The organism is Pseudomonas ovata, from assembly GCF_003131185.1.
GTDB lineage: Bacteria > Pseudomonadota > Gammaproteobacteria > Pseudomonadales > Pseudomonadaceae > Aquipseudomonas > Aquipseudomonas ovata.
Map to the genome: position 1 here is coordinate 1 of NZ_QFFU01000008.1, position 56,459 is coordinate 56,459.

At 54.8% G+C, this 56,459-nt stretch carries 55 protein-coding genes and 3 pseudogenes; 24 read left to right on the top strand and 34 right to left on the bottom strand.

Going from position 1 to position 56,459, the window contains the following annotated elements; genetic code table 11:
- Positions 1-205 precede the first annotated feature (205 nt).
- The 5 genes and pseudogenes from otnI to ltnD form a co-directional block, all read right to left on the bottom strand.
- Positions 206-985 carry a 2-oxo-tetronate isomerase gene (gene otnI / locus DGA31_RS12885; RefSeq protein WP_056840561.1) on the bottom strand — a complete coding sequence of 260 codons (780 nt, stop codon included), beginning with the start codon at positions 983-985 and terminating at the stop codon, positions 206-208.
- A 22-nt stretch (positions 986-1,007) separates the two neighbouring features.
- Positions 1,008-2,465, bottom strand: a complete 1,458-nt coding sequence (locus DGA31_RS12890; protein ID WP_109512827.1) for a GntT/GntP/DsdX family permease — start codon at positions 2,463-2,465, stop codon at positions 1,008-1,010.
- Positions 2,466-2,552: 87 nt separating this feature from the next.
- A complete protein-coding gene (gene otnC / locus DGA31_RS12895) occupies positions 2,553-3,191 on the bottom strand; it encodes a 3-oxo-tetronate 4-phosphate decarboxylase (protein ID WP_109512828.1) in 639 nt (212 codons plus the stop codon).
- Positions 3,191-4,477 (bottom strand): 3-oxo-tetronate kinase, encoded by a 1,287-nt coding sequence (gene otnK / locus DGA31_RS12900; RefSeq protein WP_109512829.1) that lies wholly within the window; start codon positions 4,475-4,477, stop codon positions 3,191-3,193. The genes otnC and otnK overlap by 1 nt, the downstream gene beginning before the upstream one ends.
- Before the next feature lie 3 nt (positions 4,478-4,480).
- Positions 4,481-5,401 (bottom strand): annotated as a pseudogene (gene ltnD, locus DGA31_RS12905) (L-threonate dehydrogenase); the annotation flags it as partial.
- 239 nt (positions 5,402-5,640) lie between these two features.
- Here ltnD and DGA31_RS12910 point away from each other — a divergent pair.
- Positions 5,641-6,744 carry an IS110 family RNA-guided transposase gene (locus DGA31_RS12910; RefSeq protein ID WP_109512831.1) on the top strand — a complete coding sequence of 368 codons (1,104 nt, stop codon included), beginning with the start codon at positions 5,641-5,643 and terminating at the stop codon, positions 6,742-6,744.
- A gap of 424 nt (positions 6,745-7,168) precedes the next feature.
- Here DGA31_RS12910 and DGA31_RS12915 read toward each other — a convergent pair whose 3' ends face one another.
- On the bottom strand, positions 7,169-7,978 hold the full coding sequence (locus DGA31_RS12915) for a DeoR/GlpR family DNA-binding transcription regulator (protein WP_056840566.1): 810 nt from the start codon (positions 7,976-7,978) through the stop codon (positions 7,169-7,171).
- A gap of 254 nt (positions 7,979-8,232) precedes the next feature.
- Here DGA31_RS12915 and DGA31_RS12920 point away from each other — a divergent pair, with 254 nt between their 5' ends.
- The gene (locus DGA31_RS12920) at positions 8,233-8,625 is read left to right on the top strand and encodes an MAPEG family protein (protein WP_056840567.1); all 393 of its coding nucleotides are present in this window, start codon (positions 8,233-8,235) and stop codon (positions 8,623-8,625) included.
- A gap of 36 nt (positions 8,626-8,661) precedes the next feature.
- On the opposite strand, the pseudogene DGA31_RS12925 reads toward DGA31_RS12920, so the two are convergent.
- Positions 8,662-9,060, bottom strand: a pseudogene (locus DGA31_RS12925) (cation:proton antiporter domain-containing protein); the annotation flags it as partial.
- An 84-nt stretch (positions 9,061-9,144) separates the two neighbouring features.
- Between DGA31_RS12925 and DGA31_RS12930 the strand changes: the two are divergent.
- From DGA31_RS12930 to DGA31_RS12950, 5 genes are all read left to right on the top strand, one after another.
- Positions 9,145-11,433 carry a hypothetical protein gene (locus DGA31_RS12930; protein WP_109512832.1) on the top strand — a complete coding sequence of 763 codons (2,289 nt, stop codon included), beginning with the start codon at positions 9,145-9,147 and terminating at the stop codon, positions 11,431-11,433.
- Positions 11,417-13,504: a hypothetical protein gene (locus DGA31_RS12935; RefSeq protein WP_109512833.1), complete on the top strand. Its 2,088-nt coding sequence runs from the start codon at positions 11,417-11,419 to the stop codon at positions 13,502-13,504. The genes DGA31_RS12930 and DGA31_RS12935 overlap by 17 nt, the downstream gene beginning before the upstream one ends.
- A gap of 2 nt (positions 13,505-13,506) precedes the next feature.
- Positions 13,507-14,112: a hypothetical protein gene (locus DGA31_RS12940; RefSeq protein WP_109512834.1), complete on the top strand. Its 606-nt coding sequence runs from the start codon at positions 13,507-13,509 to the stop codon at positions 14,110-14,112.
- Positions 14,105-15,565 (top strand): tyrosine-type recombinase/integrase, encoded by a 1,461-nt coding sequence (locus tag DGA31_RS12945; protein WP_152035031.1) that lies wholly within the window; start codon positions 14,105-14,107, stop codon positions 15,563-15,565. Before DGA31_RS12940 ends, DGA31_RS12945 begins: the two co-directional genes overlap by 8 nt.
- 104 nt (positions 15,566-15,669) lie before the next feature.
- Complete coding sequence (locus DGA31_RS12950) at positions 15,670-16,212, top strand: hypothetical protein (RefSeq protein WP_109512836.1); 543 nt, start codon at positions 15,670-15,672, stop codon at positions 16,210-16,212.
- 13 nt (positions 16,213-16,225) lie between these two features.
- Here DGA31_RS12950 and DGA31_RS30255 read toward each other — a convergent pair whose 3' ends face one another.
- Positions 16,226-16,435 carry a hypothetical protein gene (locus DGA31_RS30255; protein ID WP_109512837.1) on the bottom strand — a complete coding sequence of 70 codons (210 nt, stop codon included), beginning with the start codon at positions 16,433-16,435 and terminating at the stop codon, positions 16,226-16,228.
- Between the two features lie 362 nt (positions 16,436-16,797).
- Here DGA31_RS30255 and DGA31_RS12960 point away from each other — a divergent pair, with 362 nt between their 5' ends.
- Entirely contained in the window at positions 16,798-17,985 is a 1,188-nt protein-coding gene (locus tag DGA31_RS12960) for a DUF5677 domain-containing protein (RefSeq protein ID WP_109512838.1), read from the top strand.
- Positions 17,986-18,367: 382 nt separating this feature from the next.
- On the opposite strand, the gene DGA31_RS30735 is transcribed toward DGA31_RS12960, so the two are convergent.
- The 6 genes and pseudogenes from DGA31_RS30735 to DGA31_RS12985 form a co-directional block, all read right to left on the bottom strand.
- Complete coding sequence (locus DGA31_RS30735) at positions 18,368-19,243, bottom strand: methyl-accepting chemotaxis protein (protein ID WP_370661146.1); 876 nt, start codon at positions 19,241-19,243, stop codon at positions 18,368-18,370.
- A pseudogene (locus tag DGA31_RS30740) lies at positions 19,244-20,404 on the bottom strand (HAMP domain-containing protein); the annotation flags it as partial.
- Positions 20,405-20,690: 286 nt separating this feature from the next.
- Positions 20,691-22,217 carry an IS66-like element ISPsy43 family transposase gene (locus DGA31_RS12970; protein ID WP_003317542.1) on the bottom strand — a complete coding sequence of 509 codons (1,527 nt, stop codon included), beginning with the start codon at positions 22,215-22,217 and terminating at the stop codon, positions 20,691-20,693.
- A gap of 83 nt (positions 22,218-22,300) precedes the next feature.
- Positions 22,301-22,636 (bottom strand): IS66 family insertion sequence element accessory protein TnpB, encoded by a 336-nt coding sequence (tnpB, locus tag DGA31_RS30260; protein WP_004409766.1) that lies wholly within the window; start codon positions 22,634-22,636, stop codon positions 22,301-22,303.
- Positions 22,633-22,965, bottom strand: a complete 333-nt coding sequence (gene tnpA / locus DGA31_RS29625; protein WP_003317539.1) for an IS66-like element accessory protein TnpA — start codon at positions 22,963-22,965, stop codon at positions 22,633-22,635. The genes tnpB and tnpA overlap by 4 nt, the downstream gene beginning before the upstream one ends.
- A 153-nt stretch (positions 22,966-23,118) precedes the next feature.
- Positions 23,119-23,367, bottom strand: coding sequence for a CsbD family protein (locus DGA31_RS12985; protein ID WP_054090592.1), 249 nt, complete (start codon positions 23,365-23,367; stop codon positions 23,119-23,121).
- A gap of 191 nt (positions 23,368-23,558) precedes the next feature.
- On the opposite strand from DGA31_RS12985, the gene DGA31_RS12990 reads away from it, so the two are divergent.
- The 7 genes from DGA31_RS12990 to DGA31_RS13025 all read left to right on the top strand — a co-directional run bounded on the left by DGA31_RS12990 (position 23,559) and on the right by DGA31_RS13025 (position 28,706).
- Complete coding sequence (locus DGA31_RS12990; RefSeq protein ID WP_053481115.1) at positions 23,559-24,149, top strand: acyl carrier protein phosphodiesterase; 591 nt, start codon at positions 23,559-23,561, stop codon at positions 24,147-24,149.
- A gap of 113 nt (positions 24,150-24,262) precedes the next feature.
- Positions 24,263-24,823, top strand: a complete 561-nt coding sequence (locus tag DGA31_RS12995; RefSeq protein ID WP_053481116.1) for a TetR/AcrR family transcriptional regulator — start codon at positions 24,263-24,265, stop codon at positions 24,821-24,823.
- 702 nt (positions 24,824-25,525) lie between these two features.
- Positions 25,526-26,080: an OsmC family protein gene (locus DGA31_RS13005; RefSeq protein WP_029290780.1), complete on the top strand. Its 555-nt coding sequence runs from the start codon at positions 25,526-25,528 to the stop codon at positions 26,078-26,080.
- A 72-nt stretch (positions 26,081-26,152) separates the two neighbouring features.
- Positions 26,153-26,926 carry an SDR family NAD(P)-dependent oxidoreductase gene (locus DGA31_RS13010; RefSeq protein WP_053481117.1) on the top strand — a complete coding sequence of 258 codons (774 nt, stop codon included), beginning with the start codon at positions 26,153-26,155 and terminating at the stop codon, positions 26,924-26,926.
- 92 nt (positions 26,927-27,018) lie between these two features.
- The gene (locus DGA31_RS13015) at positions 27,019-27,609 is read left to right on the top strand and encodes a TetR/AcrR family transcriptional regulator (RefSeq protein WP_053481118.1); all 591 of its coding nucleotides are present in this window, start codon (positions 27,019-27,021) and stop codon (positions 27,607-27,609) included.
- Positions 27,610-27,612: 3 nt separating this feature from the next.
- Positions 27,613-28,311: a DsbA family oxidoreductase gene (locus tag DGA31_RS13020; RefSeq protein ID WP_054090580.1), complete on the top strand. Its 699-nt coding sequence runs from the start codon at positions 27,613-27,615 to the stop codon at positions 28,309-28,311.
- A 65-nt stretch (positions 28,312-28,376) separates the two neighbouring features.
- On the top strand, positions 28,377-28,706 hold the full coding sequence (locus DGA31_RS13025; protein WP_029290787.1) for a thioredoxin family protein: 330 nt from the start codon (positions 28,377-28,379) through the stop codon (positions 28,704-28,706).
- 29 nt (positions 28,707-28,735) lie between these two features.
- Here DGA31_RS13025 and kefC read toward each other — a convergent pair whose 3' ends face one another.
- From kefC to DGA31_RS13050, 5 genes are all read right to left on the bottom strand, one after another.
- Entirely contained in the window at positions 28,736-30,562 is a 1,827-nt protein-coding gene (gene kefC / locus DGA31_RS13030; RefSeq protein ID WP_109512839.1) for a glutathione-regulated potassium-efflux system protein KefC, read from the bottom strand.
- The gene (gene kefF, locus DGA31_RS13035; protein WP_054090582.1) at positions 30,563-31,084 is read right to left on the bottom strand and encodes a glutathione-regulated potassium-efflux system oxidoreductase KefF; all 522 of its coding nucleotides are present in this window, start codon (positions 31,082-31,084) and stop codon (positions 30,563-30,565) included. It abuts the gene before it with no gap.
- 107 nt (positions 31,085-31,191) lie between these two features.
- Positions 31,192-31,410: a tautomerase family protein gene (locus tag DGA31_RS13040; RefSeq protein ID WP_054090583.1), complete on the bottom strand. Its 219-nt coding sequence runs from the start codon at positions 31,408-31,410 to the stop codon at positions 31,192-31,194.
- Between the two features lie 30 nt (positions 31,411-31,440).
- Positions 31,441-32,547 carry an alkene reductase gene (locus DGA31_RS13045; RefSeq protein WP_054090584.1) on the bottom strand — a complete coding sequence of 369 codons (1,107 nt, stop codon included), beginning with the start codon at positions 32,545-32,547 and terminating at the stop codon, positions 31,441-31,443.
- A 43-nt stretch (positions 32,548-32,590) separates the two neighbouring features.
- Positions 32,591-32,923: a carboxymuconolactone decarboxylase family protein gene (locus DGA31_RS13050; RefSeq protein ID WP_053481123.1), complete on the bottom strand. Its 333-nt coding sequence runs from the start codon at positions 32,921-32,923 to the stop codon at positions 32,591-32,593.
- A 659-nt stretch (positions 32,924-33,582) separates the two neighbouring features.
- On the opposite strand from DGA31_RS13050, the gene DGA31_RS13055 reads away from it, so the two are divergent.
- Together DGA31_RS13055 and DGA31_RS13060 are read left to right on the top strand one after the other, a co-directional pair.
- The gene (locus DGA31_RS13055) at positions 33,583-35,145 is read left to right on the top strand and encodes an ATP-dependent nuclease (RefSeq protein ID WP_109512840.1); all 1,563 of its coding nucleotides are present in this window, start codon (positions 33,583-33,585) and stop codon (positions 35,143-35,145) included.
- The gene (locus DGA31_RS13060) at positions 35,130-36,164 is read left to right on the top strand and encodes a DEAD/DEAH box helicase family protein (RefSeq protein WP_070994344.1); all 1,035 of its coding nucleotides are present in this window, start codon (positions 35,130-35,132) and stop codon (positions 36,162-36,164) included. Before DGA31_RS13055 ends, DGA31_RS13060 begins: the two co-directional genes overlap by 16 nt.
- Positions 36,165-36,258: 94 nt before the next feature.
- Here DGA31_RS13060 and DGA31_RS13065 read toward each other — a convergent pair whose 3' ends face one another.
- Together DGA31_RS13065 and DGA31_RS30555 are read right to left on the bottom strand one after the other, a co-directional pair.
- On the bottom strand, positions 36,259-36,885 hold the full coding sequence (locus DGA31_RS13065; protein ID WP_236077126.1) for a hypothetical protein: 627 nt from the start codon (positions 36,883-36,885) through the stop codon (positions 36,259-36,261).
- A 206-nt stretch (positions 36,886-37,091) separates the two neighbouring features.
- Positions 37,092-37,547, bottom strand: coding sequence for a helix-turn-helix domain-containing protein (locus tag DGA31_RS30555; RefSeq protein ID WP_109512841.1), 456 nt, complete (start codon positions 37,545-37,547; stop codon positions 37,092-37,094).
- Between the two features lie 158 nt (positions 37,548-37,705).
- On the opposite strand from DGA31_RS30555, the gene DGA31_RS13075 reads away from it, so the two are divergent.
- The 4 genes from DGA31_RS13075 (at position 37,706) to DGA31_RS29630 (ending at position 39,599) form a co-directional block, all read left to right on the top strand.
- Positions 37,706-38,101: a DUF6957 family protein gene (locus DGA31_RS13075; RefSeq protein WP_109512842.1), complete on the top strand. Its 396-nt coding sequence runs from the start codon at positions 37,706-37,708 to the stop codon at positions 38,099-38,101.
- A gap of 42 nt (positions 38,102-38,143) precedes the next feature.
- On the top strand, positions 38,144-38,614 hold the full coding sequence (locus DGA31_RS13080; protein ID WP_109512843.1) for a hypothetical protein: 471 nt from the start codon (positions 38,144-38,146) through the stop codon (positions 38,612-38,614).
- Positions 38,615-38,616: 2 nt separating this feature from the next.
- Positions 38,617-39,006 carry a hypothetical protein gene (locus DGA31_RS13085; protein WP_109512844.1) on the top strand — a complete coding sequence of 130 codons (390 nt, stop codon included), beginning with the start codon at positions 38,617-38,619 and terminating at the stop codon, positions 39,004-39,006.
- A gap of 194 nt (positions 39,007-39,200) precedes the next feature.
- Positions 39,201-39,599 carry a hypothetical protein gene (locus DGA31_RS29630; RefSeq protein WP_152035032.1) on the top strand — a complete coding sequence of 133 codons (399 nt, stop codon included), beginning with the start codon at positions 39,201-39,203 and terminating at the stop codon, positions 39,597-39,599.
- Between the two features lie 204 nt (positions 39,600-39,803).
- On the opposite strand, the gene DGA31_RS13095 is transcribed toward DGA31_RS29630, so the two are convergent.
- Positions 39,804-40,283, bottom strand: a complete 480-nt coding sequence (locus tag DGA31_RS13095) for a 3'-5' exonuclease family protein (protein WP_109512846.1) — start codon at positions 40,281-40,283, stop codon at positions 39,804-39,806.
- Positions 40,284-40,749: 466 nt separating this feature from the next.
- On the opposite strand from DGA31_RS13095, the gene DGA31_RS13105 reads away from it, so the two are divergent.
- Entirely contained in the window at positions 40,750-41,082 is a 333-nt protein-coding gene (locus DGA31_RS13105) for a hypothetical protein (protein WP_109512848.1), read from the top strand.
- A 176-nt stretch (positions 41,083-41,258) separates the two neighbouring features.
- Here DGA31_RS13105 and DGA31_RS13110 read toward each other — a convergent pair whose 3' ends face one another.
- The 7 genes from DGA31_RS13110 to DGA31_RS13140 form a co-directional block, all read right to left on the bottom strand.
- The gene (locus tag DGA31_RS13110) at positions 41,259-41,600 is read right to left on the bottom strand and encodes a copper-binding protein (protein WP_109512849.1); all 342 of its coding nucleotides are present in this window, start codon (positions 41,598-41,600) and stop codon (positions 41,259-41,261) included.
- Positions 41,597-44,755, bottom strand: a complete 3,159-nt coding sequence (locus tag DGA31_RS13115) for an efflux RND transporter permease subunit (RefSeq protein ID WP_109512850.1) — start codon at positions 44,753-44,755, stop codon at positions 41,597-41,599. Before DGA31_RS13115 ends, DGA31_RS13110 begins: the two co-directional genes overlap by 4 nt.
- Complete coding sequence (locus DGA31_RS13120) at positions 44,752-46,236, bottom strand: efflux RND transporter periplasmic adaptor subunit (protein ID WP_109512851.1); 1,485 nt, start codon at positions 46,234-46,236, stop codon at positions 44,752-44,754. The genes DGA31_RS13115 and DGA31_RS13120 overlap by 4 nt, the downstream gene beginning before the upstream one ends.
- Entirely contained in the window at positions 46,233-47,489 is a 1,257-nt protein-coding gene (locus DGA31_RS13125; RefSeq protein WP_109512852.1) for a TolC family protein, read from the bottom strand. Before DGA31_RS13125 ends, DGA31_RS13120 begins: the two co-directional genes overlap by 4 nt.
- Positions 47,490-47,588: 99 nt before the next feature.
- Entirely contained in the window at positions 47,589-47,930 is a 342-nt protein-coding gene (locus tag DGA31_RS30275; protein ID WP_109512853.1) for a hypothetical protein, read from the bottom strand.
- A 98-nt stretch (positions 47,931-48,028) separates the two neighbouring features.
- Positions 48,029-49,417 carry a heavy metal sensor histidine kinase gene (locus DGA31_RS13135; RefSeq protein ID WP_109512854.1) on the bottom strand — a complete coding sequence of 463 codons (1,389 nt, stop codon included), beginning with the start codon at positions 49,415-49,417 and terminating at the stop codon, positions 48,029-48,031.
- Positions 49,414-50,097, bottom strand: a complete 684-nt coding sequence (locus DGA31_RS13140; protein WP_109512855.1) for a heavy metal response regulator transcription factor — start codon at positions 50,095-50,097, stop codon at positions 49,414-49,416. The genes DGA31_RS13135 and DGA31_RS13140 overlap by 4 nt, the downstream gene beginning before the upstream one ends.
- Before the next feature lie 279 nt (positions 50,098-50,376).
- On the opposite strand from DGA31_RS13140, the gene DGA31_RS13145 reads away from it, so the two are divergent.
- Positions 50,377-50,814, top strand: a complete 438-nt coding sequence (locus tag DGA31_RS13145; protein WP_192062355.1) for a DUF411 domain-containing protein — start codon at positions 50,377-50,379, stop codon at positions 50,812-50,814.
- A 48-nt stretch (positions 50,815-50,862) separates the two neighbouring features.
- Here DGA31_RS13145 and copD read toward each other — a convergent pair whose 3' ends face one another.
- The 5 genes from copD to DGA31_RS13170 all read right to left on the bottom strand — a co-directional run bounded on the left by copD (position 50,863) and on the right by DGA31_RS13170 (position 55,577).
- Complete coding sequence (gene copD, locus DGA31_RS13150; protein WP_109512856.1) at positions 50,863-51,798, bottom strand: copper homeostasis membrane protein CopD; 936 nt, start codon at positions 51,796-51,798, stop codon at positions 50,863-50,865.
- A gap of 2 nt (positions 51,799-51,800) precedes the next feature.
- Complete coding sequence (gene copC, locus DGA31_RS13155) at positions 51,801-52,184, bottom strand: copper homeostasis periplasmic binding protein CopC (RefSeq protein WP_007247295.1); 384 nt, start codon at positions 52,182-52,184, stop codon at positions 51,801-51,803.
- Between the two features lie 73 nt (positions 52,185-52,257).
- On the bottom strand, positions 52,258-53,343 hold the full coding sequence (locus tag DGA31_RS13160; protein ID WP_109512857.1) for a copper resistance protein B: 1,086 nt from the start codon (positions 53,341-53,343) through the stop codon (positions 52,258-52,260).
- A gap of 10 nt (positions 53,344-53,353) precedes the next feature.
- Positions 53,354-55,219 carry a copper resistance system multicopper oxidase gene (locus DGA31_RS13165; protein ID WP_054092734.1) on the bottom strand — a complete coding sequence of 622 codons (1,866 nt, stop codon included), beginning with the start codon at positions 55,217-55,219 and terminating at the stop codon, positions 53,354-53,356.
- Between the two features lie 148 nt (positions 55,220-55,367).
- Entirely contained in the window at positions 55,368-55,577 is a 210-nt protein-coding gene (locus tag DGA31_RS13170; RefSeq protein ID WP_109512858.1) for a co-regulatory protein PtrA N-terminal domain-containing protein, read from the bottom strand.
- Between the two features lie 420 nt (positions 55,578-55,997).
- On the opposite strand from DGA31_RS13170, the gene DGA31_RS13175 reads away from it, so the two are divergent.
- Positions 55,998-56,324, top strand: coding sequence for a four-helix bundle copper-binding protein (locus DGA31_RS13175; protein ID WP_109512859.1), 327 nt, complete (start codon positions 55,998-56,000; stop codon positions 56,322-56,324).
- Positions 56,325-56,459 lie beyond the last annotated feature (135 nt).

The following is a 56,459-nucleotide window of genomic DNA, read 5'->3' on the forward strand; positions in this document are numbered from 1 at the left end:
GATCCCTGTCAGGCCTTGAATAGGGGCCAGACGCAAAACCCGTGGGAGCGACCCACGGTCGCGAATGTCGCGTGGCAGGCACTTAAGAGGGTGAATGTACCGACCCTTTCGCGACCGCTGGTCGCTCCCACAGGATCCCTGTCAGGCCTTGAATAGGGGCCAGACGCAAAACCCGTGGGAGCGACCCACGGTCGCGAAGGCTGACTCAACCGCGCAGGCGGCGCAGCCATTCCAGGCCTTCGCTGGTGTCGCCCTTTGGCCGGTACTCGCAACCGACCCAGCCGGTGTAGCCCAACTGGTCGATCACCTCGAACAGGTGCGCATAGTTCAGCTCGCCCATGTCCGGTTCGTGACGGTCCGGCACGCCAGCGATCTGAATGTGGCCGACGCCGGCAAAGTCGCGTTGCAGGGTGCGGGTCACATCGCCTTCGACGATCTGGCAATGGTACAGGTCGAACTGCACCTTGAGGTTGTCGGCGCCTACCTGTCTGACGATGGCCTGGGCCTGGTCCTGGCGGTTGAGGAAAAAGCCCGGCATGTCACGGGTGTTGATCGGCTCGATCAGCACGGTAATGCCGAATGCCTTGGCCTGCGCGGCGGCATAGGCCAGGTTTTCCAGGTACACCGCCTGATGCGCCGCACGCAGGCTTTCGTCGGGCAGCAGGCCGGCCATCACATGGATACGGTCGTTGCCCAGCACCTGGGCGTATTCCAGCGCCCTGGCCACGCCTTCGCGAAATTCTTGTTCACGCCCCGGCAGGCTGGCAATGCCGCGCTCGCCGGCTGCCCAGTCGCCCGGTGGGGCGTTGAACAGCGCCTGCACCAGGCCGTTGTCGTCCAGGCGCTGTTTCAGCTCCTGGGGACTGTAGTCATAGGGGAACAGGTACTCGACCGCCGCAAAGCCGTCAGCAGCGGCGGCGGCGAAGCGGTCCAGAAAGTCATGCTGCGGGTACAGCATGCTGAGGTTGGCGGCGAAACGAGGCATGTTAACTCCAGTCTTCAAAGGGTCAGACAAATGGCCACAGCACCAGGGTCATCAGGAACCCCAGAGTGCCCAGCAGGGTGACCAGCACGGTCCAGGTGCGCAAGCCATCGCCTACGTTCAGGCCGGCCAGCTTGGTGAACATCCAGTAGCCGGCGTCGTTGATGTGCGACATCGCCAGACCGCCACCGCCCATGGCCAGGCACAGCAATGCCAGGTGGTTGGCCGACAGGTCCAGGGTCGCGATCAGCGGGCTGAGAATACCGGCGGTGGTCACCAGCGCCACGGTGGTCGAACCTTGTACCGCACGCAGCAGCAGCGTCAGGATAAAGCCCAGTGCCAGGACCGGCAGGCCGGTGTTGCGCAGCGCTTCGGAGACCACGGCACCGATACCGGTGTCGACCAGTACCTTGCCGAATACGCCACCGGCGCCGGCAATCAGGATCACCATGGCCACGCCCGGCAGCGCCGAGCCGATCACGTCGGACACTTGCGAGCGGCTCCAGCCACGGCGCGAGCCGAGCAGCCAGGCGCACAGCAGGGTGTCGATCAGCAGCGCCACCAGCGGCGCGCCCAGTACGGTCAGCACATCGCGCAGCAAGGTGCCGGCCGGCAGCAGGGTGGTGGCCAGGGTGCCGAGCAGGATCAGCACGATCGGCAGCAGGATCAGCGCGATGATCAGGCCAAAGCCCGGTGCCGGCGCCGGCGGCAGGCTCTTGGCCAGGCTGTTGGCGCTGGCTTCGGCGCCGAATTCCTTGGCGTCGCAGGTTTCACGCACGGTGGAGTAGTCGTTGCGTGCCCAGGCTTCCAGGTCGGCGTTGGTGACGTGCGGGCCATAGACTTCGGCACGGATGTCGTCGGTCATCGGGTAGGTCTTGCGGGTCATGCGCCCGGCCACGAAGTAGCCGATCATGCACAGCACCGCGACCATCGGGATGCCCAGCAGCAAGACCCGGCCCAGGTCGGCGCCCAACTGGCTGGCGGCGGCCACGGCACCCGGGTGCGGCGGCAGGAAGGCGTGCACGGCCAGCAGGGCGGCGCACATCGGCAAGGCGAAAATCATCAGCGGCTTGCGCGCCGCACGGGCCACGCCATAGGCCAGCGGCATCAGGATGATCACCCCGACCTCGAAGAACACCGGAATGCCGACCATGAAGCCGGCCACGGTCAGTGCCAGCGGCGTGCGCGTGTTGCCAAAGCGCTGGATCAGCGTCTTGGCCAGGGCTTCGGCGCCGCCAGACAATTCGATGATGCGCCCGATCATCGCACCCAGGGCAATGATGATCGCGATATGACCCAAGGTCTTGCCCATGCCGCCTTCGATGGTCGCCACCAGGTCGGCCGGCTTCACACCGGCGACCAGCGCGACGATGATGCTGACCAGCATCAGGGCGACAAAGGGCTGGAATTTGTATTTGAGGACCAGAAACAGCAGCAGTGCGATGCCGGCGCCGGCAATCAGCATCAACATTAGTGGAGTCATATTCGCTTCCTGTTCTTATTGTGTTCCGGCATGACCGGCGTTGGCACAGGCCGCGGGTGCGGCCTGGGAGGATTCATTGAAGGTCGGTTACCACTTGGCCCCGAACGTCTGCTGCAGTTCGTCCAGCGCCTGCTGCGACAGCGGCGCAGGTTTGGGGTCGGTCATCAGCCACAGGCGGGCGGTTTCTTCGAGCTCTTCCAGGGCGTAGCAGGCCTTGGCCACCGAGCTTTCCCAGACCACCGGGCCCAGACGCTCAAGCATGACGCCGCGCACGCTGTTGGCCAGTTGCGCCACCTGCTCGGCCACCAGGGGCGAGCCGGGGCGCTGGTAGCCGATCAGCGGAATGTGCCCGACCTTCATCACCTGGTAGGGCGTCAACGGTGGCAGGATGTCGTCTTCGCGCCAGACACCGGCCAGGGTCAGCGCCACCAGGTGGGTGGAGTGGGTGTGCACCACGCCACCGACCTCGGGATTGCGGTCGTAGACCTCGCGGTGCAGGGCCAGGGTCTTGGACGGCTTGCTGCCCGAGACCCACTCGCCGGCCAGGTTGACCTTGGCGATTTCACCCGGCGACAGGCGACCCAGGCAGGCGTCGGTGGGGGTGATCAGCCAGCCGTCGTCCAGGCGTGCGCTGATGTTACCGGCGCTGCCCACGGTGTAGCCGCGGCCATACAGCAGGCGGCCGACGTCGCAGATTTCTTCGCGCAGGGCTTGTTCATCGATCATCAGGCGGCTCCTGCCAACTGCTTGAGGGCCTTGGCGAAGAAGTCGCGGGCCCCGAAGTTGCCGGACTTGAGCGCCAGTGCCAGGGGCTGGTCACCGTCACTGACGGTGGCCGGCACGCCCGGGTCGATCTGTGCGCCGATCTTGAGCAACTGCACGCCCAGCGCCTGGACCACGGCACCGGAGGTTTCGCCACCGGCGACCACGAAGCGGTGTACGCCAGCGGCCAGCAGGCCCTTGGCGATCTGCCCCAGCGCGTCTTCGACCATGGCGCCGGAGCGCTCGACGCCCAGCTTCTGCTGCACGAGCCTGACTTCATCCGGGGTGCTGGTGGCATAGATCAGCACTGTCTGGCCGGCCTGTTGGGCAAAGGCGATGGCCTGCTCGACCACCGGCTTGCCGTCGGCCAGTTCCAGCGGGTTGATGCGCAGGGCCGGGCGACCGGCTTCCAGCCAGGCGGCGACCTGGCCATTGGTGGCCACCGAGGCACTGCCGGCCAGGACCACGTCGCCACCGGCGATGTCGATCTTCTGGGCAGCATCCATCGCGCGCAGTTTGCCGGCCTTGCGGAAGTTTTCCGGCAGGCCCAGCGCCAGGCCCGAACCGCCGGTCAGCAGCGCCAGGTCGGCGCAGGCTTCGCCCAGCACATACAGGTCGGCATCGGACACCGCGTCGGCAATGGCCATGCTCACGCCTTCGGCGCGCAGTTCATCAATGCGCGCCCGCACGGCGTCGGTGCCCCGGGCCACGGTGTCGTAGCGCAGCAGGCCGACCTTGCGTGGGGTTTGCGCCTGCAGCACGCGCACCAGGTTGGCATCGGTCATCGGCGTCAACGGATGGTTCTGCATGCCCGATTCGCTCAGCAACTGGTCCTGCACGAACAAATGGCCACGGAAGATCGTGCGGCCGTTTTCCGGGAAGGCCGGGCAGGCCACGGTGAAGTCGCTGCCCAGGGCGTCGAGCAGCGCATCGCTGACCTGGCCGATGTTGCCGGCCGCGGTCGAATCGAAGGTCGAGCAGTACTTGAAGAAAATCTGCTCGCAGCCGCGATCCCGCAGCCATTGCAGGGCGGCCAGGGACTCGTCCACGGCCTCGGCGCTCGGCGTGGTGCGTGATTTCAGGGCGATGACGATGGCGTCGGCATCCAGGCCGGCGGCCCGTTCAGCCGACGGGATGCCGATGCTCTGCACGGTGCGCATGCCGCCGCGCACCAGCATGTTGGCCAGGTCGGTGGCGCCGGTGAAGTCATCGGCGATGCAGCCCAGCAGCGGGCGGGAAGTGACGGTCATCGTTTATTCCTCGACCTTGGCGGTCGGCAGATTGATGCCCGGGAAAATCTTGATCACCGCCGAGTCGTCTTCGCGGCCGAAACCGGCGCTGGAAGCCTGCATGAACATTTGGTGGGCGGTGGCCGACAGCGGCAGCGGGAATTTGCTGGCGCGGGCAGTATCGAGCACCAGGCCCAGGTCCTTGACGAAGATGTCCACCGCCGACAGCGGCGTGTAGTCGGCCTTGAGGATGTGCGGCACGCGGTTTTCGAACATCCACGAGTTGCCGGCGCTGTTGGTGATCACCTCGTACAGGGCATCGGCGTCGACGCCTTCACGCAGGCCCAGGGCCATGGCTTCGGCGCTGGCGGCGATGTGCACGCCGGCCAGCAGCTGGTTGATGATCTTGACCTTCGAGCCCAGGCCATGGACGTCGCCCAGGCGATAGACCTTGCCGGCCATGCCGGCCAGTACGGCTTCGGCCTTGGCGTAGGCATCGGCCGGGGCCGAGGTCATCATGGTCATCTGCCCGGCGGCGGCCTTGGCCGCACCGCCGGAGATCGGCGCATCGAGGTACAGCAGGCCCAGGTCGGCCAGGCGCTGGCCCAGTTCGACGGCAAAGGTCGGGGCGACGGTGGCACAACCGATCACCAGGCTGCCGGGACGCAGGGCGGCGACCGCACCGTTGTCGCCGAACAAGACGGTTTCGGTCTGCTCGGCGTTGACCACCACGGTGATGATGATGTCGCACGCAGCGGCCAGGTCGGCCGGCGAGGTGGCGGCTACACCGCCTTCGGCGGCAAATGCCTGGACCACGTCGCTGCGCACGTCACAGGCGTGCACCGTGAAGCCGTTGCGCAGCAGCGAGCGGGCAATGCCCAGGCCCATGGCGCCCAGGCCGATCACACCAACATTGGATTGGGTCATTGCAGTCATCCTCGGTCTTCGCCGCTGCTCGTCATACCAACAGACGGCTTACATTGTTCTGAAATGTGAATCTGATAGTGGATCAGTGAGCGATTAATGTGAAGCACTATTTGCGATTAACAAATGTTCACATAGTAAAAAGCCCCTGGAACGGGGCTTTGAATGGGGAGGGTGTAATCAGATGGACTCGCCCACGCCGAGGCGTCTATGCGCCACGGTGGCATCCTATAGATGTCAACGACAGCGAGGGCGAGTCCATGAGCAAGAATACGTCGAAAAAAAGTTCTCTGTCTGCAACCGATCTTTCAGCCTGCACCACCGTGGCGGTGGATCAGGCCAAAAATGTATTCCAGGTGGCCGGCGAAGATCCGTTAGGGCACGTGGTCTACGAAAAACGCATCAAATCGCGTGAAGCCTTTGTCACCTTTTTGGGTCAGTTGCCGCCCGGCATCACGGTGTTGATGGAGACCGGTCCGGGTGCGCAGTCCTGGGCCCGGATCCTGCAAAACCAAGGCAACGTCCCTCGTATTCTGCCGGCCCAGCACGTGGCTGATCACAGCAGTGGGCCGAAGAACGATCGAAACGATGCACTGGCTATCTTGCGCGCAGGCCGAGACATCAGGATTCATGCTGTCCCGGTCAAGACCGAAGCGGGTCTGGCCATGCAGGCGTTGCACAGGGTCCGTCAGCGTTATGTGAAACAACACACGGCCATCGGCAACCAGATACGAGGCTTGCTGCTGGAGCATGGTTTCTCCATTGCACAAGGCAAGGTGGCGATCAGCCGGCGTGTCACTGAGCTATTGGCAGATTCCAGCCAGCCAATCCCGCCTCTTTTGCATGAGTTGATAGCTGAAGTATTAGGCGAATGGCTGAGTATGGAGGAGCGTATCGAGGTGATCACCAGGCGTCTGGAACGTACGGCCCGTGAAGACCAGACCACGAAACGCCTGATGACGATCCGGGGCGTGGGGCCGATTCTGTCGACGGCCATGATGGCCAAGCAGACGGAGCCAGAACGCTTCAAGAGTGCTCGCGATTTTGCAGCCTATTTCGGCACGGTACCCGAGCAGAAGAGCAGTGGAAACAAGACCCGGCTGGGCAAGATGGCCAAGCGCGGTGATGCGTACATCCGAAGTCTGGCCATCCAGGGTGCACATGCTGTCTTCAGGCAGCTCAACCCCAACTCGGATCATCCGGATGATCGTCGCCTGCAGCGCTGGCTAGGTCGACAGGGCCTGAAAGGTGCTGCGGTGCGCCTGGCAAACCGTAACCTGCGAATCATCTGGGTACTGCTGCAGAACGAAGATACCTATCGCCGCCAACCGGACAGGGTTCAGGAGGCAGCGACGGGCCTATGATTTAACGTGTTTCGCCACCGAGGCGCTTAGCCGTCTCACCCCTTGCTAGAGAGTATCGACCCCAGGTTAGACCGTCGCGGATAGATGCCTGCGCTCCTACTGGCCCTTGAGGCCTGTTTGTAATCGGCATTCCGCGAGCTGACCCGATAGTGGCCAGAAGCACATGTGCTTCCTCGAACAGGCCTTATACATAGATGCAACCGGGTAGCGGTGTTCAAAGGCAAAGCGGGTTGACAGTGGGGGCGAGTCCATACATAGGAGCGGCTTTCAGCCGCGAACCGCAGCGACGCTATTTCCGTAGGAGCGACCAACGGTCGCGAAAGGATCGACCCATTCAGCATCCTGGGTGCCTGGCCGCCTGCATTTGCGCCTGCAGGTCGCCCCTACGGCGCGTTGAAGATCTATTCAAGCCGCCTGGCCTGGCTTACACCTTGGCCAGCTGCAACTCGATGCCTTGCTTGCGGATGCTGTCGGCGGCGGCCGTGGCCAGGTCGCTGTCGGTAATGAGGGCATCGAACTGCTCCAGCGGCGCGACCTTGTACATGCCGAAGGTGCCGTACTTGGAGCTGGTGGCAACCAGTACGTTGCGCGAGGCCGATTGCATGGCGGCCTGCTTGACATCCACTTTCAGTGCCGAAGGGGTGGTAATGCCACGCTGCAGGTCCCAGGAGCTGGTCGACATGAAGGCGATGTCGGTGGCCAGCTGGCGCAGGGTGGCGGCGGCCAGGGCGCCGACGCTGGACAGGTTGGGGTGGTCGAGCAGGCCGCCGGTGTGGATCACGTCGACGTGCCCGGCATCGGCCAGGGCATGCACGATGCCGAAGTCGTTGGTGACCACGGTCATGCCCGACAGGGCAATGATGTACGGCACGATTTCCAGGGTGCTGGTGCCGGCATCCAGGTACACGGTCATGTCCGGGTGCAGCAACTGCGCGGCCAGGCGCGCCATGGCCTGTTTGTGCGGCAGCTCGACCACGGCCTTGGACTGGTGGCTGGGCTCGCTGTGCAACTGGCTGGCGATGCGCACGCCGCCGCTGACCGAATAGGCCCGGCCTTCCTGCTCCAGCAGGGCGATGTCACGGCGGATGGTCATGTGCGAGCAGTCGAACATTTCCATCAACTGGTGCACGCTCAGCACCTGGTGCTTGCGCAGTTGGCGCAGCATCAATTCACGGCGTTGATCGGGGATCATTGGCGCACCGCCGGTCGGGGCGATTTCGTCATGGGTGGACATGCATGCTCCTGCATAGCGGTAACCGGGCTCGGCCTTGAGTGTACGTGCAGCCCGCCAGTGTGCCGAGGCGTTTTTAACACGAACCGTTCATGGCTTACCGTGACACGGCGCAGGCGCCGAACGGTCGCGGGCCTGGTCAGGCGCGATGACTAGACTGTAATAGGGTCTGTTGCCGTTTCAGCACGGCTCGTGATGAAACGGCAACAGACCCTAGGGACAGGCGTCGAATCCCGATCGGGATGCAAGGAGTGCACGTGATCGTCGCTTATGGGTGCGTATGGATCGCACTGGTGTTGCCGAACCTCTGTGCGGTGATCGCCAGGGTCGGCAGCCGTGACTACGGTCTGCGCCTCAACCATGACCCCAGAGCCTTTCTGGGTCGGCTTGACGGGTTGGCAGGGCGTGCCCATGCCGCGCAACTCAATGGTTTCGAAACCACGCCAGGGTTTGCCGCCGGCGTCATCATCGCGCAGCTCAGCGGCAATGTTCCCTGGGTCGCCATCGAAGCGCTGGCGGTCGGCTTTGTCCTTTCGCGCCTGCTGTTCATCCTGTTCTATCTGGCCGACCTGGCGGTGTTGCGCTCGCTGGCCTGGCTGGGCGGCTTTACCCTGATCACGGCCTTGTTCGGCCTGGCGATCCTGCTGTAGGGATGAGCGGCCTGGGCCGCTCATTTCGCCGGTCGGTCAGTGCGTCTCTTCAGGCGCCGGCTTGTGGCCGGTTACCGAGCGCACCAGCTTGCCGATGGTCAGGCCCTGCAACAGGATCGACAGCAGCACCACGATGTAAGTGATGCTCAGCACCACGTCGCGTTCCGGGCCCGGCGGCAAGGCCAGGGCCAGCGCTACCGAGACACCGCCGCGCAGGCCGCCCCAGGTCAGGATGCGAATGGTGCCTTGTGGCACGCTGCGCCAGCGACGCAACAGCAGGATGGCCGGTGCCACGGTGACCAGGCGCGCCAGCAGGATGGCCACGGCCAGCAGCCCGGCGGCCAGCAGGTGCAGCCACGAGAAGGGCAGCAACAACAGCTCCATGCCGATCAGCGCGAACAGCAGGGCATTGAGGATGTCGTCGAGCAGTTCCCAAATTTTGCCAATCGCATTTTTTTGTCAGTTGTACCTTTTGCCTGTAGAATGGGCATCTTAGCCAGCAGAGCACGGATTTTGTAAGTGACAATCGTCAAAAAAGGGTCGCCCATCGAAAACTATCCCTTCCGAGCTCTGGCGCCTGATGTGGTGGAGTTGTTTCAGCGTTGCGCGGAGCGTAGGAAGGTGCCGTCGGCGACGACATTGAAGCTTCTCGAATGCTTTTGTGACATCACCAACCAGACCTTATCTTTCCTGAAGCTTTCATCGTCAGCGCTGACCGACATCGTTGCGGGTTTTCAAGGGGCGCTGTTCGAACAGGATTTGGTTGGTACGTCTGATGTGACGCGCGGGAAGGTTTCCGTTTATCTGCAAGACATTCTGCTCGAAGCACGTAATTATGTCCCTTCCATGCCGCCGACAGAATGTGGAAGCGGACTAAGAAAAAAATATAATGCGAAGTGGAAGAAAATCCTTCCTAGGGTTGATCAGAGTAAAGTCAAATACTGGATGGGTTGGCCTGTAGAAAACCGTAAAGGCACCACGTTGTATTGTCACTTTGCCAATATGTATAACAGTCATGGTTATGATTTCACACATGGTCTGTATGAGCAGCTGCGGCTCCATATTTCAGGGTATGGTACAACACAGTTAACTTTGCCTAATAAGATGGCTGGCTTTCTGAGTGAGAATAGCGATTTCTGGCCTGCGTGCACGTTTAACGATTCGACAATGATTTACAATTTCTTCTGGGATTTCAGAAAGAATTTTTTCATGAGTGGCGAGGCCTTGGGGCTGGATATCGACGCACAAATGAAAACCTGGAATAAATATATTGGGTTCGTCGAGAAGATCTTCATTCTTCCAGGCTTATGGGCTAAGCCTTTGGGCGGGAAGCTGCCTTTGTCTCCTGCGAAGCGAATTGATGGTCAGTCGACTAACATTAGAACGAATGATGATGGTGCTGAGGTGAAGGTAAAGCTCGTGATGGAAATACCATTACATTTGACTGAATCTGAAGCTATTGAAATTTTATTTGTTTCTATATCTAAGAGGCTGGAAATTATTGAGCGGTGGGCCAAAGCGCAGGTGGCAGATTTATATAGTCGGGTTCTCCGTCGAAAACAGCTTGCTGCGCAGGGAGAGCTGGTAGACACAACTAAGCGCAAGAAGGGACATCTGCTAATAATCCCCAATATTTGCTGTATTTTCGAGACTTATGGTTACGGAGAGCCTTACAGTCATTACGCCTCTTTATCAGTGGATACAAAAGATTCTCAGACACCCGCTTCTGATTTGGCAAGATATATTGGGATGCCGATGGCGGGGAGTCTCATGCCATTTAAGCTCCTGCTTATTCTAAGGCATCCGATAGTTACATCAGAGTTTTTGGGTGATTTCGATTTATGGAATAAACTGGGGCATAGGTCTGGATATGTATTGGATGGGACGGTATATAAGCTGGTGGGGTACAAAGATCGTAAGGGGGCAGGAAGGTCTGAGCAAAAAATCACGCTGACCCCAGAAACTAAAGCTTTGGTCGACCAAGTTATTGAGATCACTGCTCCCCTTCGCGAGTATCTGAAGTCAGAGGGTGATCCTGCATGGAGAAAGCTGTTTATTACATGCGGTAACGCATTCTCCCCGCCCACCAAAAGCACCCTAACCCCGTGGTCGAGGTCATCACTCAAACCTGGTACATATTTGAGAGATAACCTTGTAGCTCAGTTTCGCCCTCATACTGACATGCCTGAAGATGACCTCGTTAGGTTTTTGGAGATGGTGAGTGCGTCTTCAGTACGCGCATCCAGAGTAACCGAGATATTCATTGAGACGCACAGCGCTCAAACTACCTCTCAGGCTTTAGGCCATGAGAGCTACGATCCTAATCTCATGGATCATTACCTCCCCAAAGTGATTATCGATTTCCTGCATGAGAGGCGGATGCGAGTATTCAATAAAGTCATAATTTGCCATAGTCTACAGGATAGCCCGTTTTTATTTCGGGCCAGCAGTTTTCCAAGCGTGGCTGAATTAGATACTTTTCTAGTGAATCATGCTTTTGGAGATATCCCGGCATATCTTCAAGATCCAGAGGGCCGTCATGAAAAGCTTGAGAACGACGGGACTGTATATGCGTTAGTGTCTGCCGATATTTTAAGCGTGCTGCTCTCGATAAAGCTGGCGGTTGAACAGGCGCCATCCAATCAAAAAATTAATGCGAAGGCAGTCTACTGGGCGAATTACGCAGGCTTTCTTGAGGGAGAGATTAGTAAGCATCGAGATGTCACTTATCGGAGCGATCTACACAAGGCATCACTAACAGCAAGCGCAGGATCAATGGAGAGGTTCGTTTATGAATGCTCCATCTAAACTTGGGTTCCTGAACGAGCCTCGCTTGGCACCGGCGGAAGCTTTCCGCAAAGCTTCCTGGCTAGCCAATGATTTTAATGCCCCCGTCTGGAGCGTGAATTTCAATGGTGATCCCTTCCTGCTCAATTGGAAGGTCGCCCTTGACAACAATTCATACCTGACTGATGACGAAAACCTAGATCTACTTAACGGCCTCAAATACTCCCTAATCGGCGCCACGCGAAATAGCCTGGTTGAAATGGCTAATTCCCAAAGTGTTGAGACATTAAGAAGGAAGTTTCACGCAGCCGTAGGTGTTATTGACTATCTGCTAATTCACGCACGTGCGCTTAAACTTTCAAGTGCAGGGTTAGCAGGTTTGTCTGAAGGCGATATGAAATGGATACTTAATAAGCTATCTTCAGAATCCTCGGTGGCCGAAGCGCTGTATGATTGGTCGGGGAAATTGTGTGAATATGCTCTAGCCCTGTTGAATGAAATTCCAGGTGCGACGATAGCTTCCATATTGGAAGAGAATCCGTCGATGTCAGAGATAAGTTCTACTCAGCTCGAGTCTAACGAGCTTGATGTTGCGGTTGATAATATTCCGCGTATTCGGGCCGCTTTATACTATAAAGGCCACTACGACGGACATAGAGGGTCTGGCTATACGGTAAACTCCGTACGTGTCTCAAACGAGATTTACAAAAATACGATCCGTGGCAGCATGGCCAAACCGAGGCATGAAATCCTCAGTTTCTATCCGCTTGGAGAATCCTATAAACGTGAGATGGAGGGGGTTAGGGTTACTTCTAGTTCGGGTAGTCTTATGGCTGAATCCCAGTACAGGCTGTTTTACAATTTCTTATACGGAATGGGGCTGCTTAGAGAACTTGGTATGCCGGGGCCTAGTGAGCGAGTCTTGGATCGAATCAAAGGTTACACGCCCGAGTTAGCCAAGCCTGGTCGTTTTGTGACAGTGCCGTCCGGCACTATTTTTAAGTTATTCAAAGGTGCTGTCGAGTTTCATTACGACCTAGGCCCTCTCGTAGTTGAGGGATTTTGCAGGTTAGCTCGATACTGTGATGAACATGACAAGTCGCTTACAAGCCTAACAGATGAACAGGTTGTTTCAATTGTTGGCAGTGATTTGGAGCGTCACGGCATAACGAAGCTGGGGCTTGGTTGCAGAAATACAAGTGATGTTGATAGTAGTGGTCTTGAAAATCGCAAAGGAGCGAAAGAGGACTATTTTGAGCGGCTAAGATCCAATGTAGGCTTGCTTGAACTTGTCTATGTTTATATTGGTGTTATTCAGTTCGTTGCTGGATTGCTTATGGCGCGGCGAATCGACGAGCTTTTGCAGATCCCCTCAGCACAAGCATTCGACTCCACGAGCACCTGGCTGATGTTTAGGAGAGAAAAGAGCACAACAAATACGTATGGTCTCCGTAAGTATGATGCTAGGCCTATAGATCCACTTGCGGTACAGATGCTTGCGCAATTAGTGCGGCTCCAAGAGGGGTTGATTGATGCGGGTTTCTCGGCTGAAGCTCCTACTATTTTCTCTGTTCCTTCTCTCCATGGAAGAAAGGTACTATATTCTGCCACGAAAACAAGCATGAATACCTGCTTCGACTTCCTTTGTGACTACTTCGAGAGTGAAGTTAATGAGGTTGGTCTCCGGTATTATATCAGGCAACACCAGTTGCGCCGCGTGGCGGCTTTATTGTTTTTTCACGCGTATGGGAAAGGCCACATAGATACACTGCGTTGGATTCTCGGGCATAACGATATTGAGCACGCATGGAGGTACATCACCGATGCTACAGATGGCGCATCCCTCCGTGGGGCGGAGGCTCAAATCATTGCTGAGAAATTCTTTACTGGTGATGTGCATAACTATAAATCATTACGTGCGTTGATGAAGGAGCATTTTGGAACGGATGATCTTCGCCTTGTAGATCAAGAATCCTTTGCAGAACATCTGGATTACTTGATGAGTAAAGGTGTTGTCAAATTCGAGCCTGTATTTGTTCTCGGAACTAATGGCAAAGAAATGCAGGTTCTTGTCCACGTAAAGGGTGCATAGTCATGGGTAAGCCTAGATCAGAAATTCAAGTTCATAATGAATCAATTAAGGCGCGGCAGGTTCTGTTAGAAGACGTACTTGCCAATATACAAAAATACATCTCAAATGAGGTTGTCACTGCTGCTCTAAAAAATCAGGGGGCTTTGGCTTCCCTTTCTTACAAATTCGACTTGTCTGGAAAGCATTACACTATTGACTCTACAAGTCTGAACACCCTCAAGAAGAAGTCTGATGAATTGCTTGGTCATCACGGTTTTGCAGGGCTAGAGCGTCTTAGGGGCGTGGCTAAGGATGCAATTGCTGCTTATGGCGGAAGCGACAACAAGCCCACCAAGAAGACCAAACACGGGCTGGAGCAGATTAATAGCGAGTTGGAACGCACAGTGGTTGCACTGCGCCGCTCTAATTTTAGACTGCTCCAAGGGCTTTCCACCGCTATCTCGGGAATCAAAGAAACCAGGGATGGTTCTAGTGAGGATGTTCGGAATAAAAGCGCTAGCGAGGCTGTAAATGCACTGTTGGCAATAGTCTCGCTAAATGAGTCTCCTTTTGACGTGATTCCGTATCACGAGAATATCCAGTCTTTGCGGGTGGTGCGGGGTGAATGATTTCCCTGAGCGTAAACTTTATTCAGTGGTTCCTGAGCTTGAGTTGTTTGACCACAACGCACTAGGGAAGCTCGTGACTAGGGATGCGAGCAACCTGACATTCATCAATTGGCCAAACGGGTCGCCCTGTTTTAGCGCGAATCTATACATGCTTTCCCTTACGGTTCGCCCCAATAGGATGAAGCGTAAGGGATTATCCCGTGCGGGCAGAAAAGGTGGGACGATTGGCGAATACGCGCAGAAAATCAGCCAGTTAGTGAGATTCTGTTATGCTTCAAATATTGATTTCATAGATCTATCAGATAACGATTTTACGCGCTTTATTCATCATTTAGGTACGGAAGTAGATCCCAAGAATCTTCGTGAGAAAAAGAAAGCCACACTCACAGTGGTAGATGTTGGGACTGTATGTTTAGACCTCCTCAAGTATATTGGAGGACTTTATGAGCAACCCAATTTTGTCGCGGTTGGAGGGCGAATAAAGATTACTGAAAACGTTACGGTTAAGAAAGATAAGCGTGGTCGTGATTATGCTGTGCACAGCGTGTGGCATCACGCGTTTCCACCTGGCGGTAGGAGGCATGAGCGGAATGCGATACCGGCTGTTCATATAGACCAGCTCAGGAAAGCTGTTGATGAAATGGGAGGCTCACGTTTCATCAAGATTCGGCGGCACGCATTTATCTCTACATTGGAAAACTCTGGGGCTAGGCTATCGGAGGTGGCGGGTCTTAAAGTCGTAGATGTCTTAGCGGCGTATAAAATGAAACATCCAATGCTAAGGTTCATCACGCTGAAGGGTGACGACAATGAGGAGAGGGAAGTACCCGTAAATAAGATGTTTCTCAATGAGCTGGTATCATACATTGAGTTTCAAAGGGATAAAATTGTAAGAAATAAATTCTCCAGTCTTAAGGATCATGGTTTCGTCTTTGTGTCGTCATCAACCGGAACTCCGCTTTCAGAAACCTCGCTTGGTAACGAGATTGGTTCAGTGCGCAGGTTTGCTGGCATCGAGGAGCAGGCCTGCTCACACATGTTTCGTCACTCGTTTATAACGAATTTAGTCATGGAGTTCGTACAACGGGATAGATATAGGCGTGCCGGAGATTTTGAAGTCAGGTTGCTTTCTGATGAGAGCTATCTTGATGAAGTTAAGATGTATACCGGTCAAAAATCAATTGCGACCATCATGGGCTATGTGCATGCAGCATTCAAGCAGATTGAGGGATATAGCACTACAGTTAGCAATGTTTTCCTAATGCGAGCCATGGAGCAGTTCGACAAATATTCTCGTAACCTCAGGGCCCAGCTCGGCTCTACCCTTACAATTCAAGAGTATAACGTAGAGATGCAGAAACTTGAGGCTTTGAGAGATGATGATTTTGCACGTGAGCTTGCGAGAGAGAAAACGGTGAAGGGAATCGCTCCAATTCTACCTGGTCACGAATGATTCGGTGAATCCTTAGACGGGTCTATCATTCACACAGCAGTGTTGAGATACCATCATTCATTACCAATGGATTCAGCCCCCAGGCTTTATGTCAGGAGAACGTTTTGCTGCTGCTTTCACGCCTCTGGAACCTTATCAGCCCTGACCGCCGCCCCGAGTGGGAGAAAGCGCGGGAACGCGAGTTCATCCTGGCGGCGAACTCCTTGAAGACCCTCTCTGTTACTGACCGGGGTGGCATGTCCATCGATCCAGAAGAGCTCCGTGAACAAATTGTCTCCGCACGCGAGCAGTTGAAGCACCTTGTGCACGACCCAGGAACGCATAGCGGGCCTTGCCAAGAAGTTGCAGCGGTAGAGGTGGCCCAAGAGGCTGATCCGTCTGCTGAGGAGCTGCAGGACTGTATTGAGGTGGTGGCTTGGCGTCGGCTTTCTGGTGGCGCTGCTATGCGCTACGTTTGCCTTCAGTCCACACACACTGGTAGGTACGCTGTCGCGACAGCCAGCATGATCTCAGGAGCCTCGGAGAGCCTCCCTACGTGGATCGACGGCAACACCAGCGGGCAGGTTGCTTGCGCCTTGCAAGGTGGTGAGTTTCATTGGTGCGTGACTATTAACGAGGCGATGGACGCTTGGGATGCAGAGCTCTGAAGGTCGTGCAGGTTTACTGGCACCAAGGGCCCCAAGATGGAGGATTTTCCATGATATCGATGGATGTGCTGAGCTCGTCCTGCATGCGTTCAAAGACTCTGTCGAGCGCTGGATGTGCTTGGGACTCCCTTAGTGCTGTTATCAGTTGCAGCAGTTCCCGGCCCTGAGCCAAAGGCATTTGAACGTCGCAATATACGGTGTTGTCATCATCCGTTAATCCCATCGAAAAATCCTCGTAGCATGGTCTCGGCTTCTGGCTTATCCGGCCTAGCGTTGGGGCGTGCCCCTTAGGGGATGGTCTGTCGTGAACCGAGTCTGCGTCTCGGCCCTTCGGGCTTCCATCCCTCACGCCTGCGCGCTCCGCTTGCCATGACTACTCAGCCGTCTGCTCACCTACTTTCGGTTTGACCGGTCACACTGAGCTACATCCAAAGCCCAAAGGACTCAGCTGACAATCAGTAACCATTTAGAATCAAAGCCCAACAGGAGAAGTTGTGCGCCTAAAGACTGCGTTGCTGGCTAGGTTTCCTTAGGGCATCAAGTCAATGCAAAATCGGACGACGGCCACGGCTATAGGAGTGTTTCATGGAGCATGATGACGAGAATGAAGATCGTCAGGCCTTGGTCGATCAAGGCTCACTTGGCGCAGAACCATCAGAAACATATCAAGAGAGAGTGAAGAGCTTAGACAACGTTGTGCGGGAGTGCATGCACATCTCCCAAGACTATGCCGGGATCGAATCCCCCTCTGGTAAGCATTTCTATGCGTCAGTCCTATTCACGGCGCTTTGCACAAGAGCTGTTTCACTCCTGACCCTGGTGCCTCACACCCCTTGGGCATCAAAGCTGATTGAGCACTGGGACTACGCTTCGGTCGCTGGAATTACCAGAACGATTCTGGAGCTCCGATTAGCGTTCCACTACCTATGTGCTGAAGCGTGCAGCCAAGATGAATGGGATTGCCGCTGGAACATTTTCAATCTACATGACTGCACTTCTCGTCGCCGGATGTTCGAGGCGACAGAGGGTGGAGCTGAGCAGGTCGAGGGTTTCACAGCTCAAGCGGAAGAATTGCGTGATCGGCTTCGCGCCAATCCTTTCTTCCAGTCCCTGCCAGCTAAGAGTCAAAAGAATCTCCTCCATGGGCAAACAGCATACTTAATGCCTCTTGAGGAGATCGCAGAGCGAGTGGGTGTCGACAAGCAAACATTCCGCTGGCTCTACGTTTTGCTGTCCAGCCATGTCCATGGCCTTCCAATGTCGTTCTACCGCATAGGTGAAGGTGCTGAGGAACGAGGTCGTGGCCTACCTAGCCCAACCGAAGAAAGCTACACGTGCCTTTTCCTATCTTTTTCCATGAGCCTCTTGGTGGGCGCTCGAGATGAACTGCATGAGCTCTTCAGAGGCTTGCTCCCCGAGAAGCCTAGGGAGAGTGCCACCGCTCCCGTTGTCGACATTGAAGAATCAGCAGAGAAGCTTAAGGTAGGCGAAACCATTGTTCTCCCTGACCAGGGAGCAATACGAATAGAGGTCACTCGTGAGTCCGAAACGGCTCTCTCTATCATCTTCGTTGACATCGACTCTGGAGAGAAGGTGCTTCGACGCCGAGAGTCTGAGGACGAAGGACAGAATCTGGAGTGGTTCGACCCATTTTTCTGGAGACTAACAATTAACGGCAAGCCCGCTACCAGTGCTGCGTTCGACAAACTGGAGAAATCACCTTTCGCCTTTCGCATTGACTTCGAGGCACGAGAGATCCTATTCAAGAGCTGAGCAAACGGTCACGCACAGCCCTGTCTAAGAACGCCCTGCAACTTGAGTTCGAACTGCTCGCACCTCCACTACCGGCCCCTCACAAGGGCTACATACCTCCGCCCAAGGGATGGATGGCTTGGGCAGCTTGAGGTTACCGGTCTTCGAGATGATCCTCAGCTGTGCGTGCTTCAGGTGATAGTCTTCCCAGGCTATACGCAGGTTTGTGGTAACCGTCCGGGCAAGTCATCTAGCGTAGCTGGCTCTATTGTTTTACGAGATTGCGCAACGATGAAGCTCAGCCCTCAATGTCGATCAGGGACTGCCGGGCATCATCACCCCAGTCAGACCCGATCAAAGCACTTTCTCGTGCTATCAACAATTGAAACGCTTGAGATTCCTTTCAAGCGTTGCTGGATAACTTAAACTTGCCGACTACGCTGCGAAGTTCATTAGCGAGCAATGAAAGCTCGTCAGCCGTTACGGCGTTGTCCTCTACGCCTTCCATGACGATTAAGCTGCTGTTTCGAATGCCGATGACGTTGCGATTGATATCCTCTGAGACCGAATGTTGCTGCACCGCCGCACTTGCAATCTGAGTGTTCATGCCCACAATTCCGTCTACTGCTTCATTGATCTGGTTCAGGCTGCCAGACGCTTGGCTCGCTGCCTGAATGCATTCCCTAGCTCGGGTTTGCCCAGCTTTCATCTGTTGAACAGCGGCATCAGTAGCGCCTTGCAACTGTTGGATGATCCGTCGAATTTCTTCTGTGGAGTTTTGTGTGCGCGAGGCCAGAGTCCGCACTTCGTCAGCCACGACCGCGAAACCACGGCCTTGCTCGCCAGCTCGCGCCGCCTCGATGGCCGCGTTGAGGGCCAGCAGGTTAGTCTGATCCGCGATGGTACTGATGACCTCGATGACACCACCGATTTCTTTGCTGTGTGTCGCTAACGCTTCGACTTTGCTTGCACTGAGCTCCACTTCGTTGGCCAACGCCTCAATAGCGGCACTTGTTTCAATCATAACTTTCAAGCCGTCGTTAGACGCACTGCTTGCAGATTCAGCGGCACGTGCTGCGCCCTCGGTATTCTGGGCCACGTCGGCAACGCTCGCGGTCATTTCGTTGATGGCAGTAGCAACCTGCTCGGTTTCAGCCTGTTGTGAGTTCATTGAGGCTTTGGCTTGGCCTATGGAGATCTCTAGTCGCTTTGCCGCATCTGAGACTGAATGCGAGCTACGCTCCACCTGGCTCAGTGAGCCAGAGAAGGCAGTTACCATGCGGTTAAGTCCCTCGCCTACATCACCGATTTCATCGTGGCTGTTGATTCGGACGCGCGCGCTCAGATCGCCTTGAGCAATACGTGCCGTCACAGCTAGGAGCTCATCAACCCCAATCCGCAGAGCCTTGTAGATGCCGACGAACGCATAGAGCAGCAGTATCGCAATGGCGATAAATAGCTCAGTGCCGAAAGTACGCTCATTACTCAGTGTATTCAGACGCTCATCAATTCGAATTCGCAGCGATTCCTGCATCTGATCCTGAGCTTTGTAAAACTGAGCAACGACGGCGTTTCCACGCTCGCCCAAGGTGTTGGCATTCACGTTTGAGCGCTTGCTCGGATCAAGGTAGTCCACCAGGTCTTTACGCAGATTTTCCAGGTCGGTAATGGCTGTTGTTACAGACGGCTGAACTACACCAGATAATTTCGGCTCTTCTCGGCGAAGCAGGGAAAGGCTCTGCTGCAACTCTTGACGCATTAGCAGCTCCTGTTTCAACAAAGTCTGGGCAAAAATACGAGTGGTGTCGTCCAGAGGACGGTCAGCGCTAAAACCGCTGGCCAGACCGCGAATCTGTCCGACCAGATTTATTTGCCGAGGCAGACGTATAGAGCTTAGATCGATGAGGTACAACGAACCTGCATCTTCGTCCAAAATCATGCCGGAAGTGGCCGTAATGTAGTAAACGAAATTCATTAGGTCGGTTAACTGGTCGTTCCACGCGGAAAAGATCACCAAAGGTGCTTCGCCTGCTTTGGCGCGTTCAACCAGCTGCACACTAGCGGTACGCAACGTCTGAACTCGGTCTGTCGTTGCCAGTTGGGTGCTAAATTTTGCGTCCTGCGCAGCAAGAGTCGCATAGGCATCGTTAAGCTTTTCAGCATTGCGTGCTGCATTGGCTACTGCGTTGGTGTCACCGCTGAGCATGCCGTGTGTCAGCGCCCTCTGAATCATGGTTAGACGCAGGATAGGGGTGACGTCCAACAAGTATTGTTGACCCACCTGTTCATGCTTGATGCCCGTGATGCTCGTGTTCAGTGAAAGCATCGCCCGGGTGCCTAGCAGGAGCAGAGGAATCAGGACAATAAATCCCAAAATTGCGAATTTCATGGGGAATCGAACACGGTTGGTAACGAACAGGGCAGGCGCTAATAAATTCATCGGGTTCTCGATCACTCAAGGTCTGTGAGTGCTTTCTTAGGCGTTAAAAAGTGCCCATCTCTCATTTATGGTTATGAGGTAATGAAAGCATTCCAAGAGATCTTCCTCAAAAGCCGCTTACTCTCCTTTGTTACAGGATCGAATTGCCGCGCTTCTCTTGGTACGAAAACTATCGGCTGAACCGGGCGAAGCTGTAGGGAGGAATGCATGGATAACCAGCATAAAGGCTAAGTAGACCGGTAATGGCACCAGTTGGAGGTGCGTCCGGGCATCCCGTCTTGCGCAACTAAACCGGTCGCCACCTATGCGGTAGTAGCTCCGCAATCTCACTTGCCCGCTGCGTCGGCAGGCGCGTGAGGACGTCCTTCAAATAAGCATACGGATCATGGCCGTTGAGTCGCGCCGATTGGATCAAACTCATGATCGCCGCTGCACGTTTACCGCTGCGTAACGATCCCGCGAACAGCCAGTTCGAACGCCCAAGAGCCCACGGCCGGATTTGATTCTCGCACCAGTTATTATCGATGGGCACGGCACCGTCATCGAGATAGCGCGTCAGCGCTATCCAGCGTTTGAGACTGTAATCCAGCGCCTTGGCGATGGCCGAACCCTCAGGCACAAGCTGTCTTTGGGCGATCATCCAGGTATGAAGTGCGTCGGCGATTGGCGCTGCTTTTTCCTGCCGTATTCGCTGCCGATCACCCGGCTCCAGCTCTCGGACTTCTCGTTCAGCTTCGTACAAGGCCGCGATGTAGTTCAGCGCTTTTTCGGCGACCTGGCTCTTGTTGGTCACGTGCAAGTCGAAGAACTTCCGGCGGGCATGGGCCATGCAGCCGATCTCCGTAACGCCCAGTTCAAAGCCTGCCTTGTAGCCGGCAAAGTCATCGCAGACCAGCTTGCCGTTCCAACTGCCCAAGAAGGCTCGGGCATGTTCGCCAGCGCGGCTCGGGCTGAAGTCGTAAACGACCGCCGCCAGGTTGGAGAACTGACTGGTGGCATAGGCCCAGACGTAAGCGCGATGAGTTTTTTTCGCACCAGGCGTCAGCATTTGTACCGGCGTCTCGTCGGCGTGAACGACGTCGTGCGTCAGCACGGCTTCGCGCAGCGCATCAACCAGCGGCTGTAATTGCACGCCGCAGTTGCCCACCCACTGCGCCAAGGTCGAACGGGCGATGGGCAGCCCGGCGCGGCCGAAGATTTTCTCTTGGCGATACAGCGGCAGATGGTCGGCAAACTTGGCCACCATGATGTGGGCCAGCAGGCCTGCGGTCGGGACGCCTTTGTCGATGACGTGCGCCGGTACCGGCGCCTGGATCAGTGTTTCGCACTGTTCGCAGGCCCACTTTCCACGGATGTGGCGTTCGACTGTGAACACGCCGGGCGTGTAGTCGAGCTTTTCGCTGGCGTCTTCGCCGATGCGCTTGAGTGCGCAGCCGCACTGGCAGTGGCTGTTGTCCGGTTCGTGATGGATCAGTGTGCGAGGAAACTGCGGTGGCAGCGGTGCGCGCTTGGGTTGCTGGCGCACTTTGGCTTCGACAGGTGCCGGTTGCAGCGCCTCAAACTCGGCTTCGATAGCGGCGATATCCGTATCGATCAAGTCGTCGAGCAGGCTGGCTTGATCCGGGCTCAACTGCTCGCTGCGCTTGGCAAACTTGAAGCGTTTGAGCAGCGCGATCTCGTGGGCCAGCTTCTCGTTGACCGATTTGTGATGAGTGATTTGCTTGTCCATCGTCTCGACGCGCTGGATCAACTGCGCCGCCAAGGCACGCAGTTCTTCAGGGTTTAATTGATCGAGATTCGGATGCGAAGTCATGCCGCCGATTTTGCCAGAGAGGGCTAGTGGCGGCGATAGACTGATGGGCCAATTGCGCTGGCAAGCAGGCCATGGCAGGCGAATTAGAGCACCGTGATGGCTGCTCCGGAACCGACGCGTTGCCAAGGCAAGCCGAGCACCAAGGCTTGAAGTTGCTCTGCATCCAACTCGACTTCAGAGCCGTGCCGCACGCCCGGCCAAAAAAAACGTCCTTGATTCAAGCGCCGGGCAGCAAGCCAAATCCCCAAGCCATCATGCACCAGCACTTTCATGCGATTGGCACGACGGTTGGCAAACAGATAAGCACAGTGCGGCTTCGCCGCACCGAACACCGCCACGACCCGCGCCAGCGCAGTTTCAGTGCCTGCGCGCATGTCCATGGGCTCGGTGGCAAGCCAGATGGAGTCGATGCGGATCATCGCAGCAGGTCTCGCAGGAAAGCAGAACACGCCGCTGCATTTTCTGCCGGCCAACTCACCACGACTACGCCTTTTGAATGCGGCACTTCGATTCGGATCGTGGCAGGAAGGGCCTGATGCATCGGCACCGGCGGCGATGTCTTGACCGGGATGAAGGCGGTTTGAAGTGTCAGGTTTTTCTGTGCATGCACCCGAATCCATTTATGGACGAGGTTTGCATTGAGGTTGTGGGTCAAGGCGACATTGGCAATTGAAGTGTCAGGTTGGGCACACTCAGCAATGACCTGGGCCTTGAAGGACTTGGAATAGGAACGGCGTTCTTGTGGCATGGGCGTCCGCTTAAAAAGGCTAAAAATGGTGTCCACCTATATTTGGGTGGACACCATCGCCTCAAGCGACGGTGTCAGGAAGGTGTGTTGCCCGGACGGTTACGTACGAGAGACGATTTAGGGAGAAGCAACTCAAGGCTTTTCCTCCAACCTTCAGCGGCGCAGGAGACGGTCTAGTACCAGCAGGGCTACTGCACCAATTGCAAGTGCAGCAACCGGCTTCTCTTTGACGAACGTAGACACACTGTCCAGTGCATCGCCATAGGTTTGAGTCATCCGGCCAGCAGCTTGGCGTCCCGCACCTTCGGCTTCAATCTTCGAATCACCCAGTAGTTTTCCCACTGCGCTTTGAGGTTTGCCGGCAACCTTCTCTACAACGCCCTCAACCTGTTCGCTTTTCATGATTTCAATACCTTCGTGAGTGAGCAGCTCAGATTCAGCTGAGCTAGCGGCCATGTGCACAGCTTTAGGGGGATGAGCTTCAGAATAAGTTCAAAGTTGGTAAGGCTCAGGAACGAACCCATCTAGTAGATAGGACATTTGCGACTCTGCTATCTTGACCGTCGACCGCTACTTGCATGAGGGTGCATGGGATGAATTATTTGGCTCATCTACACCTTGGGGGGCAATCGTCTGACGAGCTCCTGGGGAGCCTGTACGGGGACTTTGTTAAAGGCCCACTCGCAGGGCGCTTTTCTCCTAAAACTGAGACTGCGATTCAGCTGCATCGCACGATTGATGCCTTCACTGATGCCCACGGGTTGGTCAAGCGAGCGCTGTCACGATTTCCCAACGAGAAAAGACGCTACGCTGGGATCGCTCTCGACATGTTCTTTGACCACTGCCTCGCGCGTGATTGGGAGCAATACTCTAACGTCCCGCTGGATGATTTCGCGCAGCAGATCTATGGGATTTTGGAGGCAGAGCCTAACCTTCCTCCGTCACTGGCGCAGGTCGTGCCTTTGATGATCTCGGAGGATTGGCTGTGCGCCTATAGAGACTTTGAAATGATTGGATATGGCCTGGGCATAATCTCGATGCGCCTTTCCAGACCAGAGGTGCTTGATGGATTGTTCGAACATCTCGAAGGCAATTATGAGCTGCTGAGCGCAGATTTCAGTGAGTTTTACCCAGCACTCCAAGATTTTGCGCGTGTGCCTGCTGACGCAGACCCAATGTGTTGAGGTTGTGGCGCACTGGCCAACTCGACTCAAGGGTGAAGCCTAGTAAGGCAAACGCTGTCTTATGATGAGTGACTAATTTATGATGCCCAGATGACAAATTCGGATTCGGCATCATGAGTACACGTTCAGACCTTTTGACTAGCGCCGAAGTTCTGCTGCGCACTAAAGGCTACGCGGCCTTCAGCTATGCCGACCTTGCGGACGACATCGGCATCAAGAAGGCGAGTATTCACCATCACTTCCCCACCAAGGAAGGCTTGGCGATTGCCATCGTCGAGAGCTACCTGTTCCGGTTTAAAAAGCAGCTGGAGGCTATCAATGATAAACACGTCAGTGTCGTCGACCGGCTGAATGCGTTCGCCTTGATGTTCGCACAAAGCAGTCTAAACGGGATGCTTCCACTCTGTGGAGCCTTGGCCGCAGAGCTTCTGGCCCTGCCTGAAAGTCTCAAAGAAATGACGAAGGATTTCTTTGAGATCCATCTCACTTGGCTTCAGGCAAATATTAAGCAGGGTCAAGATCGAGGAGAGCTTAAAGCCGACCTGGATGTAATCAGAGTTTCAAGGTACATATTGAATACTTTGGAAGGTGCGAGCTTTGTTTCTTGGGCGATGAGCGATGATTACGAGAAATCTTCGGGATTTGATTTGATTTTATCGACCCTTCGTCACTGAAAACTCTAGCAAGCACATTTATCGACTCCACCGCTGCATTCCCTTTTCAGGGGGCATCTTTCATCGCTGTATCTTTAGTACATCTTTCAATAGCTTCTCGATTTGGTCGCCTGCCAAGAGCAGGCGGCCTTGAGTCATTTGATTCAGGGCCGCGAGCCGATCTATGCTTGTATCAATTAGTGCAAACTAAAATCCACCGGATAGATCACTCGGTATTATCTGGTGTGCGGTAGATTTGCATCCAATGACGGGAAGGTTGGCTTGTAGGCGGCGCTTTTTCGTGATCGCGAATTGTACAGTACCGTCCATGCTTAGCGACGACCGCGCTCTTGGCTGCGTTCAAAGTGACTTCTTGAAACGAACCTCCATCTCGCCCCAACACGTGCCCTGGTGCATAAACAGCCATAAAACCTCCCTGATTTTTATCTATGTGGTGACGGCCTTATGCCATCAATTCGTACGATTACACAAATTTCACCCGATGCATAGAGGTGTGGAAGATCGTTTCATGGCGTCGCTTTCGAAGTGACTCTGTTGGTCACGACACTCACTGTGTTGCCATCAATATTCCCAATTCCTCTATGCAGCCTAAATTTACAAAACTATTGGTGTCGTCATCTCTATTGCAAGCAAACCTACTACTTGGTAGGCTTATTTCTCTTCCGGTCTAATCGTCCGGCTTATCTGAAGAGGAACGTCCACATGAGCAGCAACCTGAATGGTATCGATGTCGCCGCACTCCAGAATTTCGCCGAAGGCGTTGCTGGTGATGCGACCAAGCGCCACGCAAGCTTCAACGTTAAAACCGCTTGGAAGGGTCAGACCCGTTCTGTAGCCAAAGTCAGCCGTTACAGCTTGGCCGGTGAGACCTATTCCCGCGATTTTGAAATTGCAGCCGATGAGCCGAATGAATTGCTGGGCGAGAACACCGCGCCCAACCCTCAGGAGTTGCTGATGGCTGCTCTAAACGCCTGCATGTCGGTCGGCTATGCCGCCAATGCCGCAATGATGGGCATCAAGATTCACAGCCTGGAAATTGAGACCGACGGCACTCTCGACCTGCGTGGCTTCCTGGGGATCGACGAAAGCGTTAACCCAGGCTACGACGAGGTGAGTGTCGTGATTCGCCTGCACACAGATGCTTCGCGTGAGCGTGTAGAGGAGCTGCACAACGTGGTGCTCAAGACTTCGGTCAACTACGCAAACTTCTCTAAAGCCATCCGCATGCTCCCTAAGCTCGAAGTCATCGAAGGCTAGCCGTCCTGGCTACAGGTCAGCACGGCACCTTGCCGCTGGCGACCTCTCACTTATCTGATACCGGAGTCTGTAATGAACGATTTTTTTAAAGGCAAAAAACTGTTGGTCGTCGGCGGCACGAGCGGCATGGGCTTGGAAACAGCGCGTCAGTTTTTGAAAGCGGGTGGCAGCGTGGTTCTCACCGGCAGCAAACAGGATAAAGCCGATGCTGTGCGTGCCGAGCTGAGTCCGCTGGGGAACGTATCAGTGATCGTTGCCGACCTCATGACCGAGGAAGGGATGAATCATGTACGCAACGAAATCAATGCCAATCACAGTGACATCGGCTTCATGGTGAACTCTGCAGGCATATTCATTCCGAAGCCTTTCATCGAGCACGATGAGGCGGATTACGACATGTACCTGGATTTGAACCGCGCCACATTCTTTATCACGCAGGCAGTAGTCAAAAATATGCTTGCTGCCAAGCGCGAAGGCTCCATTGTCAACGTCGGTTCGATTGGCGCACAGGCCGCGCTGGCCGGCTCTCCAGCAACTGCGTATTCGATGGCTAAGGCGGGTCTGCACGCAGTCACCCGTAACCTTGCAATTGAATTGGCTCACTCAGGTATCCGAGTCAATGCCGTTTCGCCTGGCATCGTTCACACCTCGATCTATGAAGGCTTCATGGACAAGGACGCGATCCCGGAAGCGATGAAGTCACTGAACAATTTCCACCCACTGGGTCGAGTGGGTGTTCCCGAAGACGTCGCCAATACCATCCTGTTCTTGCTGTCCGATAAAACTTCCTGGGTGACCGGTGCTATCTGGGACGTTGATGCAGGGGTGATGGCGGTACGTGCCTAAACACCGATGCAAGCGCTGCGTGTAGCGCCTCTCATTGGGGCGCTTCCCAGCACGCTGCTCCGGTTATAAGGCTGCTGGCTGCAGGAGTTCAAATGTCCATCACGACAAAAGCCGCGCTGCTGAGCTACGCGGAAACCCAGATGCGTTCAAAGGGTTACTCAGCGTTCAGTTACGCGGATCTCGCAGCGAAAGTCGGCATTAGAAAAGCCAGCATTCACCATCACTTTCCTACTAAGGAGTGCTTGGGCGCGGAGCTGATCAACGACTACATCGCTCGGTTCAACGAGACGTTGGTGTCAATCGAGATTAGGCATCGCGATCCACTGCAGCGCTTACAGGATTTTTCCCGACTTTTCGTGATCAGCGCGAATGAGGGGCTGCTGCCGTTATGCGGCGCCTTGGCGGCGGAAATGGCTGCATTGCCTTTGTCGCTTCAAGGGCTCACCAGGGACTTCTTTAATTCGCAACTCGCCTGGCTCCAAAGCACCCTTGGTGACGCAGTCCGGCAGCACAACTGGTCACTGGGAACAACCGCTGAGAACTTCGCCTTCATGCTGCTGAGTATGTTGGAGGGCGCAAGCCTCATTGATTGGACGCTCGGTCGATCAATCGACCCTTTGGCAGGTTTTAACCATTTGCTTGAAATGGCGGCAATTCAGTCTTCATTTCTTCGTGCAGGATAAATTATGCAAACCCCTTCGAAAAAATTCGTTGTCGATATCTGGTCTGATTATGTGTGTCCTTGGTGCTGGATTGCCAAGCGTCGTTTTGAAAAAGCGCTCGAAAACTTCCCGCAGAAAGACGATGTACAGGTCAACGTTCGGGCCTATCGACTGGCTGCAAATCACGCCCCTGAACCGATGGTCGCAGCACTGAAACGTAAGCTCGGCAACCCAGATTCCGCAGCAGCGATGATGAACACTGTGAGTAAATATGGCCAGGCCGACGGGCTGGATTACCGCTTCGACACTATGATGTTCGGCGATACTGCTGATGCTCATGTCTTGGTGAAAGCGGTTGAAGACGGGACAGTGAAAAAGCGCCTTGTGGAAGCGCTGTACGAACAAAGCACCAGCCACGGTAAGTCACTTTTTGATCGCGCCAGCTTGGCGGTGATTGCGAAAGATGCAGGTGTGTCGGATGCGGCAATTCAATTGGCGTGGTCATCTGTAGAACTGCGCGTAGAGATGGAAGCGGATGAGCATTTTGCCGCCCAGTTGGGTTCTGGCGTGCCTCTCTTCGTCTTCAACAATGAATTCTCTGTTTCCGGTGCACAACCTGAAGCTGCTTTTCTTGAAGCGCTCAATCAAATGGTAGAAAGCGCGAAAGTCGTCGATAGCCCATTGATGGGCCAAGTCTGCGGCATCGATGGCTGCAAAGTTTGATCGGCAACGGAACGTGGCACTCACAAGGTGCCCCCCTTTTCCTTAACACAACACGTGAGACCCAAATGAGCCGTATCGTTGAGTTGAGCGCTCCCCAATTTGCCCGCTTTGTTGCCAAAGGCAGCAGTGTCGTACTGTTCTCAGCATCTTGGTGCAAACCTTGTAAAGAGATGAAGCCAGTCTTCGTGGACTTGGAAGCAAAGCTCCATGCTCTGGCAGTGTTTGGAAAAATTGATATTGCGGTATCGCCGACGATTGCGCAGATGTATGGCATTCGCACTGTGCCGTCCTTGGCAGTGTTCCACGAAGGCCGATTGTTGAAAGTCTTCGCCGGGTCTAAATCAGTTTCAGCCTTGAAAAAAGCAATCGTCACTGAGTTGGAGGACGCTAGCTAAACAAGCATCCTCCTCAACCGGTAAGTCAGTCAGCTATCTGGCTCGCTGCGTGGAAGGCTCACCTTTCCTGGGCCTACGTCAATTGGATGAGCGCGATCTTCATTGAATATTTCCGTTAGTAAAGCGTTGGCTCGTTTGTAAGCGTCGTACTTGAATTCGGTATCGTCCTCGGGCTGAGCGGCCATCTCTTCTAGCATTTCCAAGTTCAGGCGACGGAATTGATCCGCACGCTCACGAGCTTCGTAGCGTCCTATCCCGAGTTGCTCCAAAGCCCTGCGCCCCAGGGACAATGCGCTTTCAAATGTCTCTCGCTCGACTTCTTCCACTCCCATCTGACGTAGGGTAATGATGTGCCCCATATCTCGAGCGCGTACCACCAGTTTTAGGGATGGAAAATGCTCCTGGGCCAACTTGGTCAGTGCCAGGTTATCGTCCTGATTATCGATGGCGTTGATCAGCACCACGGCTTGAGCAGCGCCCGCTGCGTGCAGTAAGTCGAGGCGGGTGGCATCCCCGTAGAACACCTTCACCCCGAACTTTCGCAGTGTCTCGATGTGGTCGGGATCATGATCCAATACCACGACTTCAAAACCACAAGACATCAGCAGTCGCCCAGCGATCTGCCCGAATCGACCGAAGCCAGCAATGATGACCCGAGGGTTGCTCTGATCAATGGTGTCAGCTTCATTGCTGCCCTGTTTGCTCGACGACTCCAGGTGATTGAGCAAAAGGATCAACAAAGGCGTCACACACATCGACAACGCCACCGCTAGCGTTAGACTCTTACCCCAAGGGTCGACCAAGATGCCGGCGACGGTCGCTGCGCCAAATACTACAAAGGCAAACTCACTTCCCTGTCCAAGGAACACCGCCTGCCATGAGTGCTGATCACTTGGGACATTCAGGAAGCGCCCCAGGAGCTTGATCACGAGCAGCTTGATCAGGATAAAGCCCAAGGTCAGAGTGATGACTTTCAGCGGCGAATCGATCAGCGTTCCGAAGTCAATCGACATGCCTACGCTGATGAAGAACAGACCCAGCAATAGTCCTTTGAAGGGTTCAATATCGCTTTCCAGAGCGTGGCGATATTCCGAGCTGGCCAAGAGAACACCGGCCAGGAAGGCGCCCATGGCCATGGATAAGCCGGCCTCTTCCAACAAGAGACCGAACCCGAACACCAGGAACAGTGCGACGGCACTGAAGATTTCCCTCAAGCCGGAGCGCGCTACAAAGCGAAGGGCAGGGCGAGATACGTATTGGCCCAGGAGAACCACTGCGACAATCGCCCCGACGATTTTTGCGATGGACAGGGCCAACTCTGCACCTGAGGGCGTACCACCATTTGCGGCCAGCAGTGGGATCATGGCCACTAGGGGAATCGCCGCGATGTCCTGCAAAAGCAACACGGCAAAACTGCTGCGACCCACTGCGGTGGAGTTCATGTTTCGCTCGGTCATGGCCTGCATCGCGATAGCAGTCGAGGACAGGCTTAACGTCAGCCCTACCAGCAGCGCAGCCGTCCAGTTCAAGCCAAGTGCAGCGCAAAATATTGCGATGGCCGCACCGCATGCCAGCATCTGCAAAGCGCCACCGCCGAACACCATGCGGCGCATGGCCCAAAGGCGTTTGGGGTCGAGTTCGAGGCCAATGATGAACAGCATCAACACCACGCCGATTTCAGCAAAGTGCAGGATGGACTCGACATCGGTCACAAGCTTCAAACCCCATGGGCCGATAAGGCAGCCGGCTATTAGGTAGCCTAGAACCGGGCCAAGCCCTAACCGAACGGCGATTGGGACTATCAAGGCAGCTGAGCCCAGGTAGATCAGCATTTCAATCAGACTGTGAGTGTCCATTCAATCTTCCTTCCATGACGTCAGGCGTTCGCCATAAATATGGATCTGCTTGAGCAGTGCGGTTTGATCTGCTCTGTAAGCGCCATGGACTGCAACTGGGCTTAGCCAATGCATCCCGCAGTAACTCGCCGTTGCCTGAAGGGGCTGAGACAGTACGGCAAAACCTGGGTAGTCGCCGCCTTCAAAATGATCATGCTCTCCACCGGTAGTCACGGCCCACAGCAGTTTTTTGTTTTTCAAAGCAGTGCCACCCGCGCCGTAGGCCCAGCCCTGAGTGAAGACCTTATCGATCCACAGCTTCAAGAGAGGTGGGTAGCTATACCAGTACAGAGGGTGTTGCAGAACCAGAAGATCTGCCTGTTCCACCGCCCTCTGCTCAGCTTCAACGTCGATATTGAAATCGGGGTAGAGGTCGTACAGCGAACGGATTGCGACATCGGGATTGTTGGCTGCCAGCTTGAGCATCAACATGTTGACGTTGGATTTATCAGGGTAAGGATGGGCGTAAATGATCAAAATCACGGAGTAGTCCCCACAAACCTGGCGTTCTTTAAGAACGGAAAAGCTCCCTGTTCGTTGAGCATAACCGCACTCAACGAACAGGGAGCTAATGACCTGAAGGTGAAGCCTTACTGGCCGGCTTGCAGCTTCAATACTTCCTGCGCAGTCACAGGTTTGCCAGCAATACCCCAGTCTCCGCTCTTAACCTCTTCGAAGATGACCCAGGTGAGGGCACGCATGTTTTCTCCCTCTACCGATACCATGGCGTCAGTCACTTTGCGGATGACCTCGGCTTTTTGCTCGTCGGTAAAAACGCCTTCAATACCTTTGATAGTCACGAGTGGCATGGTGTTCTCCTAAATGTTTGGGATGGGATATCAAGCGTTGGCCGCTGCGTATTCCGGATAATCGGTGTAACCCTTATCAATCGAATCGCTTACACCGTAGTAGGTCGCGCGATCACCTTCGGCCAATGGCCAATCGTTCTGCATACGCTCTACCAGATCAGGGTTGGCAATGTAGGCGGTGCCAAAGGCAATCAGATCTAGCTCGCCTTTGGCCAGCTCAGACTCTGCGATCTCCTTGGTGAAGCCGCCCGCAGCCATCAAGGTGCCCTTGTACGCTTCACGGAATGCTGCGCCGAAACCAGGTGGTGTTTGTGCGGCAAGGATGGTCGGTTGGTAGTTCAGATGAACAAATGCCAGCTCTCGCTCGTTGAGGGCAGCCGCCATACTCATCCAAGTTTCTTCTTCGCCTTCGTACACACCGAAGTCATAGAGGCGACCAAACGGAGAGAAGCGCACACCGATCTTCGACCCACCGATTTCAGCAGCAATCGCATCAATCGTTTCCAGCAGGAAACGCTGACGGTTCGCGATAGAGCCGCCGTACTGATCAGTACGAGTGTTCAGAGCGCTGCTCAGGAATTGGTCGAATAGGAAGCCGTTGGCTGCCATGATTTCGATACCGTCAAAGCCGGCGTCCATGGCCATCCGCGCGGACTTCACGAAGTCAGCGATGACGCGTTTCACTTCTTCAGTTTCCAGCGCACGTGGAGCGCTGGGCTGTACCGGGCCAGCTTTGCCAGGTTCGATCCAGGCATACACCGTAGTGTCCACCGCAGGCACTGTGCCCGAGGAGACCGGCACTATGCCGTGAACCGATACATGGGACATGCGACCAACGTGCCAGAGCTGAGCAAAAATTTTCCCACCCTTGGCATGCACCGCGTCAGTCACTTTGCGCCAGCCTGGTAAGTGCACATCCTCATAAATGCCAGGGGTGTACAGATAGCCGCGAGCCTCATCGGAAATAGGCAGGCCTTCGGTGATCAGCAAACCGGCAGAAGCACGTTGCGCGTAGTAAAGCGCGTTGGATTCATTCGGAATGTTGTTCAAGGTTCGGGTGCGAGTCATGGGGGCCATGACAACGCGGTTTTTCAAAGGAGTACCGGCCAGATCGTAAGGAGTGAACAGCTTATTCATGATTTATCTCGACGTCGTTGAAGGGAGAAATTCGGCGTTTGATTTAGGACTTGTCGAACGCGTCGAGTACGTGGGTGCTGTAAACCATCGCAGCACCAGCATTCATGTTGATCGCCACACCCAAGGCTTCAGCTACCTCTTCACTGGTTATGCCGAGCTTCTTGGCTTCAGCAGCATGGAAGGCAATGCAGCCATCGCAGCGTGTCGTCACGGCCACTGCAAGGGAGATGAGCTCGCGAGTCTTGGCGTCCAGATGGTTGGTTTTCCCACCGGCGGCGCCGAGAGCGGCCATGCCTTTCATCGTTTCTGGCGACAGGCCGTTGAGCTCTACCAAACGAGTATTGATGTCTTTGCGGGTTTGCTTCCAATCTTGCATGGGATTCTCACAGGGATGGCGTTGGTTGCATGATTTAAGATCTTCAATAAAGCTACCATCCAGTTGGTAGGCTTTCAACGGCTCTGTGATGATTTTTAATATCAACGCAATCGAATAAACACTGTTTTGTTGATTTTTTGGAAGAGAATGCGAGTGGAAAATGCTGCTCAGCTTGCTAGAAGCTAATCTGTTAGGTTAGCCAGCAACCCACTCATGGGATTCCAAGGGAGCTCCCGGAGGTCTGAGAAAGCCTTGGAAATTGCTCGACAGCATTGTCGGTCTATGCAGAGTCTTCTTTGTCACAAGCTCGGCAGGTATGTGGGAAAGCCCTGCACCCAAGACTTTCCTATTCTGGGGAGGCGGCTGTCAGATACCTTAGCCGGTGGTTAGGTGGCAGGTGACTGTCGGTCTTTTGACGCCTGATGCTGTCCCCCCGGTCTTGTACCGAAGGCAGGGTAGACTCTCTAAATAGAAGCTCAACGACCTGCTCAGCGTCCGGCGCATTTGAGGTATAAGAAGCTGGTAGGTGAAGCCATCTGGCTGGTACTGATAGGTTCGTTGCAAATGGTTAGGTTGCGGCTTATGAACCCGCAACCAGTCTGGCTCTATAACTCAGGTCGTTTTCCCTCATTTTTGACTTTTTCAGCTCAGGGCTAGACATGCACACCATAAGGAAAGTGGTCATTCAGAATTTCAAAAAATTCAAATCTCTCACGCTCGATTTCGAAGCAGGAAAGAATGTGTTGATTGGCAACAATGAGGCAGGGAAAAGCAGCATTTTGCTCGCTCTAGACCTCGCGCTCGGCGGGAGCCGCAACCGCATTGAAGCTCTGGGTGCAGAAGCACTGCTCAACAAGGATTCGGTGAACACCTTCCTTGCTGGGGAGAAGAGCCTAGAGAAACTACCTGAGCTGATAGTCGACGTTTTCCTAGAGGAAGGTGACGACGAAAGACTCTACGGAACCAACAATGCCCACCAGCGCCAGACTGACGGCGTGCGCATGATACTTGCGGTGATGGCTGAGTATGGCGAAGCGGTGCAAGCCATCTTGGCTGATGATCAACCGAACTTCCCATTCGAATATTACGCAGTGCGGTTTGAAACGTTCGCCGGCAGGCCCTATGCAGCATTCAACCGCCCGATTAAGCACATGATGCTAGACGGTTCACGTATTGATGGCGATCACGCGTCTCGTGAATACACCCGAGCCGTGTACGCTTTCAACGCACCCGCAGAAGACCGGTACAAGCTTGAAAACCTGTATCGCCAGGGCAAGCAGGCGTTTACAGGACAACACCTCGCAGCGCTCAACGCTGACCTACCCGCGTATCAGTTTGACGTACGGAGTGGAGTCCGGTCGAACCTGGAAACTGACCTAATCATCACGGAAGATAATATTCCGCTTGAGAACCATGGCAAAGGAAGGCAGTGCTTCATCAAGACCGAATTTGCGCTGAGCAAGCATAAGCAAGGCGGCTTGGACGTAATGCTCTTGGAGGAGCCTGAGAACCACCTCAGCCATTCCTCCATGAAAGCACTTGTCGCCAAGCTAGCGGAGAACGAGAGCACCCAGCTTTTCATTGCAACCCACAGCAGCCATATCTGCTCAAGGCTTGATCTTCGGCATGCCCTTTTGATCGGCCCGAATGCAGCTGCTGGCTCACTTAAAGCCCTATCACCTGACACCGCAGAATTCTTCATGAAGGCCCCGGACAACAACGTCCTGGAGTTCGCGCTCTCGAAGAAGGTGATATTGGTTGAAGGTGATGCTGAATTCATCCTGGTAGAAGAGTTCTATAAGCAATGTACAAATGGGCGTCTACCGCATGTCGATGACGTTCACATAATCTCTATTGGGGGCACCAGCTTCAAAAGGTACATGGAGCTCGCTAACCTGCTCGGAATTCGAGTCGCAGCCATACGAGACAATGACAAGGATTATCAGAAAAACTGCGTAGAAAACTACGTCGACTTCGCTTCGGATAATGCCAAAGTCTTTGCCGACAAAGACAATGCCCGTTCAACCTTCGAAATAGGGTTGCACAACGACAACGAGGAAACCTGCAAGACCGTCTTCGGCCCAGGACGAAAAACCCTCTCCCCCTTGGAATATATGCTGGCAAACAAGGCAGAAGCCGCGTTTGAGCTGCTCAAGGGAAAGCCAGGCGAGCTCACCGTTCCTGCCTACATCGCGGAGGCAATCCAATGGATAAACGAGTGATGTTCGCCGTGGCAGGGTCAGGGAAGACCACCCTGCTAGTGAAGCGTCTGAGCCTAGAAAAGCGCGCACTGATAATCACCTACACGGAGAACAACTATCGCCATTTGCGCGATAGCATCATCAAACGGTTTGGCCATGTCCCAAAAAACATCAACCTGCTGAGTTATTTCACGTTCCTTTATAGCTTCTGCTATCGCCCTCTGCTGCAAGTGCATATGCAGACGCGGGGAATCAGCTTTCGAGCTCCGCACGCCCGTACGTTAAAGCTCAAACGGGACAATATGGCGTATTACGCCACTACAAGCGGCAGCGTTTACCACAATCGCCTCGCAAAGCTCCTAGAGACCGTTAATGCAATTCCTGACGTGATGGCGCGAATGGAGCGCTTTTACGATGAGTTTTATGTCGACGAAGTTCAAGACCTAGCAGGTCATGATTTCAACCTGCTAATGGCATTAGCGAAAGCCAAGGTTGAAATGCTATTTGTAGGTGACTTCTACCAGCATACGTTCGACACCAGTCGTGATGGAAACGTGAACAGCTCGCTACACGCCGACATTGGGAAATACGAAAAGCTTTTTCAAAAGGCGGGTGTGACTGTCGACAAGGAAACACTGAGCCGAAGCTGGAGGTGTGGTGTCACCGTATGTGATTTTATTCGAACACATCTGCAGATTGATATGCAGTCACAGCATACCTACGAAACCGAAATCATTCCTCTGGCCAATCAAGTGGATGCTAACGCCGTACACGCCGATGGCAACGTGGTGAAGCTGTTCTATCAGGAGCATTACAAGTACGGGTGCCTGTCTAACAACTGGGGCGCCAGTAAGGGTTTGGATCACTACAACGATGTGTGCGTAGTGCTGGGTACTACTCACTGGAAGATCTACCAGACATCCTCGCTTGCCGCGCTCCCTCCACAGACAAAAAACAAACTCTATGTTGCCTTCTCACGGACTCGCGGAAGGCTGTACCTAGCGCCCGAAAAACTTTTCAAACCATTTAAAACGGACTAGGTCGTAGCCATGGGTGGTGATGTCTGGCGTAAGACCTTGTCCAGAAAGTATGCTCAGTATGAAGGGGAACCGCTGGGCATGACTCCTAGCGTGATCAGTCGAAAGACTGGCCCTGCTCCATCTCCCCAATCCAGCTGTATGTGCCGTTTAGCCAAACGAAGACGCTGTTGAGCACCTCGCGCAAGTGCCGGATGTTGATATGCGTAACGTCTGGGAGATGGTCTTTACCACTGTTGGTCGTCGCATACCGAAACGCCATCGAGTCTGGGTCGACGCTGTCCAACTGGCGAATGAACTCGTGAACAGCAGTAGCGTTGACGTCAGAGCGCTCTAGACCCAAGTCCTTGAGCAGATGACGCAACTCCGACCACAGAGGCATCAACGGATGCTTGTCGTAGTTCTTGGGCTCTTTGCCTGTCAGAGCGCGAGCACACTTTAGCATCAGCTTGAACTGCAGCTCCAAGGAATGGCGGTACAGAAAAAGCAAAGGATAAATGCCGCTGTCCAATGGTACCTGACGATTCGCCATCGCCTCCACAAGACCGTCGGCGGCATCTTTGTATGCAAAAGCATAGAGGTCGGCACGAAAGTGAGACCAGTTCAGCATCGCGTTGTACTGCCAATCCTCACCCTGGATAAACAGCTGCTGGCCGGAGAAGTCTGCCGGCCACTGGATGGCCTCAAGCTCCGGTTCGAGCATCGGTAGCGATTCCTCATCCATATCGTCTCCTCACGTTGGCCAGTTCATGGTGTAGAACTTTACGAATCTGGGTGGACTATCGGCAACCAGTAGGTGGTTTTCTGGCTTGGGCTACTGTGCGAGAAAGCGTGATCCAAGGCTGAGGTCACATTGTCCTTTTTGCTGGATACTGACATCGAAAAATGGCTCTGATCCATGCTGGGCAGGGTTTGGTGTCTAATTGAACCTCAACCGCCAACGTACCACAGCCGGTTAACTGTGCTCTTGGGCAGTTCTAATTGCCGGCAAACCTCCGCTTGAGAAAGGCCTGCCGCCTTGAGATCGCGCACCGCTTTGAGTCTTTCTGCGGCAGCTGTTCTTTGGGGTGTTGTGAGTTTTTGAGGTTCGGCAGGTAGCTTTTCATCTAGAACTCCAAGCTGCATGAGTTCTTTCATTGTGTCATCCAAAACTGAGCGCGCGGTCTTGCCCTCATCGGCAGCGGCCACGAGCGTGAGAAAGGACAGTGGCATTAAGCCTAGCGCTTTAGCGATGTCGGCACTGAGGTCGACGCTTACTGACGTTGTCGATGCCTCCAGCCGGCTTATGTGACCTTGGTCAGTCTGATGCTGGAGGTCTGCTTGCGATAAGCCACGTCGAACCCTCAGCCACTGTAGTGTTGCCGCGTATGCCTTCCGCAAAGACATCCAGCGCACCTCTCCACAAAAGGAGACGGTATGCCCCGTTTGATGAGTTCCACACAAATGTATATAGTCATTGCGATGGAACTACCGGTGCGCCACCTTTGCGATTCTGTACGTGCGCAGAGCCCTATTTTCTTTGTCGCCAAGAGGATCATCAATTTATGACTAATTCTTCTGAGCACGAGCTGCTACCGGAAGGGGAAATCTCCTCTGCTGGCACGTCGCTGTCTCATGCAGAAGTGGAAGTATTGGTCGCGGGGCGCTTCGGTCGTAAGCCTTTTTGCACCGTCGAGGACTGGGTCATCTTTCACGTCGACGAGTCCCCAGAATCGCTCGCGAAAGTACGAGCTACTGGTCTGGAGCCGATGTTCATGTATGCCCATTGCGTCATTCATGACGGTCATGGCCGGTTTCCGCCAGGGGGCTGGGTGCGCTCGACCCTGTGTAAATCGTTCGACGGTGTTTGCCTGTTCGAGACGCGAAACACGGTGTACGTGCTTTTGGGACAAGGACGCGAGATGACTGCCTCGCTGAAGACAATATTTGGCTTATGTTAATCGCAGGCGCACTTCGCGGGCCTGCTCAACACGAGATACAAGATGTTCAGGATTAGCATGCAAGACCAGGCCGGCCCGGTGGGAATGTTCGGGGACGGTCTCGCTCATTTTCACGCGGTGTCGCGATCCCTAGTCACTCATTGGTATCACGTGAGCCTGAAGCGTCGACACGAAGGTCGCCTCGTAGCCTACGAGGAGATGTTGAGCGACGAGCCCCGTCTGGTTGAGCTGCTGGTCTCTCAGAACGAGAACTTGCTCGTGCAGGAAGTCCAAGTCGTCACACCAGGGTGGATGAACAAGGGGTCTAGCTGGAGGATGGAGAAGCTGACCTCGCTCGCCATGGGACTCAATCAAGCTGAAGTGCCAATCTGCGTCTTGAAGGTCGAGAGCGGTGATGTGTACGTCAATACTCATCAGCGTGATTTTGATGTTGAGTCTCTGACTGGCTTGAAGGAGCTATACCGGAGGACGGCTCCAGAGAGCACCGTAACCTGTGTATCGAGAGGCTCGTAACCATGGAAGAGATCAACACGGTCGCAGTCGATTTGCACGTGAAACGCTACTCGGACTTCGACCTTCTTCGCATCGCCAAAGCAGTGAATCAAGACTACAACGGGCTGGTCACTGCCTACCTGGTGAATGTCCATATTCATGCGTGCAGTGCTGTTGGTGTGGTGTTCGGTCACATTTGCCCTGGGCCGTACCAACGATTAGCAGATGGTCGGCTGATTCGGACATCCGACATTCAGTCCGTAACGAAGGAAGGCAGGTTTTGGGTTATCAACACGGTCAACTCCAAGTACGTGATTGCGACGTTTAGGCGTGACGTCGGGCGCCGCAGCTTGCGTGAGTTCATGCGCATAGCGGGCGACCGGTACTTTCCAACGCCTCGTCACCTCCAGTAGTCGTGGCACTGTTGTTCGGGCTTGCCCCGCTTCGGGGGGCGGCTGTCGTGAACCAAGCTCCGCTACGGCGGATCTTGGCCCTAGCGGGCTTCCATCCTCAAGCCTGCGGCCATCCATGACCTGCGCGCTCCGCTTGCCGTCTGTGCAGCGAGCCTGATGCCTTGCTTTCTGGCCCCTGACGAACTTGGGACACTATGAATCAGAACACTGAAGCTCTGCCCGAGATCGACATTGAGGAGTTTCGGGGGCGCTACCCTCATCTGTTCTCCGACCCGACAGTTGACGAGATTTATTGCGATCCTGGCTGGAAGAATATCCTGATTGCCCTCTGCGACACACTTCATAACTACCTGAATCGAAATCCTGAGATCACCCCCGTCACCGTCGCCCAGATCAAATCTAAATTCGGCGAATTACACTTTTTCTATGAAGGTGGGGACTCATACTGCAGGGGCGCAGTAGACGTAGCAATTCAACTTTCGACGAAAACCTGCTCATACTGCGGAGCGCCTGGAAAGCAGGTCGGCGGTGCATGGGTAAGCACACTGTGCTCGCGTCATGACGGCAGCGGTGGTTCGAAGACTACCGGCTGACAGGCTTGCATCCCAATCATCTATAAGTGCCTTAGGGTTGCCCCTTCGCACCTTGTAACCTGCTCGTCAATTTGGGGCCGTAGGCCCCGGCTCGGTTTTGCCAACAAAAACCGAGTATTTGAGTTTACTTTTTGTGGTTTGTAGGAGATTTGGTGTGATCAGAGATCAAGAAAGTCCAGCGAATCAGCAAGAGGTAAATTCCTTCTAGCCCGTCCAGGCTCCACCGGGCTTTCCTCGGCTCACGGATGCAAACATGCCGGCAATGATCCTGGCGTCGAGCAAGGCGTGGTGAGGCAGCTCTTCACCCTCGCTAGTCGGAGTAAGTGTCGTCGCGTCAGTGGGGAAATTACGAACGATTCTGGGCCATCGTCCGCCGTCATAGACCAGATCGCAAAAAAGCTCCCAGTCGAACTGGGGAGCATCCGTGACGATCTCGATCTCCTTTTTGAACGGTGTCAGAAACCTGAGCAGCGACTTCCTGGCTTCAACAATGGGCAGCGCATAGCTCCCACCCCACAGCTGCGGAAGCACGATTTCCTTCACGAAATCACTGCAGTCTTCTTCTTGCCAACCTTCGAGCAATTCCACGTAGAATTCGCGCCCATCCTCAGCCACCAATGCGAGTGAAATCAGCTTCGCAGCCGCCGAGAGCTTGGTAAACTCGCAATCAAGAAAGAGCCTCATGTTGCCGGAACTCCGTTATGACTAGGCCTCGCCTTGATATGGTGCAGGAAGGTCAGCTGTGGGAAATGGCTCTCAAGCATTTTGGCTCAGACGGGCTCCTCAAGGTAGTCATAGAAATGTGGAGTCACGCTGCGCCTCCGCCCAAGCCAGTCGTGGAATACCTGTCCACCAAACAGGTGAGCCTAGAAGTCCTGAATATACTGACAATTGCCCAGGAGCGAGTGGGTGCGTTCGTTGCGGATCGGACACCGGTTCCAGACACCGTAATGTTGTACTCCCGGCACGCCAGTGACCTGGCGGACGGGCTCATTACGCGACTGCCGAAGGGGCTACTTTCCCGAGCCTGGAGGGGTTTTTGTCTTGAAATTGACCTGGGCATTTGAAATCTCCTCCTGCTCCACAGCCATCCTGGCGTAAGCCTTCCCGAACAACTTGTTGAGTTATTGCTGTTCTATAGAGACGATTTATGAAAGCTGATTTAACTGAAGAAGAAATGCGCCGCGCCTTATTCGGTACAGCTAAGCCTGAAGAGGTTCTTGCATCTCCAGCACCGGAACCTGTGACAGAAGTCGTCTTCACGAAGCCGATTGCTGAGTCTGCAGCCAAGAAGAAACCGGCGAAACCGTTCACGCCTAAGCTCAGGGTTACGCTTCGAGTTGGAAACGAATTTGAGGGGAAGATGCACGAGCTTATCCATGAGGCCGACACGCTGAGTTCGTTGCTTGCTGAGCAAGAAGCTGTGAAGGCTGCTAGGAAGAAATACAAATACGTGGAAGTGGAATCCGTTAAGTCGATGTAAAGGACACAGCTGTGAGGATTGCCTATCTGTTAATGATCGCTGAGCAGCATCGGGGGATATTTGATTGTTGATCGAAGCGTCGATGCGGCCAGTGGAGATGTGGCTATCGCAACGCTTGGCGATACTTGAACTGCAACCGGCACGACGAACCGTGCCGGTTTTCTATCACCGCAGGCTCATTTCCTTATAGAAACAATTGTGGCTTTGCCACCCTCTAGACGAAAGGTAAACGAGACACGGTCTCCGGCTGCCAGCCCTTTCAACTGATCCTCTGTCGCGGAAAACGCCATAGTCATCGGTGGCCATTGCACTGATGGAACAGCGCCATGGGCAATGGTCACGGTATGCGTCGTAGGATCGATAGCCTTGATCGTTCCGTCGGAGGTGGCTACTGGAGCCTGCTTTGTTTCTTGCTTCATTTCCACACCCTCCATTTTCATGCCCGGCATGTCCTCTGCTAGGGCAGAAAAGGACAGCGTAAGTACGGTGCTAGCAGCTGCAATCAGGGTCAGTTTCATACGACTTTTCCTTGAGGGAGGTTGGGTTCATCTTGGAGGTGACGGCGACGCATCAGGCGATACGCCGCCGGAATGACTAACAGGGACAGCAAGGGTGCCGTGACCATGCCGCCGACCATGGGTGCGGCAATGCGGCTCATGACTTCGCTGCCGGTGCCGCTGCCCAGCAGGATGGGTAACAGACCGGCAATGATCACGGCCACGGTCATGGCCTTGGGTCGAACGCGCTGCACAGCGCCTTCACGAATCGCCGCCACCAGCCCGCGCTCAGTGCTGTCGCCGAGGTCTTCACGCTCGGCCCAGGCGTTTTTCAGGTAGAGCAGCATAATCACACCGAACTCGGCAGAAACCCCGGCCAAGGCGATAAAGCCGACTCCGGTGGCGACCGACAGATTAAATCCCAGCAGATAGAGGAACCATGCTCCGCCCGTTAGTGCGAACGGCAGAGTGGCCATGATCAGTAAGGCCTCATCGAAGCGGGCGAAAGTCAGGTAGAGCAGCACGAAGATGATCAACAGGGTGGCAGGCACTACCAGTTTGAGGCGTGCGTTGGCCCTTTCGAGAAACTCGAACTGTCCTGAGTAGCTCAGGCTCATACCGGGCTGCAACTTGACCTGCTCATTGACGATCCGGCGTAGATCGGCGACCACCGAGGCAATGTCTCGTCCGCGCACATCGATATACACCCAACCTGAAGGCCGTGCGTTCTCGCTCTTGAGCATCGGCGGCCCGTCGCTGACCTTGATCTTCGCCACTGTGCCAAGGGTGATCAGGCTCCCTAGCGGGGTGTAGATCGGCAACTGCTCTAGAGCGCCGAGCGAATCCCGCCACTCCCGTGGGTAACGGACGTTTATCGGGAAGCGTGCAAGCCCTTCAATGGTCTCCCCGACGTTTTCACCGCCGATGGCACCAGCCACAATGGACTGCACATCAGCGATATTCAGTCCGTAACGGGCGGCGGCCTTGCGGTCGATATCTACATCGATATATCGGCCACCGGTCAGTCGTTCGGCCAGAGCCGAACTCACACCGGGCACGCCCTTGGCCACTCGCTCGATGGCCTGAGTCGCAGCATCGATCTCCGTCAGGTTGGTGCCGGCAATTTTCACTCCGATTGGACTCTTGATCCCAGTGGCCAGCATGTCGATACGGTTGCGAATCGGTGGTATCCAGATATTGGTCAGCCCAGGGACGCGTACCACTCGATCCAGTTCTTCCACCAGTTTTTCCTGGGTCATGCCCGGACGCCATTGCTCGTGCGGCTTGAATTGGATCGTGGTTTCGAACATCTCGAGCGGTGCCGGGTCTGTGGCAGTTTCGGCACGCCCCGCTTTACCGAAGACGTGTTCGACCTCTGGAACGGTCTTGATCAGGCGGTCGGTCTGTTGCAGCAGTTGCGCCGCTTTTTGCGCCGACAGTCCCGGCAGAGCCGAAGGCATATAGAGCAGGTCGCCCTCGTCCAACGGGGGGAGAAACTCACCACCCAAGCGAGACATTGGCCATAGCGCACTGACAAAAACCAATAGCGCCACCAGCAGCGTGATCTTTGGTCGACGCAAGACTGCGTCCAGAGCTGGCTGATAGATCCGAATCAACCACCGGTTCAACGGGTTCTGTTGTTCACTGGGGATTCGCCCTCGAATCCAGTAACCCATCAGCACTGGCACCAAGGTCACTGACAATCCCGCCGCTGCGGCCATGGCGTAGGTCTTGGTGAAAGCCAGTGGGCCGAACAAACGCCCTTCCTGAGCTTCTAGGGTGAACACCGGAATGAACGACAGGGTGATAATCAACAAACAGAAGAACAGCGCCGGGCCGACCTCTGCCGCCGCTTCGGTCATCACGTGCCAATGACGCTCCCCATTCAGTTCTTCCCCTGGATTCGCCACATTCCACGCCTCAACCTTCTTGTGCGCGTTCTCGATCATTACCACGGCAGCATCCACCATGGCGCCGATGGCAATGGCAATCCCACCCAAGGACATGATGTTGGCGTTGATGCCTTGGTAGCGCATGACGATGAAGGCAATCAAAACTCCCACCGGCAGGGAGATGATCGCCACCAGCGACGAGCGTAAGTGCCAGAGGAAAATCCCACAAACCAACGCGACAACGATGAATTCTTCGATGAGCTTGTGGCTGAGATTTTCCACAGCGCGGTCGATCAGCTTACTGCGGTCGTAGGTGGTGACGATTTCCACCCCAGACGGCAAACTCTTTTTCAGCTCGTCGAGTTTGGTCTTGACCGCAGCAATGGTCTCGCGAGCATTCTTGCCGCTGCGCAAAATCACCACGCCGCCGACGGTCTCGCCCTCACCGTCGAGTTCGGTGATGCCACGCCGCATTTCCGGCCCCAGCTGGATCGTGGCGACATCGCCAAGGGTCACCGGCACACCGCCCGAGCCCAGCTTCAGTGGGATCGCCCGAAAGTCATTGAGTGTCTTTAAGTAGCCGGAAGCACGCACGATGAACTCGGTCTCTGCCATTTCCAGCACCGCACCACCGGTTTCCTGATTGGCCTTGCCGATAGCATCGGTCACCTCAGACTGAGTGATGCCGAGGCTGGCCAGTTTGAGCGGATCAAGCTGCACCTGGTATTGCTTAACCATGCCTCCCACGGTGGCCACTTCCGCAACGTTCGGTAGGGTCTTGAGTTCAAACTTGAGGAACCAGTCCTGAAGAGCGCGAAGTTGTGCCAAATCGTGCCCGCCACTGCGATCCACCAGTGCGTACTGATAGATCCAACCCACCCCCGTCGCATCCGGCCCCAACGCCGGTTTGGCGCTGGCCGGCAAGCGGCTTTGTATCTGACTCAGGTACTCCAACACCCGCGAGCGAGCCCAATACAAGTCAGTGCCGTCTTCGAACAGCACGTAGACAAAACTATCGCCAAAGAAGGAATAACCACGCACGGTCTTGGCCCCCGGCACCGAGAGCATGGTGGTGGCCAACGGATAGGTGACCTGGTTCTCGACGATCTGCGGCGCTTGTCCTGAATAAGGGGTGCGGATAATCACCTGTACATCGGAGAGGTCTGGCAACGCGTCAATGGGCGTGCTTTGCACCGACCAGATACCCCAAGCGGTGACAAACAGTGTCGCGAGTAGCACTAGGAATCGGTTGGCTACTGACCAACGAATCAGGGCAGCAATCATGGCTGGCCCCCCGATTTATTCAGGCGTTCAACACGCAAGCCATCATCGGTCTGGCTCACCGCGACCCGAACCTTGTCACCAGCCTTGAGGCCCTGCATCAGCGCCGGACTAGCGAGAGGGAAAGTCATCGTCATGCCAGGCATACCCAGCGTCTTGAAAGGGCCGTGGGCGAGCGTGACTTCTTTGTCGTTGATCTCAACGATTTGACCATCAGCCTCATGAAAACTGGAGGCTGTTTCACTGGGTGGCGACTCTTCCTCCGTGCGAGCAGCAATGCCTTTAAGACTGGCCTCCGAGTCGAGCAGGAACTGGCCAGATGTAACCACCTTCTGGCCTGCTTCCAGACCTTTCACTATCGCCGTTTTGCCATCGCTTTCCTGCCCAAGGAGCACCTCCACGGGACGGTAGCGGCCAGCGTCTTCGGCGAGCATCACCAGCGCTCGTCGGCCAGTGCGAATCACCGCCTCACTCGGCACCCACAATACACTCTGCTCGGTCGAACGATTCAGGCGTACTTGCGCCGTCAAACCCGGCCTGAGACGCCCATCCGGATTGGGTAACTCAACACGTATCCGAAGTGTGCGGCTGTCCGGATTGGTCTCAGGCAAAATCGCGCTGACCTTGCCATTGAGCATTTCCCCAGGAAAGGCTGGTAGACGCGCTTCGACTGCCTGCCCCACGGTAATAGCTCCGGCGTCCGATTCTGGAACGGCTACAGCTAGCCAGACCGTGTCCAAACCATTAACGCGAGCCAGGGTCTCGCCAGTCGTCACGGTCATACCCGCTCGCACATTCAGCTCTTGCAGAACGCCGCTGATGGGGGTGGTTAGCTTCAGGGTCGGCTGGACTTTCCCACTGCGCTCTACCTGGGATATCAATGCAGCCGGCATCCCTGTGAGTCGCAGCCGCTGACGGGCCGCCGCTAGCAACTCAGCATCTGCGCTGCGCTTGAGAGCAAGAAACTCTGTCTGAGCCGCCGCCCACTCTGGAACCAAGATATCCGCCAACGCCGCGTTGGCTTTGAGTACATCGCCGGGAGCATTTGCATAGACCCGCTCCACAAAGCCAGTGGTGCGGGGCTGAATCACAGCGACATCACGCTCGTTGAATCCCAATACTCCTGTGACGTCGAGACTGGAGTTAAAGATTCCACGGGTGACTGTCGCAAAACGCAGACCGAGATTTTGAGTCAGACTCGGATCGATACTGACGGTCGCACGATCTCCTGCGCCACCGGCGTACTGAGGAACCAGTTGCATGTCCATAAAAGGGGATTTACCCGGCTTATCGAATTTTTGCTGCGGGTACATGGGGTCGTACCAATACAGAGCCTCGCGTTCCTCCGATGAGTTGGGACTCTGCTCCGGGCTAGCACCAATTACTCCGCTCATGCGTTGATGTGCGAACCAGTAACCACCGGCAATACCCAATGCCAGCGAGACGCCTACCAGCAATGCCCCGTTCCATTTTTTTAGGATCATTGGCTGGGCTCCCCATAGGCGAAGTACAGACGCGCACTGATCAGCGCTCGCTGCTCTTCTACGTCGATCTGTTTGAGGCGGGCTTCGATGAGTTCACGTCGGGCGGCAACCACCGCGTTTAAATCGCCCTTGCCTGCACGGTAACTGGCCATGCTGAGTTCGACCTTTTCCTTGGCCAGCGGCACCAGGCTTTCCTGATTTCTGCGTACGGCACGATTCAGACGCTCATAGTCAGCCAGTTCATTTTCCAGCTGCTGTGTATGCTCGCGTGACAGCGCTTCGCGCTCGGCCTCCAATTGGTTAAGCTCAGCCTGCTTGGCCGCAATCCTGGGGTTTTGGCGAGAGTCGGGAAATAGCGGTAAATCCCAGGAAAGTTGAACGCTAACCATGTCGCCGAACTGACGGTCACGATGCTGATAATCAAGTTCCCAACTCCAGTCCGACTGCTTTTCCGCTTCGGCTTCACAAACTTTGGCTTGCGCTTCGCGGGTCATCGGCGCAAACGCGGCCAACTCGGGGTGGTGTTGCAGCTTATGAGAGTAACTTGAGGTGTCGACGGGCCATTCAGGCAAGCTGCCCACAGGCTTGTCGTTGGCGGCGGAGCCAATCCAGCGTTTGAGTGCCGCACGAGCCTGCGCTCTCTGGAGAAACAGATCGTCCTGCTGCTCCGCCAGTTGAGCTGCTTCCTGCTTGGGTGTCACCGCATCGGCTGGTTGAGCACGGCCACCGGCAATTTGAGCCCGGACGGTATCGCTCAGCAGGCGGTTTTCTTTGTAGAAGTCCTGGAACAACACATCTTTGCGCTCAACCGAGTAGCTGCTGATCCAGGCCAACGCCGTGGACTGGCGCACCTTCAGACGTTCGACTCGACGCTCCGCAGAGGCACGATCAATAGCTGCATCGGCGACTTCGATACGCGCTTTGCGCTTGTCGCTATTGGGCATCTCCTGCCTGACCCCGACCATCTGCATGGTCATGAAGTCCTGGTCGATACTCCAACGATCCGGGCCGCCGATGGGGTAGTTCTGCACGCCCACCAAGAGCTTGGGATCAGGTAATTCACCAGCAGGGATGGCCGTACTGCTGGCGGCCTGAATTTTCGCGTCTTGTGCGGTCAGCGACGGCGCATTGTTTTCTGCCAGCCGCAACGCTTCATCGAGCGTCAATGCGGCAGCGAAACTCGGCAACGCCAGCACGCTTGCCGCTAGGCCGGCCACGAGAGACCAGCCTGTGCAATTGCACTTGGAGTTCATGTTTACGATTCCTGTAATCATCCACTGCACGCGTCAAAAGACATGCGCGCAGCTAGTCCATCCCGCTAATGCAGAATGAGGCTCAATGTCGGACAGGAATTAAACGCGAGGGGGTCGCCATACTCCGGACGGGGTATGTACAGGCAATGAATCGCTAGAAAAGGAAAGGACTACAGGATCAAACAGTGTGACAGGGGGCTTAAAGACCGAAACTTCCAACATACCGCCTGTTTTGCATTCTTGGCCCGGCTTACAAGGCTTTCCGTGCTCAGAAGGGCTTTTCATGTCGTTGCAGCAGTCCATCTTCATGTCGTCCATCATCGCCATGCCCATGGTCTTCATGGGGCAAGGTTCTGTGAGTGCCTGAACGCCCGCCATTCCGGACAAGGGAAGCGTCAAGCTGATCAGAAGAAGCATGCAAAGCCGCAAATAGCGTTTCATAGAGGCGGAGTGTAGTCGGTGCAAATGGGACTTACAATTGGACAGCTAAAAGTGAAGTTTCGACCTGGTAGCTCTGATTTCGGAGCGTCCCCAGCCTTTCACCCATGCGCAACAGGCCAAGCAGGCAGGCTTATCGTAAAAGTCGTTCGCCCTGCAGCGGAAACACACCCAACGGTGCCGCCATGAGCATCTACTAACGACTTTACAATTGCCAAACCCAGCCCTGCATTGTTTGTAGAGCTCTCCCTTCGCGCAGGGTCAACCCTATAAAACCGGTCAAACAGCCGAGGTAGATGTTCAGCGGCGATTTCTTCGCCAGGATTTTGCACTGATAAACTGATCATGCTGCCGTACGACTCGATTTTTACAGAAATGGTGCCACCAGAGGGCGTGTACCGGATCGCATTCGATAGCAAATTGGAAACCATCCTGTCCAGCATAGTCCTGTCACCACGCACCTCACCGTGTCCAATGACCTGTAGCTTCAAACCGGTGTCATCTGCCAGCAGTTGGTAATACTCCAAGAGCTTCTCCACCACTGACCGAATTTCGACTTTTTCTTTCGCGGGTAGAACCAGGCCGTTATCAGACTTTGCTAAAAAGAGCATGCCATCGATGATGCTTGAAAGTCGGTTGAGATCTTCCAGATTGGAGTAAAGATTCTCCTCATATATTTCTGGCGCACGCTTTTTTGTGAGAATCACTTCAGTATGTGTTCGCAGATTACTAATTGGCGTACGTAGCTCATGGGCGATATCGGCTGAGAAATTAGATAATCGAGAAAACGATTCTTCTAGCCGAGCAAGCATGGCATTGAACGAAGTGACGAGTAGCTCAAGCTCACGGGGCACAAAATCCATCGGAATTCGCTCTTTCAGCGATCCAGCTGACATCGAAGCGGCAACCTGCGTCACCCGTGCGACGGGTTTTAACCCGCTACGCGCAACCAACCAACCCAAGCCGGCGCTGACCAACGCACTGATCGCCAAACCTATCACCAACCACCAACGTAAAGTCTCCACGAAATGCATGTGGCTTGTGATATCCATACTCAGCCAGGCCGTCAGTGGCTCTGATTCATTCACCAAATGAACTTGGGCTTTCATCCCTCGGTACAGATGGCCTCCGTCTGTCCACTCCCACATATCATCATCAGGGGCATCAGGAGGAATAGAAGGATGCTGAGCTGCGTTAGAGGTTGCAAAGATCGTTTTTCCCCCCTGCATGACAATCGAGGCTGAGAGTTCCTGGTGCGCCCCCAACAACGCTTGTAACTGAAGCAATACATCCGAACGGTCAGCTGAGCCAGCTTCACCGTCCATGATTTGACGAATTGATTCGAGCTTTTCTGTCATAGCTTGCCGGTCGAGTGCCTTGAAGTGATGCCGGCTGAAACCGTCGAAGGTAAAGCCTGCTACCACGAGCACTGCGACTACAGCGCACACAAACATCAGGCTTAGACGAAGCGTTAGAGACGGGCGCTTCATTCTGCGTCCGGGGCATCAAGCATGTAGCCCATGCCTCGCGAGGTCTGAATCAGCTTTGTATCGAAATCATCATCAATCTTGGCCCTAAGCCTGCGAATGGCGACCTCAATCACGTTGGTATCGCTGTCGAAATTCATATCCCAGACCTGGGATGCGATGAGCGACTTTGAGAGAACCTCCCCTCTGCGGCGCATCAGCAGTTCCAGCAAAGCAAACTCCTTGGCTGTCAGGTCAATGCGTTGACCTGAGCGCGAGGCCCGACGTTTGAGCAAGTCGACTTCAAGATCGCCGATTTTGATAGACGTCAGATTGGGAGCACCGGCCCCCCGACGCAGAAGGCTTCTGACGCGAGCGAGTAGCTCAGAAAACGCGAACGGCTTAACTAAATAATCATCTGCACCAAGCTCTAAGCCTCTAACGCGGTCATCGACTCCGTCCCTGGCTGTAAGGAATAACACGGGAACCAAGCTTCCAGCTGCACGAACACTTTGGATGACCTCCCATCCGTCAATCCCAGGCATCATCACGTCCAGAATCAGAAGGTCGTAGCTCTCGTTCAGCGCCTGATGCAATGCCTCCGTGCCTGTCACCACCCGGTCGACATTAAAACCCGCCTCCAAAAGTCCTTGCTGGAGATACATTCCAGTTTTGGGTTCGTCTTCTGCTACCAGGATTTTCATGGTGGAACTCCAGCTGGGCGTACCTCAAGTGTGCTACGAAACCGACAACGATGCGCAAGCTGACGCAAATGTAATCGCTCTGACAGGTGGCAGAAAGCGCCTAGGCACCATGGCATGGAAGGGCGTAAGCAGCTAGACGGCAGCTTACGAAAATGTAATCGGCAATGATCAGTTGTTGCGCTTAACCTACCTTGGAACGGTGCGGATGCGAGGTAATGAGTCCGGACAAGGAATACATAGCAACCGCGCTACGAAATGTTAGAGAGGTGCATAAAAATGATGAAGCGTAAGTTATTCCTCGCTACTGGGCTGATGCTCATGGGCGTTGCACAAGCTGCGGAGCAGCTCAGTATCGATGTCCACCGTGACGCGAATTGCGGATGCTGTAAGGAGTGGGTCAAGCACTTGGAATCGAATGGATTCAAGGTGACTGACCATGTGGAAAGCGATATGAGCGCTATCAAGAAAGGGCTGGGTGTGCCGCAGGGATTAGCTTCCTGTCACACGGGAGTTATTGGTGGAAAATTCGTAGAAGGCCATGTTCCGGCGGATGAAATTAAGAAGTTGAATGACCGTTCCGACCTTGCAGGGATTGCAGTGCCAGGCATGCCAGCAGGTTCGCCTGGTATGGACTATGGTCAGAAACATCAACCTTACCAAGTCTTGGGCCTCACCAAGGGTGGTGCGCAAGAGGTGGTCGCTGACTACCCGAAATGATCGTCACGCAGATCTGAGCGACCAGCGTTGCTCAGATCTGCGCGGGCATTACCCTTGAGCCATCTCGATTGAAGGGCTTAGCGTTCCTAGCCAAGCCACCAAGCAAACAATGACAACTGCACAGGTCGATTCAAGCAGCACGCTCTTCTTCAAAGCAGTGACTGCGTCAGAATAATTACCCCCGCTCACAGAGCGTTCCAGTGAGGGGCTGAGGTAGAAACGATTGAGGGTCGCGAGTCCGAGCATGCCAGCGAACAATATGATTTTCGCTAGGAGGAGAATGCCATAGGTACTGGTCACTACATCTGTAATGGTCGGCCCGACAATGAAAAGATAATTAGCGACTCCTGTGAGTATGATCGTAGCCACAATGAACCCGCCCGCTGTTTCGAATCCTTTGAGCGCCCGAGTCAAAACCCGTACGAGTTGGTCAGGATTACCTCCCCTCATGCTCAGCATCAGAGCAAAGGCGGCCAAGGCTCCAATCCAAGCGCCAGCAGCCAGTAAATGGAGAATATCCGCTGCGAAATGCCAGAACCGTCTAGCCCCTTCATCCATCGCCCCGTGACCTGTCCATGGAAGCGTAGCTAAGGCAATACTGCCCGCTAGGGTAGCAATCCAAAGACTAGCAGATGGCAATCGAGTGCTTTGGCTTACAGCGATTATCACCACTGCAAGCGAGACCATACGTGCCATCCAGCTGTAACCGACCTCGGTTTCAGACAGCATCATTTCCAGGTGAGGGAACAGCTCCGCCCAATCGGACGCACCGCTCATGTTTTTCGTCATGACCAAGAACGTGGCCATAGACAGAAGAATGCCTATAACGGCAGCCCCACTCAGCAGCGACCCGAAATGCAACACCGTTCCCGATACGCGCTCTTTCCCGCGAAAGCTGTACAGCCCGAACACTGCGAGCCCGAACAGGAGCATCAAATCCAGATAAAGCGCGAGGCGCAGCGCCACATTCAAAGGGTCGCTCATGCTTATTTCACTTTGAAAGTTACGGCACCGGTAATTGGATGAGTGTCGGACGATACTGCCCGCCATTCTACTTTGTAGGTGCCCGTTGTCAGGGGGGATGAAGGCGTGATTACCATGGTCTTCGGATCATTTCCGCCTGCTACGCTGGCTTTGACACCCATAGGTGAATTCGGCATGCCTGGCATATCAGTCATGATCAGCTTGGCGCCGGAGAACTGGGTAACCAGGTTTTCGGAAAAATGCAGTTCGATTTTGGAAGGGGCCGCACCGGATTCGCCTTCTGACGGAGTCGAAGACAACAGCTTCGGGTGAGCTTGAGCGACCGAGCTCAGCAAAATACCGGATGAAAGAGCGACAGCCACTACGCAGGATTTCAAGAACGACATGCAAGGCTCCTCACAGCGCATAGCTGTTGTAATGAGGTTGAGTAATTATTTTTTTGGTGCCATTAACTCTGGTTTAGAACCAGACCCGAACGCCTAGCACCAGGCGTGCTTCGTTATTGTCTTCGCCTTCCTCGCTGGCGTAGTCAGCCGTTGTTCCATAACTACGATTCCAGGTTACGCCCACGTAAGGAGCGAATTGTGGACGGATCTCGTACCGGAGCCGCAGACCAATCTCACTTTCTGATAACCCGGAGCCAATGCCACGCTGGGGATCGTTTTTCCCGTAAAAATTGAATTCTGCAGTCGGTTGCAAAATGAGCTTATTGGTCAAAAGGATGTCGTAGTCTCCTTCTAGCCGCGCCGCAGTCTGGCCACCTTCGCCCAGATAAGCAGTAGCCTGGGCTTCGAAGTTGTAGAGCGCCAAGCCCTGGATGCCGAAAGCCGCCCACGTTTGTGGATCACCTGGTTTGAAGTCTTGGCGAACCCCACCGACCAGATCCCACCAGGGACTAATAGAGTGACCCCACAGCGCTTGCACCTCGGCCTCCTCAGTTTTGCCATTGGTGCGCTCACCCTCAGAACGCAGCCATAGACGGTCAACGTCTCCGCCTATCCAACCTTGAGCTTCCCAGTTCAACGCGCTCCCTTCATCAGCATCCTGCCATTCCAATTTTTCGAAAATGAAATACGAGTTAAGAGCGGTGTCATGAACCTCGTGACCACCAGGCGCGTTGTAAACTGCGGCTCTCTCCGCATCTGTAATTGGCGGTATGGGGGTTCGGCTTTCACTACGAGCCTGCTGCTTGGAGGGCTGCATACCCTGCATCTGGCTATGATCCATGCCCTGCATTTGGGAATGATCCATGCCCTTCATCTGGCTGTGATCCATGCCCTGCATTTGCGAATGATCCATGCCTTTCATCTGCCTGTGATCCATGCCCTGCATTTGGGAATGATCCGTGCTCTTCATCTGGCTGTGATCCATACCCTGCATCTGGGAATGATCCATGCCCGTCATCTGGCTGTGATCCATGCTCTGCATTTGCCCGTCGTCTGCAGGCTGAGTGGTGTCAGCGGCTGCCGGCAGAACAAAGCCAAGGCTGAGAGCGACCGTAGCTACAACCGAGTGAATGCGAGTGCCACAAAAATAGTTGCTCATAGTCGACCCCTTATTCCTCTACTCGCACTTCTCGGAACATACCCATTTCCATGTGGTACAGAAGATGGCAATGATAGGCCCAGCGACCGAGTGCATCGGCGGTGACTCTGTAGCTGCGCTTCGATCCTGGCGGCATGTCGATGGTGTGTTTACGAACAAGGAATTGGCCATTCTCGTCTTCAAGGTCGCTCCACATCCCATGCAAATGGATGGGGTGCGTCATCATGGTGTCATTAACAAGCACGATCCGAACTCGCTCGCCATACTTCAGTTTCACTGGCTCGGCATCAGAAAACTTCACCCCGTTGAATGACCAAGAGAACTTTTCCATATGCCCGGTCAGATGCAGTTCGATAGTTCGGCTTGGCTCACGGCCATCAGGATCTTCAAACGTGCTCCTGAGATCGGAATATGTCAGCACCTTGCGACCGTTCTCCCGAAGGCCCATACCGGGGTCGTCAAGCTTCGGTGAGGTCGACATCGCTTGCATGTCTACGAGAGGGTTGTTGGCTTCTGTCTTGGGGTGCGACTGCATCTCGCCCATCCCACCCATGCCTCCCATAGACATTTTGCTGTGATCCATATCGGCCATGCCTTCCATGCCGGACATATCCTGCTTAGCGCCATGGTTCATCGATGTCATGGAGCCGCCGTCCATCCCCGACATGCCATCCATCGAACTGTCACCCATGCTGGCCATTTTGCTGTGATCCATTCCAGCCATATCGCCCATTCCGCCCATCGAGCCATGATCCATACCCGCCATGCCCATGTCGGCCATGGTGACGAGAGGACGAGGATCGAGCTCGGGTACAGGTGCGACTAAGCCTGATCGAACAGCCAAAGTACCTCGGGCATATCCCGACCGATCCATTGACTGTGCGAACAACGTGTAGGCTTCTTGGGTGGGCTCGACTATTACATCGAACGTCTCAGCTGTGGCTATTCGGAACTCATCCACACTCACAGGTTTTACATACTGGCCATCGGCGGCCACCACAGTCATCTTCAGCCCAGGAATACGAACGTCGAAGTAGCTCATTGCCGAGCCATTGATGAATCTCAACCTGAGCTTTTCGCCGGGTTTAAAAGTGCCTGTCCAGTTGGAATTCGGGGCGTGGCCGTTCATCAAATAGGTATAGGTCGCGCCACTGACGTCTGCAATGTCAGTGGGGTTCATCTTCATTTCAGCCCACATCTTGCGATCAGCAACGGTGGCTGACCAACCTTTGTCAGCCACGTCATTTATAAAGTCGCTAACCGTTCGCTTGTGGGTGTTGTAGTAGTCAGCCTGTTTCTTCAGCGTTTTCATCAACGAGGCCGGATCTTCATCCGTCCAATCGGTAAGCATCACCACGTAGTCACGGTCATACACAAACGGCTCGGGATCTTTCGCTTCAATTACTAACGGGCCATATACACCGACCTGTTCTTGAAAGCCGGAATGACTGTGATACCAGTATGTTCCGTTCTGCTTGACCTTGAACTGATAGACGTAAGTTCCGTCGGGCTCAATTCCGTGAAAGCTAAGGCCGGGTACACCATCCATATTGGCGGGAAGAATGATCCCGTGCCAGTGAATGGAAGTCATATCCTTCAGGCGGTTTTTGACGCGCAAAGTAACAGTGTCACCCTCACGCCAGCGCAGGAGGGGCCCCGGAAGCCCTCCATTGATCGTCAGCGCTGTACGGCGATTGCCTGTAATGTTTACCGGTGTTTCGCCAATAAACAGGTCGAACTCCGTTCCTGACAGGACGTTCGCTTCCCCGAGGCCAGGCGCAGCCCATACAGGGTTGCGCCAGAGGCCTAAGCCCGCAAGAATTCCGCCTGCGGTGAGGCCTTTTACGAAGGTGCGCCGAGAGGTGTTGGAGTGCATACCGATTCGTGTCCCATCAGTCGGACGGAGGCGCGCATTAATGCGCACATTCCGAGGATTCAATCTCTTGATCGCTTGGGCGATTTCCTACATCGAAGATGCCACAAGCCAGCAAATGAGGTAATTACATTTCCGTAAGCTGGGAGACTCAGCATTGATGGTTTGGCTTTTCAGCCACAGGTTTGTCCTGCGCAACGTCCTCCTTCGGCTGTGTTCTCGAACGCGGGGTGAGCGTGGACATCGCCGTCTCGCGGGCTCGCTCCATGCGCTCAGCTGCACGGTCGCCCCCGCCCTCAGCAAACGCCAGCGACGATATAGCCAAACTGAATGTAAGAATCAGAACTTTGGTTGCTTTCATGGCGCATCTCCTCAACAGAATTAGCTCTCAGGTAGTCCAGAGAGATTGAGCATCGGCTCAGTGAGGATGATGGGGGCTTGCACCTGTCAGCAGGCTTAGTCTGCGATTACAAATTTGACAGCGGCGTTAGCCGGGACTGATCAACATAACGGGAGCGCCAAAGGTGGCTTAGATCGCCGACGATCTACTCCAGCCTTCCACCTGCTCCACGCAATGCCCGCGCCTGCATGGAAAGCTGAATCTCCAGACCTATGACAGAGAGTGCCGGCTTGATGAGGCAAGCTGAATAGCGAAGGTTCGCCTACCTTACAAAACTGTAATTTTTTTCTCGAAACCCAACCAATCTGCCTGGGTCGGACGGAGTGTACCTTCAAGAAAGGTGCATCAACTGAATCGACCGTCGACCTCGGAGAATTAGTTATGAACAGTAGCTATGAAGATTGCATTTCAGAATGCCTGCGCTGCGCATTGGCCTGTGAAACTTGCGCGTCAGCCTGTCTGGAAGAGCAGGACGTTAAGATGATGGCGAACTGCATAAAGCTCGATAGGGATTGCGCCGATATCTGTAGGCTGGCAGCGACCCTAATGACACGGGGAAGCCCCTTCGCGAATGAGCTTTGTATGCTTTGTGCAAAAATTTGTCGGGCATGCGGTCAGGAGTGCGGCACTCATGAAGCAGAACATTGCCAGAGCTGCTCAAAAGCGTGTTTAGCTTGCGCACAAGCATGCGAATCAATGGCTGCCTGAGCTTCCCTTCGACCAAAGGTGTCATCACCCTAGTGGCGAACCATTGAATGGTGGGTTGGCCACTAGGGTGAAAAACCCGACACGGCGTTTTTTGGGATAACTACCTATAGAAATAATTGCGTGCCCCCAATGCCG

Coding starts and splice junctions, on each gene's coding strand:
- DGA31_RS13015 (WP_053481118.1), top strand. CDS start 27,019: ATGTCCATCACGACAAAAGCCGCGCTGCTGAGCTACGCGGAAACCCAG.
- DGA31_RS13020 (WP_054090580.1), top strand. CDS start 27,613: ATGCAAACCCCTTCGAAAAAATTCGTTGTCGATATCTGGTCTGATTAT.
- DGA31_RS12890 (WP_109512827.1), bottom strand. CDS start 2,465: ATGACTCCACTAATGTTGATGCTGATTGCCGGCGCCGGCATCGCACTG.
- DGA31_RS12990 (WP_053481115.1), top strand. CDS start 23,559: ATGAATTATTTGGCTCATCTACACCTTGGGGGGCAATCGTCTGACGAG.
- DGA31_RS13055 (WP_109512840.1), top strand. CDS start 33,583: ATGCACACCATAAGGAAAGTGGTCATTCAGAATTTCAAAAAATTCAAA.
- DGA31_RS12915 (WP_056840566.1), bottom strand. CDS start 7,978: ATGTCCACCCATGACGAAATCGCCCCGACCGGCGGTGCGCCAATGATC.
- DGA31_RS13170 (WP_109512858.1), bottom strand. CDS start 55,577: ATGAAAGCAACCAAAGTTCTGATTCTTACATTCAGTTTGGCTATATCG.
- DGA31_RS30555 (WP_109512841.1), bottom strand. CDS start 37,547: ATGTCTTTGCGGAAGGCATACGCGGCAACACTACAGTGGCTGAGGGTT.
- DGA31_RS30255 (WP_109512837.1), bottom strand. CDS start 16,435: ATGGGATTAACGGATGATGACAACACCGTATATTGCGACGTTCAAATG.
- DGA31_RS13065 (WP_236077126.1), bottom strand. CDS start 36,885: ATGGATGAGGAATCGCTACCGATGCTCGAACCGGAGCTTGAGGCCATC.
- DGA31_RS13175 (WP_109512859.1), top strand. CDS start 55,998: ATGAACAGTAGCTATGAAGATTGCATTTCAGAATGCCTGCGCTGCGCA.
- DGA31_RS13165 (WP_054092734.1), bottom strand. CDS start 55,219: ATGCACTCCAACACCTCTCGGCGCACCTTCGTAAAAGGCCTCACCGCA.
- DGA31_RS13075 (WP_109512842.1), top strand. CDS start 37,706: ATGACTAATTCTTCTGAGCACGAGCTGCTACCGGAAGGGGAAATCTCC.
- DGA31_RS13120 (WP_109512851.1), bottom strand. CDS start 46,236: ATGATCCTAAAAAAATGGAACGGGGCATTGCTGGTAGGCGTCTCGCTG.
- DGA31_RS13110 (WP_109512849.1), bottom strand. CDS start 41,600: ATGAAACTGACCCTGATTGCAGCTGCTAGCACCGTACTTACGCTGTCC.
- otnK (WP_109512829.1), bottom strand. CDS start 4,477: ATGACCGTCACTTCCCGCCCGCTGCTGGGCTGCATCGCCGATGACTTC.
- DGA31_RS13160 (WP_109512857.1), bottom strand. CDS start 53,343: ATGAGCAACTATTTTTGTGGCACTCGCATTCACTCGGTTGTAGCTACG.
- DGA31_RS12935 (WP_109512833.1), top strand. CDS start 11,417: ATGAATGCTCCATCTAAACTTGGGTTCCTGAACGAGCCTCGCTTGGCA.
- DGA31_RS13115 (WP_109512850.1), bottom strand. CDS start 44,755: ATGATTGCTGCCCTGATTCGTTGGTCAGTAGCCAACCGATTCCTAGTG.
- DGA31_RS13060 (WP_070994344.1), top strand. CDS start 35,130: ATGGATAAACGAGTGATGTTCGCCGTGGCAGGGTCAGGGAAGACCACC.
- DGA31_RS13005 (WP_029290780.1), top strand. CDS start 25,526: ATGAGCAGCAACCTGAATGGTATCGATGTCGCCGCACTCCAGAATTTC.
- kefC (WP_109512839.1), bottom strand. CDS start 30,562: ATGGACACTCACAGTCTGATTGAAATGCTGATCTACCTGGGCTCAGCT.
- DGA31_RS12985 (WP_054090592.1), bottom strand. CDS start 23,367: ATGAAAAGCGAACAGGTTGAGGGCGTTGTAGAGAAGGTTGCCGGCAAA.
- DGA31_RS13125 (WP_109512852.1), bottom strand. CDS start 47,489: ATGAACTCCAAGTGCAATTGCACAGGCTGGTCTCTCGTGGCCGGCCTA.
- DGA31_RS13085 (WP_109512844.1), top strand. CDS start 38,617: ATGGAAGAGATCAACACGGTCGCAGTCGATTTGCACGTGAAACGCTAC.
- DGA31_RS29630 (WP_152035032.1), top strand. CDS start 39,201: ATGAATCAGAACACTGAAGCTCTGCCCGAGATCGACATTGAGGAGTTT.
- DGA31_RS12970 (WP_003317542.1), bottom strand. CDS start 22,217: ATGACTTCGCATCCGAATCTCGATCAATTAAACCCTGAAGAACTGCGT.
- DGA31_RS13010 (WP_053481117.1), top strand. CDS start 26,153: ATGAACGATTTTTTTAAAGGCAAAAAACTGTTGGTCGTCGGCGGCACG.
- DGA31_RS13040 (WP_054090583.1), bottom strand. CDS start 31,410: ATGCCACTCGTGACTATCAAAGGTATTGAAGGCGTTTTTACCGACGAG.
- DGA31_RS30735 (WP_370661146.1), bottom strand. CDS start 19,243: ATGGTAACTGCCTTCTCTGGCTCACTGAGCCAGGTGGAGCGTAGCTCG.
- copC (WP_007247295.1), bottom strand. CDS start 52,184: ATGTCGTTCTTGAAATCCTGCGTAGTGGCTGTCGCTCTTTCATCCGGT.
- otnC (WP_109512828.1), bottom strand. CDS start 3,191: ATGATCGATGAACAAGCCCTGCGCGAAGAAATCTGCGACGTCGGCCGC.
- DGA31_RS13145 (WP_192062355.1), top strand. CDS start 50,377: ATGAAGCGTAAGTTATTCCTCGCTACTGGGCTGATGCTCATGGGCGTT.
- DGA31_RS12995 (WP_053481116.1), top strand. CDS start 24,263: ATGAGTACACGTTCAGACCTTTTGACTAGCGCCGAAGTTCTGCTGCGC.
- DGA31_RS13105 (WP_109512848.1), top strand. CDS start 40,750: ATGAAAGCTGATTTAACTGAAGAAGAAATGCGCCGCGCCTTATTCGGT.
- DGA31_RS13050 (WP_053481123.1), bottom strand. CDS start 32,923: ATGCAAGATTGGAAGCAAACCCGCAAAGACATCAATACTCGTTTGGTA.
- tnpA (WP_003317539.1), bottom strand. CDS start 22,965: ATGCCACAAGAACGCCGTTCCTATTCCAAGTCCTTCAAGGCCCAGGTC.
- DGA31_RS12960 (WP_109512838.1), top strand. CDS start 16,798: ATGGAGCATGATGACGAGAATGAAGATCGTCAGGCCTTGGTCGATCAA.
- DGA31_RS13045 (WP_054090584.1), bottom strand. CDS start 32,547: ATGAATAAGCTGTTCACTCCTTACGATCTGGCCGGTACTCCTTTGAAA.
- tnpB (WP_004409766.1), bottom strand. CDS start 22,636: ATGATCCGCATCGACTCCATCTGGCTTGCCACCGAGCCCATGGACATG.
- DGA31_RS13135 (WP_109512854.1), bottom strand. CDS start 49,417: ATGAAGCGCCCGTCTCTAACGCTTCGTCTAAGCCTGATGTTTGTGTGC.
- copD (WP_109512856.1), bottom strand. CDS start 51,798: ATGAGCGACCCTTTGAATGTGGCGCTGCGCCTCGCGCTTTATCTGGAT.
- DGA31_RS30275 (WP_109512853.1), bottom strand. CDS start 47,930: ATGAAACGCTATTTGCGGCTTTGCATGCTTCTTCTGATCAGCTTGACG.
- otnI (WP_056840561.1), bottom strand. CDS start 985: ATGCCTCGTTTCGCCGCCAACCTCAGCATGCTGTACCCGCAGCATGAC.
- DGA31_RS13025 (WP_029290787.1), top strand. CDS start 28,377: ATGAGCCGTATCGTTGAGTTGAGCGCTCCCCAATTTGCCCGCTTTGTT.
- DGA31_RS13095 (WP_109512846.1), bottom strand. CDS start 40,283: ATGAGGCTCTTTCTTGATTGCGAGTTTACCAAGCTCTCGGCGGCTGCG.
- DGA31_RS12910 (WP_109512831.1), top strand. CDS start 5,641: ATGAGCAAGAATACGTCGAAAAAAAGTTCTCTGTCTGCAACCGATCTT.
- DGA31_RS13140 (WP_109512855.1), bottom strand. CDS start 50,097: ATGAAAATCCTGGTAGCAGAAGACGAACCCAAAACTGGAATGTATCTC.
- DGA31_RS13080 (WP_109512843.1), top strand. CDS start 38,144: ATGTTCAGGATTAGCATGCAAGACCAGGCCGGCCCGGTGGGAATGTTC.
- DGA31_RS12940 (WP_109512834.1), top strand. CDS start 13,507: ATGGGTAAGCCTAGATCAGAAATTCAAGTTCATAATGAATCAATTAAG.